This window comes from Enterobacter sp. FB, from assembly GCF_000805795.1.
Lineage (GTDB): Bacteria > Pseudomonadota > Gammaproteobacteria > Enterobacterales > Enterobacteriaceae > Enterobacter > Enterobacter roggenkampii.
This window is the reverse complement of record NZ_JSZC01000013.1, coordinates 1303894-1360213: the sequence shown is the minus strand read 5'-3', so window position 1 is coordinate 1360213 and position 56320 is coordinate 1303894. Positions and strand designations below refer to the sequence as shown.

Annotated in this window: 54 protein-coding genes (2 of these 54 running past the window's edge); 28 read left to right on the top strand and 26 right to left on the bottom strand. The window is 57.4% G+C overall.

What is annotated here, in order from left to right; genetic code table 11:
- Both PI91_RS13530 and PI91_RS13525 read right to left on the bottom strand, forming a co-directional pair.
- On the bottom strand, positions 1-5877 hold the beginning of the coding sequence (locus PI91_RS13530; protein ID WP_039266370.1) for an Ig-like domain-containing protein. The gene continues 12129 nt to the left of window position 1, outside the view; only the first 5877 of its 18006 coding nucleotides appear in the window; the start codon lies at positions 5875-5877; its stop codon lies beyond the left edge, outside the window.
- A 121-nt stretch (positions 5878-5998) separates the two neighbouring features.
- Entirely contained in the window at positions 5999-7336 is a 1338-nt protein-coding gene (locus PI91_RS13525; protein WP_039266369.1) for a TolC family outer membrane protein, read from the bottom strand.
- 738 nt (positions 7337-8074) lie between these two features.
- On the opposite strand from PI91_RS13525, the gene PI91_RS13520 reads away from it, so the two are divergent.
- Positions 8075-8818, top strand: a complete 744-nt coding sequence (locus PI91_RS13520; RefSeq protein ID WP_023327424.1) for a DeoR/GlpR family DNA-binding transcription regulator — start codon at positions 8075-8077, stop codon at positions 8816-8818.
- Between the two features lie 13 nt (positions 8819-8831).
- Positions 8832-9899: an oxidoreductase gene (locus tag PI91_RS13515; protein ID WP_039266368.1), complete on the top strand. Its 1068-nt coding sequence runs from the start codon at positions 8832-8834 to the stop codon at positions 9897-9899.
- A gap of 98 nt (positions 9900-9997) precedes the next feature.
- Here PI91_RS13515 and cybB read toward each other — a convergent pair whose 3' ends face one another.
- A complete protein-coding gene (gene cybB / locus PI91_RS13510; protein WP_023327423.1) occupies positions 9998-10528 on the bottom strand; it encodes a cytochrome b561 in 531 nt (176 codons plus the stop codon).
- 189 nt (positions 10529-10717) lie between these two features.
- Here cybB and gap point away from each other — a divergent pair, with 189 nt between their 5' ends.
- Complete coding sequence (gene gap / locus PI91_RS13505; RefSeq protein WP_025911237.1) at positions 10718-11719, top strand: type I glyceraldehyde-3-phosphate dehydrogenase; 1002 nt, start codon at positions 10718-10720, stop codon at positions 11717-11719.
- A gap of 49 nt (positions 11720-11768) precedes the next feature.
- Here the strand turns inward: gap and PI91_RS13500 are convergent, their stop codons facing one another.
- Positions 11769-12563 (bottom strand): YdcF family protein, encoded by a 795-nt coding sequence (locus tag PI91_RS13500; RefSeq protein ID WP_039266367.1) that lies wholly within the window; start codon positions 12561-12563, stop codon positions 11769-11771.
- A gap of 327 nt (positions 12564-12890) precedes the next feature.
- Between PI91_RS13500 and PI91_RS13495 the strand changes: the two genes are divergently transcribed.
- The 5 genes from PI91_RS13495 to PI91_RS13475 all read left to right on the top strand — a co-directional run bounded on the left by PI91_RS13495 (position 12891) and on the right by PI91_RS13475 (position 19310).
- Positions 12891-14210 carry an MFS transporter gene (locus tag PI91_RS13495; RefSeq protein ID WP_039266918.1) on the top strand — a complete coding sequence of 440 codons (1320 nt, stop codon included), beginning with the start codon at positions 12891-12893 and terminating at the stop codon, positions 14208-14210.
- 158 nt (positions 14211-14368) lie between these two features.
- Positions 14369-16021 carry an MFS transporter gene (locus tag PI91_RS13490; protein WP_008502308.1) on the top strand — a complete coding sequence of 551 codons (1653 nt, stop codon included), beginning with the start codon at positions 14369-14371 and terminating at the stop codon, positions 16019-16021.
- Positions 16022-16043: 22 nt separating this feature from the next.
- A complete protein-coding gene (locus PI91_RS13485) occupies positions 16044-17126 on the top strand; it encodes an HlyD family secretion protein (RefSeq protein WP_039266366.1) in 1083 nt (360 codons plus the stop codon).
- Complete coding sequence (locus PI91_RS13480) at positions 17123-18502, top strand: efflux transporter outer membrane subunit (RefSeq protein WP_039266365.1); 1380 nt, start codon at positions 17123-17125, stop codon at positions 18500-18502. The genes PI91_RS13485 and PI91_RS13480 overlap by 4 nt, the downstream gene beginning before the upstream one ends.
- 148 nt (positions 18503-18650) lie before the next feature.
- Positions 18651-19310: an O-methyltransferase gene (locus tag PI91_RS13475; protein ID WP_008502311.1), complete on the top strand. Its 660-nt coding sequence runs from the start codon at positions 18651-18653 to the stop codon at positions 19308-19310.
- 81 nt (positions 19311-19391) lie between these two features.
- Here the strand turns inward: PI91_RS13475 and hrpA are convergent, their stop codons facing one another.
- A complete protein-coding gene (gene hrpA / locus PI91_RS13470) occupies positions 19392-23294 on the bottom strand; it encodes an ATP-dependent RNA helicase HrpA (protein ID WP_039266364.1) in 3903 nt (1300 codons plus the stop codon).
- 205 nt (positions 23295-23499) lie between these two features.
- Here hrpA and azoR point away from each other — a divergent pair, with 205 nt between their 5' ends.
- Positions 23500-24105 (top strand): FMN-dependent NADH-azoreductase, encoded by a 606-nt coding sequence (azoR, locus tag PI91_RS13465; protein WP_008502313.1) that lies wholly within the window; start codon positions 23500-23502, stop codon positions 24103-24105.
- Positions 24106-24195: 90 nt separating this feature from the next.
- Positions 24196-24882, top strand: coding sequence for an RluA family pseudouridine synthase (locus PI91_RS13460; RefSeq protein ID WP_039266363.1), 687 nt, complete (start codon positions 24196-24198; stop codon positions 24880-24882).
- Between the two features lie 7 nt (positions 24883-24889).
- Here PI91_RS13460 and PI91_RS13455 read toward each other — a convergent pair whose 3' ends face one another.
- Positions 24890-25429 carry a DUF2058 domain-containing protein gene (locus PI91_RS13455; protein ID WP_039266362.1) on the bottom strand — a complete coding sequence of 180 codons (540 nt, stop codon included), beginning with the start codon at positions 25427-25429 and terminating at the stop codon, positions 24890-24892.
- 267 nt (positions 25430-25696) lie between these two features.
- Here PI91_RS13455 and PI91_RS13450 point away from each other — a divergent pair, with 267 nt between their 5' ends.
- The 4 genes from PI91_RS13450 (at position 25697) to PI91_RS13435 (ending at position 29169) form a co-directional block, all read left to right on the top strand.
- On the top strand, positions 25697-26218 hold the full coding sequence (locus PI91_RS13450; protein WP_032674738.1) for a DUF2778 domain-containing protein: 522 nt from the start codon (positions 25697-25699) through the stop codon (positions 26216-26218).
- Positions 26219-26471: 253 nt separating this feature from the next.
- Complete coding sequence (locus PI91_RS13445; RefSeq protein WP_039266361.1) at positions 26472-26963, top strand: type VI secretion system tube protein TssD; 492 nt, start codon at positions 26472-26474, stop codon at positions 26961-26963.
- A gap of 179 nt (positions 26964-27142) precedes the next feature.
- Entirely contained in the window at positions 27143-28117 is a 975-nt protein-coding gene (locus PI91_RS13440; protein WP_021241378.1) for a DUF1852 domain-containing protein, read from the top strand.
- Positions 28118-28140: 23 nt separating this feature from the next.
- Positions 28141-29169: a methionine synthase gene (locus PI91_RS13435; RefSeq protein WP_021241377.1), complete on the top strand. Its 1029-nt coding sequence runs from the start codon at positions 28141-28143 to the stop codon at positions 29167-29169.
- On the opposite strand, the gene PI91_RS13430 is transcribed toward PI91_RS13435, so the two are convergent.
- A complete protein-coding gene (locus PI91_RS13430) occupies positions 29144-30106 on the bottom strand; it encodes a LysR family transcriptional regulator (RefSeq protein WP_039266360.1) in 963 nt (320 codons plus the stop codon). The genes PI91_RS13435 and PI91_RS13430 overlap by 26 nt on opposite strands.
- A 95-nt stretch (positions 30107-30201) precedes the next feature.
- On the opposite strand from PI91_RS13430, the gene PI91_RS13425 reads away from it, so the two are divergent.
- Positions 30202-30636, top strand: a complete 435-nt coding sequence (locus PI91_RS13425; protein ID WP_039266358.1) for a DMT family transporter — start codon at positions 30202-30204, stop codon at positions 30634-30636.
- Positions 30637-30640: 4 nt separating this feature from the next.
- A complete protein-coding gene (locus tag PI91_RS13420) occupies positions 30641-31099 on the top strand; it encodes a DMT family transporter (RefSeq protein WP_008502322.1) in 459 nt (152 codons plus the stop codon).
- Here PI91_RS13420 and PI91_RS13415 read toward each other — a convergent pair.
- From PI91_RS13415 to PI91_RS13380, 8 genes are read right to left on the bottom strand one after another with little or no spacing between them, the layout of a single operon-like run.
- Positions 31096-31629, bottom strand: coding sequence for a DUF3833 domain-containing protein (locus PI91_RS13415; protein WP_039266357.1), 534 nt, complete (start codon positions 31627-31629; stop codon positions 31096-31098). The genes PI91_RS13420 and PI91_RS13415 overlap by 4 nt on opposite strands.
- The gene (locus PI91_RS13410) at positions 31626-32150 is read right to left on the bottom strand and encodes a hypothetical protein (protein WP_023292489.1); all 525 of its coding nucleotides are present in this window, start codon (positions 32148-32150) and stop codon (positions 31626-31628) included. Before PI91_RS13410 ends, PI91_RS13415 begins: the two co-directional genes overlap by 4 nt.
- On the bottom strand, positions 32147-32632 hold the full coding sequence (locus tag PI91_RS13405; RefSeq protein ID WP_039266356.1) for a DUF2878 domain-containing protein: 486 nt from the start codon (positions 32630-32632) through the stop codon (positions 32147-32149). The genes PI91_RS13410 and PI91_RS13405 overlap by 4 nt, the downstream gene beginning before the upstream one ends.
- Positions 32629-33849, bottom strand: coding sequence for a cyclopropane-fatty-acyl-phospholipid synthase family protein (locus PI91_RS13400; RefSeq protein ID WP_023292491.1), 1221 nt, complete (start codon positions 33847-33849; stop codon positions 32629-32631). The genes PI91_RS13405 and PI91_RS13400 overlap by 4 nt, the downstream gene beginning before the upstream one ends.
- A complete protein-coding gene (locus PI91_RS13395) occupies positions 33846-34568 on the bottom strand; it encodes a DUF1365 domain-containing protein (protein WP_039266355.1) in 723 nt (240 codons plus the stop codon). Before PI91_RS13395 ends, PI91_RS13400 begins: the two co-directional genes overlap by 4 nt.
- Position 34569: 1 nt before the next feature.
- A complete protein-coding gene (locus PI91_RS13390; protein WP_039266354.1) occupies positions 34570-35829 on the bottom strand; it encodes an NAD(P)/FAD-dependent oxidoreductase in 1260 nt (419 codons plus the stop codon).
- Positions 35826-36545: an SDR family NAD(P)-dependent oxidoreductase gene (locus tag PI91_RS13385; RefSeq protein WP_023292494.1), complete on the bottom strand. Its 720-nt coding sequence runs from the start codon at positions 36543-36545 to the stop codon at positions 35826-35828. The genes PI91_RS13390 and PI91_RS13385 overlap by 4 nt, the downstream gene beginning before the upstream one ends.
- Entirely contained in the window at positions 36542-36976 is a 435-nt protein-coding gene (locus PI91_RS13380; protein ID WP_008502330.1) for a nuclear transport factor 2 family protein, read from the bottom strand. Before PI91_RS13380 ends, PI91_RS13385 begins: the two co-directional genes overlap by 4 nt.
- A 256-nt stretch (positions 36977-37232) precedes the next feature.
- Here PI91_RS13380 and PI91_RS13375 point away from each other — a divergent pair, with 256 nt between their 5' ends.
- Positions 37233-37430: a hypothetical protein gene (locus tag PI91_RS13375; RefSeq protein WP_008502331.1), complete on the top strand. Its 198-nt coding sequence runs from the start codon at positions 37233-37235 to the stop codon at positions 37428-37430.
- Position 37431: 1 nt separating this feature from the next.
- The gene (locus PI91_RS13370; protein ID WP_039266353.1) at positions 37432-38220 is read left to right on the top strand and encodes a hypothetical protein; all 789 of its coding nucleotides are present in this window, start codon (positions 37432-37434) and stop codon (positions 38218-38220) included.
- On the opposite strand, the gene PI91_RS13365 is transcribed toward PI91_RS13370, so the two are convergent.
- The 3 genes from PI91_RS13365 to PI91_RS13355 form a co-directional block, all read right to left on the bottom strand.
- The gene (locus tag PI91_RS13365) at positions 38201-38713 is read right to left on the bottom strand and encodes a GNAT family N-acetyltransferase (protein WP_039266352.1); all 513 of its coding nucleotides are present in this window, start codon (positions 38711-38713) and stop codon (positions 38201-38203) included. The two genes, PI91_RS13370 and PI91_RS13365, sit on opposite strands and share 20 nt — an antisense overlap.
- An 18-nt stretch (positions 38714-38731) precedes the next feature.
- A complete protein-coding gene (locus PI91_RS13360) occupies positions 38732-39136 on the bottom strand; it encodes a VOC family protein (RefSeq protein WP_008502334.1) in 405 nt (134 codons plus the stop codon).
- A gap of 198 nt (positions 39137-39334) precedes the next feature.
- A complete protein-coding gene (locus tag PI91_RS13355; RefSeq protein ID WP_039266351.1) occupies positions 39335-39916 on the bottom strand; it encodes a TetR/AcrR family transcriptional regulator in 582 nt (193 codons plus the stop codon).
- 103 nt (positions 39917-40019) lie between these two features.
- On the opposite strand from PI91_RS13355, the gene PI91_RS13350 reads away from it, so the two are divergent.
- Positions 40020-40487 (top strand): nuclear transport factor 2 family protein, encoded by a 468-nt coding sequence (locus tag PI91_RS13350; RefSeq protein ID WP_039266350.1) that lies wholly within the window; start codon positions 40020-40022, stop codon positions 40485-40487.
- A gap of 39 nt (positions 40488-40526) precedes the next feature.
- On the opposite strand, the gene PI91_RS13345 is transcribed toward PI91_RS13350, so the two are convergent.
- The 3 genes from PI91_RS13345 to PI91_RS13335 all read right to left on the bottom strand — a co-directional run bounded on the left by PI91_RS13345 (position 40527) and on the right by PI91_RS13335 (position 42963).
- Positions 40527-41066 carry an ester cyclase gene (locus PI91_RS13345; protein WP_039266349.1) on the bottom strand — a complete coding sequence of 180 codons (540 nt, stop codon included), beginning with the start codon at positions 41064-41066 and terminating at the stop codon, positions 40527-40529.
- Positions 41067-41131: 65 nt separating this feature from the next.
- Positions 41132-41851 carry an SDR family oxidoreductase gene (locus tag PI91_RS13340; RefSeq protein WP_039266348.1) on the bottom strand — a complete coding sequence of 240 codons (720 nt, stop codon included), beginning with the start codon at positions 41849-41851 and terminating at the stop codon, positions 41132-41134.
- Positions 41848-42963, bottom strand: coding sequence for an alkene reductase (locus PI91_RS13335; RefSeq protein ID WP_039266347.1), 1116 nt, complete (start codon positions 42961-42963; stop codon positions 41848-41850). Before PI91_RS13335 ends, PI91_RS13340 begins: the two co-directional genes overlap by 4 nt.
- A 99-nt stretch (positions 42964-43062) precedes the next feature.
- Here PI91_RS13335 and PI91_RS13330 point away from each other — a divergent pair, with 99 nt between their 5' ends.
- From PI91_RS13330 to PI91_RS13305, 6 genes are all read left to right on the top strand, one after another.
- Positions 43063-43974 (top strand): LysR family transcriptional regulator, encoded by a 912-nt coding sequence (locus PI91_RS13330; protein ID WP_039266346.1) that lies wholly within the window; start codon positions 43063-43065, stop codon positions 43972-43974.
- A 133-nt stretch (positions 43975-44107) separates the two neighbouring features.
- Positions 44108-44722: a TetR/AcrR family transcriptional regulator gene (locus PI91_RS13325; RefSeq protein WP_032622997.1), complete on the top strand. Its 615-nt coding sequence runs from the start codon at positions 44108-44110 to the stop codon at positions 44720-44722.
- A gap of 74 nt (positions 44723-44796) precedes the next feature.
- On the top strand, positions 44797-45906 hold the full coding sequence (locus PI91_RS13320; protein ID WP_039266345.1) for an efflux RND transporter periplasmic adaptor subunit: 1110 nt from the start codon (positions 44797-44799) through the stop codon (positions 45904-45906).
- Positions 45903-48992: an efflux RND transporter permease subunit gene (locus tag PI91_RS13315; RefSeq protein WP_039266344.1), complete on the top strand. Its 3090-nt coding sequence runs from the start codon at positions 45903-45905 to the stop codon at positions 48990-48992. The genes PI91_RS13320 and PI91_RS13315 overlap by 4 nt, the downstream gene beginning before the upstream one ends.
- 34 nt (positions 48993-49026) lie before the next feature.
- Positions 49027-49620: a TetR/AcrR family transcriptional regulator gene (locus tag PI91_RS13310; RefSeq protein WP_008502347.1), complete on the top strand. Its 594-nt coding sequence runs from the start codon at positions 49027-49029 to the stop codon at positions 49618-49620.
- A gap of 74 nt (positions 49621-49694) precedes the next feature.
- Entirely contained in the window at positions 49695-50294 is a 600-nt protein-coding gene (locus PI91_RS13305; protein WP_039266343.1) for an NAD(P)H-dependent oxidoreductase, read from the top strand.
- Positions 50295-50412: 118 nt separating this feature from the next.
- Here PI91_RS13305 and PI91_RS13300 read toward each other — a convergent pair whose 3' ends face one another.
- Positions 50413-50712, bottom strand: coding sequence for a hypothetical protein (locus tag PI91_RS13300; RefSeq protein ID WP_039266342.1), 300 nt, complete (start codon positions 50710-50712; stop codon positions 50413-50415).
- 400 nt (positions 50713-51112) lie between these two features.
- Here PI91_RS13300 and PI91_RS13295 point away from each other — a divergent pair, with 400 nt between their 5' ends.
- A complete protein-coding gene (locus PI91_RS13295) occupies positions 51113-51655 on the top strand; it encodes a cysteine hydrolase family protein (RefSeq protein WP_039266341.1) in 543 nt (180 codons plus the stop codon).
- Positions 51656-51720: 65 nt separating this feature from the next.
- Here PI91_RS13295 and PI91_RS13290 read toward each other — a convergent pair whose 3' ends face one another.
- Together PI91_RS13290 and PI91_RS13285 are read right to left on the bottom strand one after the other, a co-directional pair.
- On the bottom strand, positions 51721-52197 hold the full coding sequence (locus tag PI91_RS13290; RefSeq protein ID WP_039266340.1) for a WbuC family cupin fold metalloprotein: 477 nt from the start codon (positions 52195-52197) through the stop codon (positions 51721-51723).
- 140 nt (positions 52198-52337) lie between these two features.
- Entirely contained in the window at positions 52338-53015 is a 678-nt protein-coding gene (locus PI91_RS13285) for a DUF1963 domain-containing protein (RefSeq protein ID WP_039266339.1), read from the bottom strand.
- A 250-nt stretch (positions 53016-53265) separates the two neighbouring features.
- Between PI91_RS13285 and PI91_RS13280 the strand changes: the two genes are divergently transcribed.
- A complete protein-coding gene (locus PI91_RS13280) occupies positions 53266-53736 on the top strand; it encodes a hypothetical protein (RefSeq protein ID WP_025911315.1) in 471 nt (156 codons plus the stop codon).
- Positions 53737-53783: 47 nt separating this feature from the next.
- On the opposite strand, the gene PI91_RS13275 is transcribed toward PI91_RS13280, so the two are convergent.
- Positions 53784-54707 (bottom strand): LysR substrate-binding domain-containing protein, encoded by a 924-nt coding sequence (locus PI91_RS13275; protein WP_008502355.1) that lies wholly within the window; start codon positions 54705-54707, stop codon positions 53784-53786.
- A gap of 24 nt (positions 54708-54731) precedes the next feature.
- Positions 54732-55268, bottom strand: a complete 537-nt coding sequence (locus tag PI91_RS13270; protein WP_039266338.1) for a MarR family winged helix-turn-helix transcriptional regulator — start codon at positions 55266-55268, stop codon at positions 54732-54734.
- Positions 55269-55398: 130 nt separating this feature from the next.
- On the opposite strand from PI91_RS13270, the gene PI91_RS13265 reads away from it, so the two are divergent.
- A protein-coding gene (locus PI91_RS13265; protein ID WP_039266337.1) for an MFS transporter crosses the window boundary here: on the top strand, positions 55399-56320 show its 5' portion. 239 nt of this gene lie beyond the right edge of the window; the window shows 922 of its 1161 coding nt (coding positions 1-922); it begins with the start codon at positions 55399-55401; its stop codon lies off the right edge, out of view.

Below are 56320 nucleotides of genomic sequence, written 5' to 3'. Positions count from 1 at the left end.
GCGCTCGCCGGAGCCGGTGTTGCCGTGGCCGTTGGTGACGCTGGCTGACACCGTCAGATCGCCGTTACCGATGGCGGTTAAGACCGAGGACGGCACGTTGACCGACCAGCTCAGATCGTCCTGAACCGTCGCGGTATAGGTATTGCCGCCGAGGGTAATGGTGACAGTGTCACCGCTCGCCGCACCGCTCACTTTCCCGCTCAGGGTCTGTCCGGCAGCCACTTCCGCCGCGTTAATCACATCGTCCGTCGCGACCGGATTGATGGTGACCTGCGGCAGCGCGCTGTCAACCAGCACGCTGTGGCCGGTGCTCGCGCTGTTGCCCGCGGCGTCAGTTACGCTCGCCGTCACGGCGTAGCTCGCTTCGCCCAGCGCCGAGACGTTTGCCGCCGGCACGGTCACGCTCCAGTTCCCGCTCGCGTCGGTGGTGGCCGTATAGTTAATCCCGTTCAGGGACACCGTAATGGCGGTTCCTTCCGGCTGGTTGCTGGTGCCGGACACCTGCAGATCCTGGCCTTTCTCGGCCGCGTTGATCACGTCGTCAGCCGCCAGGGTATTGATGGCGACCACCGGCGCGGTCAGGGAGACGTCAAATTCGTGCGTCGCAGTGGTGCTGTTACCGGCTTTGTCGGTGAGGGTCGCGGAGATCGTCTGGTCGCCGTTGACCAGCGCGCCCACGTCCGCCGCCGGAACGCCCACGCTCCAGCTGCCGGACGCGTCCAGCATGGCGGTGTAATCTTTACCGTTCAGGGTCACGGTAATCACGTCGCCCGCCTGCGCGCCCGTCACCTTACCGGAGACAATCAGCGCCTGGCCGTGCTCGGCAATATTCACGACGTCGTCGCCCGCGACGATGTTGAAGCTAATCTGCGGTACGGTGGTGTCCACCAGCACTGATGAGCCCGCGCTGGCCGGGTTACCTGCCTTATCGGACACGGTCGCCGTGACCGCCGCGCTGCCGTCGGTGATGCCTGCCATATCCGCCGCAGGCACGTCGAGCGTCCAGCTGCCGTCCGCCTGCACCTGCGCGGTGTACTGATTGCCGTTGAAGGTCACGGTGACCGTCTGGCCCGCTTCGGCAGTAGAGGTGCCGCTCAGGGTCAGATCCTGCGCTGCCTCTGCCGCATTCAGCATGTTATCGCCGCTGATGGTGTTGATGGTCACCGTCGGCGCGGTGGTGTCGACGCTGAATGCCTGCGCCGAAGACGCGGCGTTGCCGTTCACGTTGGTGACGCTGACCTGCACGCTGGCGTCGCCGTCTTTCAGGCCGCTCAGATCGGCAGCCGGAACGGTCCAGGTCCAGTCGCCGTTGCCATCCACCGTCGTGGTGTACGTTTTTCCTGCGAAGATAATGGTGACGGTCTGGCCCGCTTCAACGTTAGATGACGTGCCCGACAGCACCAGATCCTGGCCTTTTTCCGCTGCGTTAAGGACGTTATCGTCGGTCACGCTGCTGATGGTGATGGCGACCGGCGCGAGATCGACGTCCACGACGGTCCCGATAGCCACCGGGTTGCCGGAGGCATCCTGCGCGCTTGCCTTGATATCCAGCGAGCCATCTGCCCACTGGGACACGTCCGCCGCCGGTACCGCCGCCTGCCAGGTGCCGTCCGCCAGCACCGTTGCGGAATACGCTTTTCCGTTGATGGTCACGGTGACGGCGCTGCCCGCCGCCAGATCGGTGCTGGTGCCGGACACAATCAGGTTCTGAGCGTGCTCAATCACGTTGATCACGTCGTCGCCTGCGACCGTATCAATACGCAGCCCCGGAAGCTGGGCGTCGATGGTGAAGTCGAGCGAAGAAGAACCGGTATTGCCGTGGCCGTTGGTCACGCTGGCAGATACGGTGAGATCGCCATTGCCGAGCGCGGTGAACTGACTCTCCGTTAACGGCAGGCTCCAGGTGAGATCGTCCTGCACGGTGGCAGTAAAGGTCTGGCCGCCCAGGGTAATCGTGACAGTGTCACCTGGCGCCGCATTTGTCACCTTACCGGTCAGGGTTTGCCCTGCCGCCACTTCCGCCGCGTTAACGATATTGTCGCCCGCCAGCGTGTCGATCGTTACCACCGGCAGCGAGCTGTCCACCAGCACATCGTGCGAGGTTGAGGCGCTGTTGCCCACGCTATCGGTGACGTTCGCCGTCACGGTGTAATGGGCTTCTCCCAGCGCGCTAACGGCCGAGGCCGGTACGGTCACGCTCCAGTTACCGCTGGCGTCAGTAGTGGCGGTGTAATTGATGCCGTTCAGGTTAACAGTGATGCGTGTTCCTTCAGGCTGGTTACTGGTGCCGGAGAGCAGCAGATCTTCGCCCTTCTCGGTCGCGTTAATCACGTCGTCCGCCGCCAGCGTGCTGATGGCGATAACAGGCGTCACGGTATTCACCACCACATCCAGTGAACTGCTTCCGGTATTGCCGGATCGGTCGGTCACGGAGACGTCGATGGTCCAGGTGCCGTCCGTCAGCCCCTGCACGACAGACGCGGGCAGGCCAAGGCTCCAGTTCCCCGCCGCATCCACCACCGTGGTGTAATCGACGCTGTTAATGGTGACGGTCACCCTATCGCCCGCTGCCGCCCCGGTGACGGAGCCGCTCAGGATCTGCGCCTGTGCATGGGCGAGCTGGTTAACGGTATTGGTGTCGGTGACGAAGTGGTTGATGGTCACCTGCGGCACGGTCGCGTCCACCAGCCCCACGCGGTCGGCGCTGCTGCTGTTGCCCGCCACGTCGCTTACGGTGGCCGTCACGGTCACGATGCCATCGTTGAGGGCACCGACGTCAGCCGCCGGTACGATCAGCTGCCAGGTTCCGTCCGTCTGGACAGTGGTCTGATACGTTTTGCCGTTTAGCGTCACGGTGACCGTCTGGCCCGGTTCCGCAGTACTGGTGCCGCTTAAGGCTAAATCCTGCTGCGCCTCAGCCGCATTGATGATGTTATCGCTGGTGAGGTTATCGAGGGTAATCGCCGGCGGCAGCGTATCCACCGTGACCACGCGCGACGCGTCGGCACTGTTACCGTTGACGTTCGTGACGCTGACGCTCACCTGCGCGCGCCCGTCGATCAGGGTTTCCATGGCGCTGGCGGGCACGGTCAGGCTCCAGGAGCCATCCTGCTGCACCTGGGCGGTAAAGGTCTGGCCGGCGAATTTCACCACCACGGTCTGCCCCGCCTCCACGCCCTGCGTCTTTCCGGAGAGAGTTAAATCGGCACCTTTTTCTGCCGCATTCAGCAGGTCATCGCCGGAGACGGTATCAATGGTGACCGCCACGGCGTTAAGATCGAGTTCAATCGGGTGTTCAGCCGCAACGGTATTGCCCCAGGCATCTTTTGCGCTGACGCTAACCGTCACCTCTCCCGCGGTCCAGGCCTGCAGGTCCGCAGCAGGAACGCCAATGCTCCAGCCGCCGCTGGCGGTAACCACGGCGTTATATTCGACGTTGTTAATGGTGACGACGATCGGCGTGCCCGCGGCCAGGTGGGTGCTGGCGCCGGTGACGGTCAGATCCTGCTGCTGTTCGATGGCGTTGACCACGTCATCGCCGGAAATGGTGTTCACACGCAGGCCCGGCAGCTGTGCGTTGATGTTGATATCGCGCTCGCCGGTACCGGTATTGCCGTGCGAATTGGTCACCGACGCGGTGAAGGTTAAATCGCCGTCGCCGAACGCCTTAAGATCCGCTGACGGGATTTTCACGCTCCAGGTCAGATCGCTGCCCACCGTGGCGGTGTAGCTCTTGCCGCCCACGGTGACAGAAACGGTATCGCCCGCCGCCGCGCCGGTAACGCGACCGCTGAGGGTTTGATCGACACCCGCTTCGGCGTTATTGACCAGGTTGTCGCCCGCAAAGGTGTTGATGACCACCTGCGGCAGCACGGTATCCACCAGCAGCGTCGCCCCGGCAGAGCCGCTGTTACCCACGCTGTCAGTGCCGCTGACGCTGACGGTGTAGAGGGTGTTCGCCAGATTCAGCACGTCGGAAACCGGCACCTGGACCGCCCAGATGCCGTTTTCAACGGTGGCCTGATAGCTGACGTTGTTCAGCGTCACGGTAATGGCGCTGCCGTCAGGCAGGTTGCTGGTACCGGTCAGGCTCAGCGGCTGCATCGCCTCCTGGGCATTCAGCACGTTGTCCTGGCTAATGGCGTCAATCGTAAATTCTGGCGGGTTGCCGCTCAGCGTAATGCCGTGCGTGGCGCTGCCGGTGTTGCCTGCCGCGTCGGTCACGGATACTGAAATCGTGTGGTTGCCTTCACCCAGCGCGCCCAGCACGGATGCCGGAACGCCCACGCTCCAGCTGCCGTCCGCCAGCACTACGCCGGTGAAGGACTGGTCGCCAACGGTCACGGTGACCACATCGCCTGCCGACGCGCCGCTCGTCTGCCCGGAAATAATCTGCGCCTGGCCCTGTTCGCTGGTGTTCAGTATGTCGTCGCCCGCCACGGTATCGATGGTGACCACCGGCGCGGTGGTATCCACCGTGAAATCTGCGGTGACAGACGAACCGTTGCCCGCTTTGTCGCTGACGTTCACCGTCAGGGTGTGATTACCCTCGTTGAGCGCCTGCACGTCGTCCGCAGCAAGCGTGACGGACCAGGTACCGTCGCTGCCCACCGTGGCGTTGTAGCTTTTACCGTTCAGCGTGACCGTGACGATTTGACCGGCTTCCGCAGTCGTTTTGCCGGTCAGCGTCAGCGGCTGGCTGTGCTCGGCGGCATTAATGATGTTGTCCTGCGCGAGGGTATCGACAGAGAGGGTTGGCGCGACGCTATCCACGCCGATTGTCTGGGTGCCGCTCACGGTGTTACCCGCCGCGTCTTTGCCGCTGACGTTGACCGTCCAGGTGCCATCGCCCAGCGCCTGCGCGTCGGCCGCGGGCACGTTAACACTCCACGTCCCGTCAGCCCCCACTTCCGTCGTATAGGTTTTACCGTTCAGCGTCACGGTGAGTGCGGTACCCTGCGCCAGATTCTTGCTGGCACCGGAGAGCGTAAAGCCCGCGGATTGCTCGCTGGCGTTAAGCACGTTGTCGCCCGCCGTGGTAGCCAGCGTAATGGCAGCCTCGGCGGTCGAGACCGTTACGGTAATGTTGCCCGCATCGGTGGTTTTACTGCCGTCGATCTGCACCACCGACCAGGTGTGTTCCCCGTCCGTCTGGGTCGGTAATTTTACCGTCCAGGTGCCCTCTTTACCGACCATGGCGCTGGCGATGGTGCTGCCGCTGCTGTCTTTGATCTGGATGGTCGCGCCCGGCTGGCCGGTGCCGCTAAAGGTTGGCGTGTTGTCGTCCGTGATCGCGTTTGCTGTCAGCACGCCCTGCTTGTCGCCCGCTTTATCCGAGAGCAGGAAGGTTGGCGTGGCGCTTTCCACCTCTTTCGTATTATCAATAACTTTTGTTTTAGTCTCGTCGTCGCCGCCGTTTGCCAGCAGCGCCCCGATGGCACCGCCGCCTAATGCAGCTCCCGCAATCCAGCCCCACGGGGCGTCGCTTAAGACGCTTCCCTGCTCCAGGAAAGGTTGAATGCTGCTAATCGGTGTGGCCTGCGCGGTTAGCTCGGTCACCGCAACGCCTGACGCTTCCCCGGTATCGGCAAAAGAAATATGCGTCAGTTCCTGACGATCGTTGAACACCAGCTCTGACTGGTTGTGCGTCTCAGGATCTTCAACAAAATAGTTATTGCAGCGAATCACGCTGCCATCTTTCATATAAATGAGGAGATCTTTACCCTGGCGGACATATCGCACCACATCCTGAGCAGAACCCTGGATTTCAATCACGCTCGGGGAGGAAATAGAGACCGACAAATTTCCTTCGCCGGTTAATTTCGTTTTCTCCGCCGTTTTGCGAATGATGACATCAACAACCTTTATGTTACTCATATTTCTCTCCTTGCAGGTGTGCGGATTCCTGTGGATATGTCCACCAGACGGATGTAGCTATCCCTGGGAAAAAACACCCATTATTTTCAGACTTATTTTGCGCGACAATACGCGTCTTTTTTTAACTCAAATCGGGTAGTTTTGCGGCAGCGTTTTTCTCTATTCCAATAAGCGGCATTAAATTATCAACCGCGGAAGCATAATTAATTGCTGAACTCCAGCCATCATACTCAGCGATTATTTTCGCCGAGGTGGCCTGCCAGACATCCTGCTCAACGCTGAGCAGATCGTTAATGCTCCGCTTGCTCAGGGTGTACTCATTTTTATAAACATCACGGGCGCGCAGCGCATTTTCCAGCTGCTGTTTCCCGGCCTCCATTCTTCCCCGCGCGCCGGTCCAGTCCGCCTGCGCGACGGAGGCTTTTTGCAGGACGTCGAAACGCGCCTGATCGACCTGAGAGGAGGCCATCGCCCGCGCGCCTTCAGCCTGCCGCACGCGTGCAGAGACCGCGCCGCCCTGATAAAGCGGTGCGTCAATGTTGAGTTGGATCTGGTCGTCCCAGTACGAACGGTTGTCCGACTCGTAACGGGTACGTCCGCCCTTCAGGCTGAGGGTCGGCCAGTGCTGGGACTTCGCCGTCTCCACGCCATACTGGGCAGAGCGCTCCATGTTTTGCGCGGCCATGACCGCCGGTATCAGCGAATAATCAATGCGGTTGAGCGAATCAGGTTCAACCGCGAGGTTTGCGGGTACAGGCGAAAAGTTTTCTGCCTGCATGCCGGTTAATACCGCAAGCCTTGCGCGGGCGCTGTTTAAGGCGGCCTGATACTGCGCGACCGTTGCCTGCATACCGGCAATACGCGTGCGGGTCTGGAGCTCATCGGAGGTCGAGCTCACGCCCGCGTCGGCGCGCAGCTTTGCCAGCTGCTCAACATTTTTCAGGGCCTGAACGTTCTCCTTTGCTGCCTGCAGCAGATCGGCATAGCGTTTGACCTCGACATAGCTCAGCGCCGTTTTTTCCGCTACGTCAGAGAGCGTGCTCATCAGCTGGTAGCGATAGCTATCGCGCTGGGCGGAAGACTGGCTGATGCTGTTATTGGTCTTGCCAAAATCATAGATCAGCTGCGTCAGGCTCAGTCCCCAGGCGGCTGAATTCTTCAGCGACCCGCTGGAATCGGTAGTCTGGCTATGGCCCGTGCTCCCGTTCAGCGATATTTGCGGCATCCAGCCGCTGCGCGCTTCATCTATTTGTGCCTGACCAATACCGAGCTGCGCGGCCTGCTGACTAATAGACGGATCGCGATCGATAGCAAAAAGAATACTTTCTTTTAAGGTTGTCCTGGCAACCGGGGCAATACCCACCTGACTACTATTGGCGTACGCCGTATTTATGGCTAATGAAATGAATGCCAGCGCTGCTGTAAATCGGCGTAACATTGGCTTTCGTAATATCGTCATTTTATCTCCCTGACTCTGAGTGACACTGAAGCAATTACCCAAAAAGAGGTATAGATAATTAGACAAATATCTTTTTTAGCATCCTTGCCGAATTTTAGGTAAAACTCCCCATACCCATTTCCCCCTGGAGATGAGATCTGCCTGCGTCTTATTTAATTAAGAATTTACTTATTTCCTAAAGTGGTTAGCAGCATAACAAAATGTGTTATAGGCCACTACACCCACAATGTTAATGTGGTGTTACAATTAAGAAAAAAGATGGGGTTTCTGGACAAAACTCGTAAAATGACCTTTCAGATGAAACATATAAACCGTCTGTTATTTAAGGAAAATTCTTAATTTGCTCCCTGCACATTTTTGCGTTAATTTCCGCGCGGGTCAGACACAAAGATTTTCAAAGAAGTGTCAATTTAAGTAGCCAAACAGGATGAATTGGGATTTATCGCTATTAAAAAACTAATTAAAGTAATTAATATCTATAAATGTCTATTTTGTCGAAATTTAACTCCAGACAATGGTGTTGCACTGGTTACATAATCCAAACCGTTAAATAAAACATATCAATAACATTATGATTAACATTCAAAACGGCTTGCTTATACCTGTTTAATAAAATTTTAATAATCACGCATCTGAATCATCACCTCACTCCCCGACATCAAAACCACGTTGCCCTTCTCTCTGCGTTAAAATGCTGTATTATGCAAACTATTGCGATATTTTGCAGGAATGTAACCGATGCACAAAACTGCACGACAGCGCCACGTTCTGGATATCCTGAGCGAGCAAGGCCAGGCCAGCATCACCGAACTGGCAGAAAAGCTGCAGGTTTCAGCCGATACCATCCGTCGGGATCTGACCGACCTGGAGAACCAGGGCCTGGCGCAGAAGAACCACGGCGGAGCCATCGCGCTGAATCTTTCCGCCATGAACCGTCAGGGCCGCAATACGCTGCTGCCGGAAACCAAACAGCGCCTCGGAAAACAGGTGGCCCAGCAGGTCCCTGCGGGTTCTACCCTGTTTCTGGATGCGGGCAGCACGGTAATGGCTGTCGCCTCCTTTCTTCGCGGGCCGCTCACCGTCATAACCACGTCGCTGGATATCGCCCAGCATTTTAGCGACCGGGAAGACGTTGAACTGATCCTGCTCGGGGGGAAATGGGACCACCAGCAGCGCCTGTTTGCCGGAAGCGCCACGTTGTCGTTGCTGTCCCGTTATCGGGCAGATATCGCCATCCTCGGGGCGTGCGCCATTCATGCCGAACTCGGTTTGAGCGCCGGTAAAGAAGCGGATGCCGAGGTTAAGCGCGCGATGCTTGACGCAAGCCATGCGCACTGGATTGTTGCCGACCACCTGAAGGTCAACCGCTGCGAGCCGTATCTGGTTTCCGGGTTATCCAACATTCAACAACTCTTTTTAGATCGTCCCTGGCCTGAGCTTGGGGACCCTGGCGCATTGCAGGTCACGGTGTGCGCGAATTAACGTGGAGAAGTTCATGAGTACAGTTCGAACAATTAACATTGCGCTGATCGGGTATGGATTTGTGGGCAAAACCTTCCATGCCCCGTTAATCCAGTCTGTGGACGGGCTTAAGCTGGCCGTGGTCTCTTCTCGTGATGAAGAGAAGGTTAAACGCGATCTGCCGGACGTAGAGGTGGTCGCCACCCCTGAAGAGGCTATTCAGCATCCTGATGTTGACCTGGTGGTGATTGCCTCCCCCAACGCCACGCACGCCCCGCTGGCGACGCTGGCTCTGAACGCCGGCAAGCATGTCGTGGTGGATAAGCCTTTCACCCTCGACATGCAGGAAGCCCGCGACCTGATTGCGCTGGCGGAGGAAAAGCAGCGTCTGCTCTCCGTCTTCCACAACCGCCGCTGGGACAGCGATTTTCTCGGCATTAAGCAGATTATTGAGCAGGGCACGCTCGGCAAGGTCAAACACCTGGAGTCGCATATTGACCGCTTTCGCCCGGAAGTGCGCGTGCGCTGGCGCGAGCAGAACGTCCCCGGAAGTGGCTTATGGTTTGACTTGGGGCCTCATCTTATCGACCAGACGCTACAGCTCTTTGGCCTGCCGCAGTCGGTTCAGGGGAATATCGCGACGCTGCGCGACGGCGCAGAAATCAACGACTGGGCGCACGTGGTCTTAAACTACCCGGAACATAAGGTGATTTTGCACGCCAGCATGCTGGTGGCGGGCGGTACGGCGCGCTTTGCCGTCCACGGGGACAAGGGCAGCGTGGTGAAGGCCAGAATCGATCAGCAGGAAGCACAGCTGCTCTCCGGGGTGATCCCCGGCAGTGAGGCCTGGGGCGAAGACAGCGACAGCATGGTGTTCTTTGGCGCTGACGGCGCATCGCAGACGATCCCTACCCCGAAAGGCGATCAGCGTCAGTACTACATCAACGTGCGTAATGCGCTACGCGGGGAAATCGCCAATCCTGTCCACCCTGTTGAGGCATTGGCGGTGATGGCTGTGCTGGAAGCGGCGGTGACGTCGTCGGAATCGGGGCCAACGCAGACGCTGGCGTTAACGGCTGAAGAGCGTGCTCTGTTGGGTTAAAAAACAAGCCGGGTGACGCGTAGCGCTCCCGGCCTACGATTCTGGAATTGCATCGTAGGCCGGGTAAAGCATAGCCGCCACCCGGCAAGCGTTAAAGACTACGAACGCTTTTTCGGCATCATGCGCAGAAGGGTATTATCTTTCCAGAAATAGTGGTGCATCAGCGCCGCCGCGGCGTGCAGGCCAATCACAAAATAGCCCAGATTTGCCAGCGTCTCGTGCCACTCTTTCAGCATATCTACCAGGTCAAAATTGGACTCCGCCGCATGCGGCATCGCCAGGCCAAAAGCAAACCAGTCGCTGCCCCGGTTATACATCATCACAATGCCAATCAGCGGCAGCGCAATAAACAGCAGATACACCACCAGATGCCCCAGATGAGACATCCCCGTCACCATCGCTTTTGGCTTCGGTTGAATCGGTGGTGCACGGAATTTCAGGCGAACCAGCAGACGCGCCACCATCAGCACCAGGATACTGATCCCGCATGAGACGTGGATCATGTTGATCGTCGGGCGCGCGGTGCGCGGGAAGAAACCTCTGAACTCCATGGCGCAGTAGGCGACGATGATTAACAGAAACACCAGCCAGTGGATGCCGATTTGCAGGCTTGTATATTTAGTGCGCATGTGATTTCTCGATTAAAAACAGTTACCGCGCCAACATAATCTCCTTTCCTTAAAAATTCATTAACTTTTCTGTATGGTTTTTCAAATACATCCTCCCGCATGAAGCATCTTCAATTGCCGCCCTGCCCGTGATGGTCTAAGCCTGGATGAGTTCAAACTGTCACATCGACACGTTTACAGGAGAACACCATGAGTAAAATTGGCATTAACGGATTTGGACGCATCGGACGTCTTGTTCTGCGCCGCCTTCTTGAAACCCAGGACAGTAATACCGTCGTCGCCATCAACGACCTCACCTCTCCAAAAGTGCTGGCCTACCTGCTCAGGCACGATTCCAACTACGGTGGCTTCCCGTGGAGCGTGGATTTCACCGAGGATGCGCTGATCGTTGACGGTAAAACCATCGCGGTCTATGCCGAAAAAGAGGCAAAGCACATTCCGTGGAAAACCGCGGGCGTGGATATCGTCGTGGAGTGCACCGGCTTTTATACGTCTGAAGAGAAATCACGGGCGCACCTGGACGCGGGCGCGAAGAAGGTGCTGATCTCTGCGCCCGCGGGGGACATGAAAACCATCGTCTACAGCGTGAACGACGAGACCATTGACGCCAGTGATACCATTATTTCCGTCGCCTCCTGCACCACTAACTGCCTCGCCCCGCTGGCAAAAGCCCTGAACGACGCGTTTGAAATTAAGGTGGGCACCATGACCACCATTCATGCCTATACCGGTACCCAGGCGCTGGTGGATGGCCCGCGCGGGAAAGATCTTCGCGCCTCCCGGGCGGCGGCAGAGAATATCATTCCGCACACCACCGGCGCCGCAAAGGCCATCGGTCTGGTGATCCCTGCGCTCAGCGGCAAACTGAAAGGCCACGCCCAGCGCGTGCCGGTTAAAACGGGCTCCGTTACCGAACTGGTGGCCATTCTGGGCAAGAAAGTGACCGTTGAGGAGATTAACGCCGCGCTGAAAAAGGCCACTCAGGGCAATAAATCGTTCGGGTATACCGATGAAGAGATTGTGTCGTCAGATGTGATTGGCTCGCATTATGGTTCGGTGTTTGACGCCACGCAGACGGAGGTGTCAGAAGCGGGAGACCTTCAGCTGGTGAAAGCCGTTGCCTGGTATGACAACGAGTATGGGTTTGTGACGCAGCTGGTGCGGACGCTGGATAAGTTTGCGGCGCTGTGATTTTTCCCCCTCACCCTCTCCCCAATGGGGCGAGGGGATTGTTCCGTGCCTAAATTATTTTACGTGCGCCCTTCAGGACAGGATCCTGCTGCAGCTGTTTCCACGCTGCCATGACGGCCTCGGGGAATTCAACGTGAGCAATATAATCCCGCCCGGCCGGGCCATAGCCGTTGGCGTCATCATACAGGCGCGGCAGCTCCCCCATAACCAGTGAAAGGTAACGGTCAACGGGCCACAGTCCGGTGTGGCCCTCGCTGAATTCCACGCCCTCGTTACCGTTTTGCAGCGTCGGCGTAAACCCGGGATGGCTTATCCACTGCGGTGAATCGGGCTCATCCCGACACACGCGGGCAAACGTCGCCATCGTGCGGCGCTGCATCGTCGGATCCTGCACCACCAGCACCCGCCCGGTCGTTCGATGATGCTGTTTCAGCATGTTCCAGCTAAAGCGCGCGTTTTCGCCACAGTTGGTGGAGCGATCCTCAACCCACAGACGCGCCTCGGGGATCTGCCAGAACGCCTGCGCAATGTCGGCAAGAATGCTCGCTTCGGCCCGCCCGGTGACCGGTACGGTGTGGTAACGCGGATGATTGCCAATGGCGGTATATAAAAAGGGGGTCGAATGGCCGATGCCGCCGCTGATCAGAAGCGGTACATCTCTCTGGGCGGCAATACGGCAGGCCGCGTCAATGGTGGGGATCACCGCGTTTCCGGCCAGAATCACCGCATCGACTTCCGGGCTCGGACGGGTCGCGCTCAGGTCGTCCTGCGCCAGCCATTCACCGACAGTATTGAAGGCCGCCAGCGTGGCATCCGCCAGAACGGGAAAATGGGGCTGAACCATGGTGAACTCCTCACGTTGTTGAAGCGCCGAATTTATCATTTTTCTGAAATAACCAGAAACATCCAAAAATCATCGGGTTGCACCTGCCTATTATGCTTTTGATTTCCAGCCCTACAAAACATTGTATTGTGCAGGCGTCATGAAAAAGCACCCAACGCTGCTTATTTCGCCGTGATCTGACCAGTTTTATCCCCCCTGCGCTTGCCAAAGACAACATCCGACCCTAAGTTGCTTAACAATTTCACAACCTTTTTTATCATCACAGGTTGCACCTGAAGCGCGCCAGGTGACACCTCTCTCATCATCAACGTGGCGGGGTTTCAGGTCATGACAGAACATGAAAGTACGACGACGGTGTTACGTAAAAATAAAAAGGTGTTAATCGCCAGCCTTACCGGGAGCGCCATTGAATGGTTTGACTATTTTCTCTATGGTACGGCGGCCGCGCTGGTCTTCAATAAGATCTTTTTCCCGATGGTCGATCCGGTAATCGGACTCATCCTCTCTTATCTCTCTTTCTCATTAACCTTCTTTATTCGCCCCATTGGTGGGGTACTTTTCGCCCACATCGGCGACCGCATCGGACGGAAAAAAACCCTCGTGCTGACCCTCTCTTTGATGGGAGGTGCAACCGTTATGATTGGCCTGCTGCCCACGTATGAGATGATTGGCCTCTGGGCGCCTGCTCTGCTGATCCTGATGCGCATCATTCAGGGGATGGGCATTGGCGGTGAATGGGGCGGCGCGCTGCTGCTGGCCTATGAATACGCGCCAGAAAAACGTAAAGGCTTCTTCGGCAGTATTCCGCAGGCGGGCGTCACCATCGGCATGCTGATGGCAACCTTTATCGTGTCGCTGATGACCCTGTTCAGCGAGGAGGATTTTCTCTCCTGGGGCTGGCGCATCCCGTTCCTGCTGAGCTCGGTGCTGGTGTTGCTCGGCCTGTGGATCCGCAAAGATATTGACGAAACGCCCGATTTTCAGAAAGTGAAAGCGTCCGGTCAGGTAGCGAAGGCCCCGCTGCGCGATACGCTGAAACATCACTGGCGTGAAGTGTTGATTGCCGCCGGTCTGAAGGTGGTTGAAACCGCGCCGTTCTATATTTTCTCGACCTTCGTGGTGAGCTATGCCACCAGCACGCTGACGTATCAGAAATCGCAGGCGCTGGAAGCCGTGACGCTGGGAGCCCTGGTGGCGACCATTATGATCCCGCTAATGGGGCTACTCTCCGATAAGGTAGGCCGTCAGCGCATGTACGCAATCAGCGTCTTCGTGCTGGGCCTGTTTATCGTACCGTGGTTTATGCTGCTCAATACCGGCACCACATGGGGTATCGTGCTCGCGACGGTCATCGCCTTTGGCGTGTTGTGGGCCCCTGTCACGGCGGTACTCGGCACGCTGTGCTCTGAAATCTTTAGCGCAAACGTGCGCTACACCGGCATTACGCTCGGCTATCAGCTGGGTGCCGCGCTGGCAGGCGGTACCGCGCCGCTGATTGCCACCGGCCTGCTGGCAAAATACGACGGCGACTGGGTGCCGGTGGCCTGGTATCTTGCCGTCACGGTGACCATTTCTTTAATCGCGATTTTCTGCGCCAGCCGCGTTAAGCGCGCCACTCTCATCCAGGCGCAGCCCGAACGTCTCTGACCCTTCCCGGCCCGTCCTGCGGGCCGCTCTTTTTCCTTAAATTTCCCTTCATCATTTGATTAACATGCGTAAATCATATTCACTTGAATTATCATTTGCGGGAGTCGTAGAATCGCTAGCCCGCTAATTATTCAATCATTTCTAAGGTAAACGACGTTATGCGCCTGCCCGAACGCGACCCTTATGCTCCTCGCGAGTGGCAGCCACATGAGAAACCCGCCCTGCTGGGTTCGCCCTCCACGCCCGAACACAGTACGCCAAAACGCATTGCCTATGGCGTCGTGGGCCTGCTGGTCTGCCTGACGGGCGCGCTGGGGAATGCGGTGGTGACCGCCAACCTGCAAAATTTGCAGGGGACCTTCGGCGCCTGGTCAACCGAAATCGCCTGGCTGCCCGCGGTTTATGTGATGACCAACATCTCCATCAACCTGCTGCTGGTTAAATTCCGCCAGCAGTATGGCCTGCGCGCCTTTACGGAAGGTTTTCTGGTGCTGTACGTGCTGGTCACCTTTTTCCACCTGTTCGTTAACGATCTCAGCTCGGCGCTGATGGTGCGCGCCGCGCACGGCATGGTGGCCGCCGCGCTCAGCTCGCTGGGGATTTACTATCAGATCCAGGCCTGGCCTGCGAAGCACCGCCTGAAGGCGCTGACCATCGGCATCACCGGATCGTCACTCGCCATCCCGCTGGCGCGCCTGTTTTCAACCGAGCTGCTGCAGCTGGACGAGTGGCGCGGGCTCTATTTCTTCGAGCTGGGACTGGCGCTGATCTCCCTGGCCTGCGTCATCGCCTTAAAATTACCGCCGGGCGACCGGCGCAAGGTCTTTGAGAAAAAAGACTTTATCACCTTCTTTTTACTGGCTCCCGGGATGGCCCTGCTCTGTGCCGTCCTCTCTCTGGGCCGCCTTGACTGGTGGTTCGAAGCGCCGTGGATCGGCTGGTCGCTGGCGCTATCGCTGGTGCTGATTGTCGCAGCCATCGTCTTTGAACATAACCGCAGCAACCCGCTGCTGAACACCCGCTGGCTGTCGAGCGGCAGCATCGTCCGCCTGGGGCTGATTATGCTGCTGATCCGTATCGTGCTGGCAGAGCAAAACACCGGCGTCATCGGCTGGCTGCAGTACGTGGGCTTACAGAACGAGCAGATGACGCATCTGGCGTGGTCCATTTTCGCCGGGATCGTCTGCGGGATTGTCACCAGCTGTCTCACCATCAAGCCGACGAAACTGGCGTGGCCAATCATTACCTCTCTGGCGCTGATGATTGTTGCCTCGCTGCTGGACAGCCAGTCCAACAACCTGACCCGTCCGGATCAGCTGATGGTAAGCCAGTTCCTGCTGGGCTTCGGCAGCGCCTTCTTCCTGGCGCCCGCTATGCTGGCCGCCATTGGCGGGGTGATCGCCGACCCGCGTAACCTGGTCAGCTTCTCGGTGATGTTTGGCATGAGCCAGAACCTGGGCGGCCTGCTGGGCTCCGCGATCCTCGGCACCTTCCAGACCTGGCGCGAGAAATACCACTCCAGCCTGCTGGCGGACCAGCTCACCACGCTCAACCCACTGGTCAACGAGCGAATTCAGCTTTATACCCAGATGTACAAAAGCCTGATTGGCGACAGCGCGCTGCTGGGCACCCAGGCGATAACGCAGCTGCAAACGGTCACCGCGCTGGAGGCGAATATTCTGGCTTATAACGATACTTATCTGCTGACGGCGAGCATCGCTGCCGCCACGCTGGTCTGGATTTTATGGCGCTTGCTGCGCCTGCGCATCACTGCCCGTCTGGCGCTGAAGAACGCCACCGGCAACAAATAATTGAAAGAGTTCTGGAGAGTTTATGAGTCAGCAGGATGCCGCCAAAGAGCAGGCCAACACCCGCAAAAATGTGCGCATTGTTTCCGTTTTCACCGCCGCCGCCATCGGTATTGTCGGCGTGCTGGTGATCCTTTATGCGTGGCAACTGCCGCCGTTCACCCGTCACGCGCAGTTTACCGATAACGCCTACGTGCGCGGCCAGACGACGTTTATCAGCCCGCAGGTGAACGGCTATATCACCGAGGTAAAGGTTCAGGACTTTGTGCAGGTGAAAAAAGGCGACCTGCTGCTGCAGATCGATGACCGTATCTATCGTCAGCGGGTGCATCAGGCAGAGGCGCAGCTGGCGATGAAAATTGCCGCCCTGAATAACAACCTGCAGCAGCGTAAAAGCGCCGAAGCAACGATCGCCAAAAATGACGCCGCGCTGAAAAATGCCCGCGCCCAGAGCCTGAAAAGCCAGGCGGATTTAAAACGGGTGAAAGAGCTGACGGCGGACGGCTCGCTTTCCATTCGCGAGCGCGACGCCGCGCTGGCCAGTGCCGCTCAGGGTAGCGCCGACATCGACCAGGCGAAAGCCGCCCTTGAGATGTCGCGTCAGGATCTGCAGACGGTGATTGTCAATCGCGGTGCGCTGGAAGCGGATGTTGAAAACGCCAAAGCGGCGCTGGAGCTGGCGCAGATTGACCTGCAAAACACCCGCATTGTGGCGCCGCGTGACGGCCAGCTCGGCCAGATCGCCGTGCGTCTCGGGGCCTACGTGACCGCCGGAACCCATCTCACCACCCTGGTGCCGCCAAAGCACTGGGTCATCGCCAACATTAAAGAGACCCAGCTCGCGGAGCTGCGCGTCGGCCAGCCGGTGAAGTTCACCGTTGATGCCCTGAACAACAAGGCGTATCAGGGCCGCGTGGAGAGCATCTCCCCGGCGACCGGCGTGGAGTTCAGCGCCATCACGCCGGATAACGCCACCGGCAACTTTGTCAAAATAGCCCAGCGTATTCCGGTGCGCATTGAGGTGCTCGGTAAGCCAGAGGACGCCGCGCTGCTGCGTCCGGGTATGTCGGTGCAGGTAACCATTGATACGCGGGAGGCGAAGCAATGATCCTTCGCCCGATAGCCGCGCTGGTGGCGACGGTCATGCTGGCCGGATGCCAGTCCGTTGACGTCAAACCGGCGCAGCCGACGCTGCACATCCCCACCCAGTGGCGCACCGTCTCCGGCCCTGCCAGCCCGGCGGAGCAGCTCTGGTGGCGTAATTTCCATGACAACCACCTGAACCGCTATGTGGATCAGGCGCTACAGCACAACAGCGACGTGCTGATCGCCCGCGAACGGATAAACGAGTATCAGGCGCGGGTCTATGCGGCCGACGGCAGCCTGTTTCCCTCCCTCGACGCGGGCTTAACCGGGACGCGCGCCCGTTCACAATCCGCGGCGACCGGGCTGCCGGTTTACGGCACATTGTACAAAGGGAGCCTGACGGCAAGCTATGACGTGGATATCTGGGGCGTCAACCGCAGCACCTCGCGCGCTGCCGAAGCCTCGCTGGCGGCGCAAAAAGCCGCCGCCGCGGCCGCGGATTTGACCGTCGCCTCGTCTGTGGCATCCGGGTATGTCACCCTGCTCTCGCTTGACGAGCAGCTGCGGGTGACCGAGTCCACGCTGAAATCGCGCGAAGAGGCGTTTAACCTTGCGAAGCGTCAGTTTGAGACGGGCTACAGCTCGCGCCTGGAGCTGATGCAGTCGGATTCCGAACTTCGCTCAACGCGGGCGCAGGTGCCCGTGCTGCAGCACCAGATTGCACAGCAGGAGAATGCCCTCAGCCTGCTGCTGGGAAGCAACCCGGGCGACGTGGCGCGCAGTGAAAGCTTTGCAGCACTGACGCCGCTAACGCTGCCGTCGCAGCTGCCTTCTACGCTGCTGAACCGCAGGCCGGATATCGTCCAGGCCGAACGCCAGCTGGTGGCGGCGGATGCCTCGCTCGCGGCGTCGCGCGCCAGCCTGCTGCCGTCGATCAACCTGACCGCGACAGGATCGGTTCAGGATCGCACCCTTTCCGGCCTGCTGGACAACCCGCTTCAGCTCTGGAGCGTCGGAGGCAGTATTCTCGCCCCGCTGCTGAACCGCCAGGCGCTGAATGCGCAGGTGGATATTTCTCAGTCCCAGCGTAACCAGGCGCTGTACGCTTATGAAAAAACCGTGCGTAACGCGTTTGCCGAAGTGAACAACAGCCTTGATGCGATAAGTCGCTATCAGGAACAGCTGACGGAGCTGCTTGCCCAGCAGGATGTGGCCCAGGAGACGCTGCGCATTGCGCAGAATCGCTATCGCAACGGCTACTCCTCCTATCTGGACGTGCTGGACGCGCAGCGCACGCTGTTCTCGGTCCAGACCAGCGTCGTGCAGGTGAAAAATAACCTGCTGCTGGCGCAGATTGATTTGTACAGAGCGCTGGGCGGCGGCTGGGTCAGTGCCTGAAAACCTGCCCGGTGGCGCTTCGCTTACCGGGCCTACATTTCGCCCCGTAGGCCGGGTAAGCGAAGCGCCACCCGGCGTTTATTCCTCAGCCCTGTAAGCCGGGTAAGGCGCAGCCGCGACCCGGCGATTCCCCCTCAGGAGACAATCTATGCAACAACAGTGGTCTGCAGTTGATAATTTCATGATTTCGTCACTTATTCCTGACGATGACGTACTGAATCAGGTGCTGGAAAACAACAAACGCGCTGGGCTGCCTGAACATGATGTCGCGGCTAATCAGGGGCAGCTGCTGGCGCTGTTCGTGCGCATGACGCAGGCAAGACGCATTCTTGAGATCGGGACGCTGGGTGCCTACAGCTCAATCTGGATGGCGCGCGCGCTGCCGCCGGACGGTAAGCTGATTACGCTTGAGGCCGATCCCACGCATGCCCGCGTTGCGCGCGAGAATATTCAGCTTGCGGGGTTAAACGAACGCATTGAATTAATTGAAGGCCCGGCGCTGAGCTCGCTGGAGAATTTCGGCGAGGTTCCGCCGTTCGACCTGATCTTTATTGATGCCGATAAGCCGAACAATCCCGGCTATCTGGAATGGGCGCTGCACTACTCCCGCCCCGGTACGGTAATTATCGGCGATAACGTGGTCCGTGATGGCGAAGTCATTAACGGCCAAAGCGACGACGCGCGCGTGCTGGGCGTGCGGCGTTTTATTGAGATGATGGGCGATAACCCGCGCTTAACCGCCACCGCGCTGCAAACGGTGGGGATTAAGGGATGGGATGGGTTTACGCTGGCGATTGTAGAACGATAACCAGCCGGGTGGCGGCTACGCCTTACCCGGCCTACCCGTTCTCCCGTAGGCCCGGTAAGCGCAGCGCCACCGGGCAAGGGTTTAACCTGAAATCAGCTCCATCGCCTGCAAAATACGCTTATCCGAAATCGGATACGGCGTACCGAGCTGCTGGGCAAAGAAGCTGACGCGCAGCTCCTCGATCATCCAGCGGATCGCCTGCACGTCTTCATCGTCGCGGCGCGCTGGCGGCAGCTTGTTCAGCCACTGCTGCCACGCCTGCTGCACGCTCTCCACTTTCAGCATCTGCGCGCGATCGCGGTGCGGGTCGATAGCCATTTTCTCCAGCCGTTTTTCAATCGCCTGCAGATAGCGCAGCGTATCGCCGAGACGGTTGAAGCCGTTGCCGGTGACAAAGCCGCGGTAAACCAGCCCCGCCATCTGCGCCTTCACGTCCGACAGACCCAGCGCCATGGTCATATCCACGCGCCCTTTCAGACGCTTGTTGATGTTGAACACGGTGGTGAGGATCTGCTCGACCTGTTTGGCAATCTCCACCACGGTGTCGTTCAGCTCCGCGCGCACCTTTTCATGCAGCTGAGCAAAGCCCTCTTCCGTCCAGACCGGGCCGCCCGCCTCGTGGATCAGTTTGTCCACGCCGCAGGAGATGCAGTCGTCAATCAGATCCAGCACCTTGCCGTACGGGTTAAAGTAGAGCCCCAGCTTGGCCTTGTTCGGCAGCTTCTCGTGCAGATACTTGATCGGCGACGGGATGTTGAGCAGCAGCAGGCGACGCAGCCCGCGCCACATCATCTGCTGCTGTTCCTGCGGGTTATCAAACAGCTTGATCGCCACGCTGTCGCGCTCGTCCACCAGCGCAGGCCAGGCCTTGACCTTATAGTTACCGCGCTTCTGCTCGTAGCTCTCCGGAAGCTGGCCAAAGCTCCAGATGTGCAGCCCGCTCTGCTCGATGCCGTCGTCGGCCACCGCAGAGAGCGTCTCCTGGACTTTGCCTTTTAGCGCCTCTTTCAGCTCGCTCAGGGAACGCCCTTCCTGCAGCTTTTTGTTTTTATCGTCCACCACGCGGAAGGTGATTTTCAGGTGATCGGGCACCTGATCCCAGTTCCAGTCGTCGCGGTCGATGGTGGTGCCGGTCATGCGGCGGAACTCGCGCTCCAGCGCGTCCAGCAGCGGCAGCTCCAGCGGCGTGACGCGGCCCAAAAACGCTTCCGCGTAATTTGGCGCAGGCACAAAGTTGCGGCGCACCGGTTTCGGCAGAGATTTGATCAGCGCAATCACCAGCTCGCGGCGCAGGCCGGGGATTTGCCACTCGAACCCGCTCTCGTCAACCTGGTTTAACAGCGGCAGCGGAATGTGGACGGTCACGCCGTCCGCGTCGGCCCCCGGCTCAAACTGATAGGTCAGCCGCAGCTTGAGGTTGCCCTGATGCCAGAAGTTCGGGTAGTCGAGCTTGCTGACCGACTCCGCCCCCTCTTTAATCAGCATGCTCTTTTCGAAGTTGAGCAGGTCCGGCGTCTCTTTGCTGGCCTTCTTCCACCAGCTGTCGAAGTGGCGGGCGGAAATCACATCGTGGCTGATGCGCTGGTCGTAAAACTCGAACAGCGCTTCATCGTCCACCAGAATGTCGCGGCGGCGGGACTTGTGCTCAAGTTCCTCCACTTCCGCGCGCAGCTTCAGGTTTTCGCGGAAGAAGGCGTGGCGCGTCTGCCAGTCACCCTCCACCAGCGCGTGACGGATAAACAGCTCGCGGCTGAGCGACGGATCGATCTGGCTGTAGTTGACCTTGCGCGCGGCGACCACCGGCAGGCCGTAAACGGTCACTTTTTCGGTCGCCATCACCGCGCCCTGCGCACGCTCCCAGTGCGGTTCACTGTACGAGCGCTTAAGCAGATGCTGCGCCACCGGCTCCACCCATTCCGGATCGATACGGGCGGCAATGCGTCCCCACAGGCGGCTGGTTTCCACCAGCTCGGCAACCATGGTCCATTTCGGCGGCTTCTTGAACAGGCCAGAACCCGGGAAGATGGCGAAACGGGCGTTGCGCGCGCCGGTATACTCCTGCTTCTCGGCGTCCTTCATCCCAATGTGGGACAGCAGGCCGGTCAGCAGCGCGATATGGATTTCGCGGTACTCCGCCGGTTCGCTGTTCACCGGAATGCCCAGCTCTTTCACCACCTGGCGAAGCTGAGTATAGATATCCTGCCACTCGCGCACGCGCAGGTAGTTGAGGAAATCCACCCGGCACTGGCGGCGGAACTGGTTCGAGGAGAGCGCCTTCTGCTGCTCGCCGAGGTAGTTCCACAGGTTCACGAAGGCGAGGAAATCGGACTCTTTGTCGTGGAAGCGACGGTGTTTTTCGTCCGAGGCCTGCTGTTTGTCCATCGGACGCTCGCGCGGATCCTGAATGGACAGCGCCGAGGTAATGATCATCGCCTCGCGCACGCAGCCGTGCTTTTGCGCTTCCAGCACCATACGCGCCAGGCGCGGATCGACCGGGAGCTGGCTGAGCTGGCGGCCCAGCGGCGTCAGCTTATAAACCGTCGCCTGCTCGTCGGTGGTAATCGCCCCGAGCTCTTCCAGCAGACGCACGCCGTCCTGAATGTTGCGCTTATCCGGCGCTTCGACGAACGGGAACGCCGCGATGTCGCCCAGCCCCAGGGCGGTCATCTGCAGGATAACGGACGCCAGGTTGGTGCGCAGAATTTCCGGGTCGGTGAACTCCGGGCGCGACAGGAAATCGTCTTCGGAATAGAGACGAATGCAGATCCCTTCCGACACGCGGCCGCAGCGGCCCTTACGCTGGTTAGCAGAAGCCTGAGAGACCGGCTCAATCGGCAGCCGCTGAACCTTCGTGCGGTAGCTGTAGCGGCTGATGCGCGCCGTGCCCGGATCGATCACGTATTTAATACCCGGCACGGTGAGCGAGGTTTCCGCCACGTTGGTCGCCAGGACGATGCGGCGTCCGCTGTGCGGCTGGAAGACGCGGTTCTGTTCGCTGTTGGACAGGCGGGCATACAGCGGCAGGATCTCGGTGTGGCGCAGGTCGCGCTTGCTGAGCGCATCGGCGGTATCGCGGATTTCGCGTTCGCCGCTCATGAAGATCAGGATGTCGCCCGCGCTTTCGTTACCCAGCTCGTCAACGGCATCGAAGATGGCCTGCAGCTGGTCGCGCTCGGTATCATCCGCCTCTTCCACAATCGGGCGATAGCGCACTTCAACCGGATACGTCCGCCCAGACACCTCAATAATCGGCGCATTGTTGAAGTGTTTCGAGAAGCGTTCCGGGTCGATGGTCGCGGAGGTGATGATCACTTTCAGATCCGGGCGACGCGGCAGCAGCTCTTTCAGGTAGCCGAGCAGGAAGTCGATGTTCAGGCTGCGCTCGTGCGCTTCGTCAATGATGATGGTGTCGTACTGCATCAGCAGGCGATCCTGCTGAATTTCCGCCAGCAGAATACCGTCGGTCATCAGCTTGACCATGGTGTTATCGCTGACGTGGTCGCTGAAGCGCACCTTGTAGCCGATGCAGCCGCCCGGCTCCGTCTGCAGCTCTTCGGCAATACGGTTGGCGACGGTGCGCGCCGCCAGACGACGCGGCTGGGTATGGCCAATCAGGCCTTTGATCCCGCGGCCCAGCTCCATACAGATTTTCGGCAGCTGGGTGGTTTTCCCCGAACCGGTTTCACCCGCGACAATCACCACCTGGTGGTCGCGTACGGCCTCAAGAATGTCCTGTTTCTTCTGGCTGACGGGCAGGTTTTCCGGGTAGGTAATCGCCGGGCGCGCAGCTTCGCGCAGCACAACCTTCCCTGCCGCCTGTTCAATCTCTTTCGCCATCTCCTGGTAAATGGCCTGTTGAGCATCAGGATTTTTAACCTTCTTGACGCCGTGCAGACGGCGGGCGAAGCGCTGTTTATCACGCAGCGTCAGAGAATCGAGCTGTTGCAGGAGCATCGGGAAGGTGAATTTTTGTTGTTCTGTCATAGCGTTAAAGGGCAGTACACGCCCTGATAAACTCTCTTTTTAATGATTGCTATAGAGTACCACACTGACGCCTTTCGTGCCTTATTCAAAAAATTCGAACATAGGTTTCGATATATTGCGCTATCTCTGTGGCAGGATTGTGAATAGAGTGTCAACAAGCAACGGGGCAACCCCCTTCAATCAAATGCAACAACAGGAATCACCCATGAGCAAAGTATTAGTTTTGAAATCCAGCATTCTGGCAGGGTACTCTCAGTCTGGTCAGCTGTCTGATTACTTCGTTGAACAGTGGCGTGAACAGCATTCTGCTGACGAAATCACCGTGCGTGACCTGGCTGCAAACCCCATTCCTGTGCTCGATGGCGAGCTGGTTGGCGCGCTGCGCCCAAGCGATGCGCCGCTGAGCCCGCGTCAGCAGGAAGCGCTGGCCCTGTCCGACGAGCTGATTGCTGAGCTGCAGGCACATGACGTCATCGTCATCAACGCCCCAATGTACAACTTCAACATCCCAACCCAGCTGAAGAACTACTTCGACCTGGTGGCGCGTGCTGGCGTAACCTTCCGTTACACCGAGAACGGCCCTGAAGGTCTGGTAAAAGGCAAGCGTGCGATCGTGCTGACCAGCCGCGGCGGTATCCACAAAGATACCCCAACCGACCTGGTTGCGCCGTACCTGAGCCTGTTCCTGGGCTTCATCGGCATCACTGACGTGAACTTCGTGTTCGCGGAAGGTATCGCTTACGGTCCGGAAGTGGCGACCAAAGCGCAGACCGACGCGAAAGCCGCCATCGACAGCCTGGTTGCAGCGTAAGACTTCACCCTCTCACCGCCCGGTGGGAGGGTTTTTCTTTTCTCCCGCATTTCGTTATCATCCGCTCCCACTCTCCAGCCGGGCGGCCTGATGTCTGCGATCATTGATTCTTTTATTGCCCCACCGTGTCACGATGACATTCAGATCCTCTGGCAGGATGAACATCTGCTGCTGATCGACAAGCCTTCCGGCCTGCTCAGCCTCTCAGGCAAAAATCCGCAAAACCTGGATTCCGTCCACTATCGTCTGGTTCAGGCGTTCCCGGGCTGCACGCTGGTGCACCGTCTGGATTTTGGCACGTCCGGGCTGATGGTGGTTGCGCGCAATAAGGTCATCAACGCGGCGCTGTGCCAGCAGTTCAGCCAGCGCAGCGTGGAGAAAGTCTACAGCGCCCTGCTTTGCGGCCACGTGGAAAATGATGAAGGGGTCATTGACGCCCCGATTGCCAAAGACCCGGCGCAGTTTCCGCTGATGTCGATCTGCGCCATTACCGGTAAACCCGCCCGCTCCCGCTACCAGGTTGTGGAACGGTTTTATCAGGGGGCGGGATTACCGTTAACGCGGGTGAAACTGATCCCGGAGACCGGGCGAACCCATCAGCTGCGCATTCACTGCCAGCAGCTGGGGCACCCGATTCTGGGTTGCGATCTGTATGGCGGTCTTGACGCGCCGGGGGCTGAGGGAACGCCCCGGCTGATGCTGCATGCAAGCGTTCTGAATTTTATTCATCCCGTGAGCGGAGAGCCGGTTAACGCCCGTCACGCCGCCCCGTTCTGAATGCGGTTTACCACATTAAATCGTCAGGGATTTTGAAGTCCGCGTACGGATCGTCTTCGTCCTGCTCTTCCTGGCTGAGCGCGCTGTTTAACACGATGCTGTCGGCATCGCGCTGGGCAATTTTATCGGCCACTACCGCCGGGATAATCGCGTATTCGCACTCGCCGCTGGCGTTGATGACCAAGCGGGCAATCGCCAGACGGCCGTTGATCAGCTGAGCCTGGGTTTGCTTGTCCACCTCGATTTTTTTGATCAGATTACCGTCGGTGAAGTTAAAGGTAATGTTGCCCCTTGAGACGGTGATGCGGTTCATCTCGATCAGCTGCTTCACCTGCGCCTTAAACTCTTTCGCCAGCACGGCCTGCTTCTGCTGCTCGCTCAGCAGCTTGTCACGCTCGATCTGGGCCTTCTTGTTCTCTTCTACCGCTTCCCGAGCCTCACGCGCCTGAACGCGTGATTTCTTTGCCGTGCGCTGCACTTTCGCCGCTTTCTTGCTGCTGACGAGGCCCGCTTTCAGCATCTGCTCTTGTAAGGTGAGTTTTGTCATGATTATTTCTAAACCGGTTGGAAATTTTGGGGATTATAGCGGGAATTGCGGAGCGTGTGCCAGAGAAGCAGGCATGGCGTTTTGTTAGCTGAGTCTGGTTCATTATTCATTCAGCATTTACTAAGGTTAACGCGAAAGCGTGATTAAAAATTGTCAGGTCATTTTCTTAAAAAAAATGAGCCGTTCATAAATATGATGTTGGTTGAATATCTATGGTCACGTCAGGCGTAGGCTGACTTTCTCTTAATAAAAGGATGTGGAGAAAAGATGGCCTTAAAAGGAACGATGCTGCTAAATGGTGCTGACTATGCGCCTTTTAACCTGTACGGCGTTGGCGTGTTTATGGCGCATTCCGGGCAGGGAATTTACAGAAACAACGGATTTTGTGGTGCAGTTAAAGGGTCGGGTCCAATTCCTCCAGGTAAATACTGGATTGTTGACAGAGGGACTGGAGGTTTCTTTTCCGGTTTAAAAGCGAAGGTTCAGGATCGGTGGAATAAGGTCAGGTCCGGTGCAGAATTTGGCCGCGATGAGTGGTTTGCTTTATACAAGGATGACTGGGGAATCGATGATGGTACCTGGATTGATAACGTCTATCGGGGTTTGTTTCGGCTGCATCCGGGTACGGTATCTGAAGGATGTATCACGATTGCCCATAATTCTGATTACGCACTGATTCGGAATGCTCTCATGAGTACAGAGCTTATTCAGGTTCCCTGTATGCGTTCACTGATGGCACGCGGTTGGGTTGAGGTGAGTGAAAGTGGATATACCAACGCGTGCCCTTAAATGGGGCATCAGGCTGTTCAAAACGGTCTGGTTTCTATGCATCAGCATTTTAGTAGGCCGCACATTGGGACCCGCTGAACGCTATCTTGATCATGACGTGGTCTCATCTCTATGTGATTTTATTTATGGTGATGTGAATGCTGAAACACTATACGACACATATACCAATATCGATATTTTAATCGTACTGACCCTCGCTACGGTTATTTACCGCTTAACAACGCTACTACTCAATAAAATAAGGAAATAAAGAATGCCTATTCCTCCCTACATGTGGCTAAAAGACGACGGTGAAGCACATATTAAAGGTTCTGTAGATGTTCAGGATCGTGAAGGTAGCATTGAGATCATAGGACTGAGTCATGGCCTTAACCTCCCGGTAGACAGCGCTAACGGCAAGATCACCGGCACGCGTCAACACTCATCTATGCGGATTGAAAAGGAAGTTGATAGCGCCACGCCCTACCTTTACAAAGCAGCATCTACCGGTCAGGCACTCAAAAGCGCTGAAATTAAGTTCTATCATATTAATGATGCCGGACAGGAAGTCTGTTATTACACCGTACTAATGGAGAACGTAAAGGTTACGGGTGTTAACTGCAGCGTGCCGAACGTGAAAATCGCTGCCAACGATAAAATGAACCATGTTGAAAGCGTAAGTCTGCAGTACGAAAAAATTACCTGGCGCATCGTCGACGGGAACATAATGCACAGTGACGCCTGGAACGAACGCCCTACAGCATAACGCTAAGGGGCGCGATGCCCCTTACTCTCTCACTTTCCTCTCCAGGCTGTGCGCAATCCTGTTCATGAACTTCCCTCATGTTGCATTGAAATTAAGTCACTTCCCCTGCGCCACGGGCTCAGGCATAAATTATGCATTGGTAACTTCTTAGCAACATGAACTTAGGATGCATAACCACAATGAGCAAAGCTTTCACATATACCCTTAAGCGCAGTTGCTTCGATGAGAATTACAACCCGTCAGAAAATACGCGTACGACCACCAACTTCGCCAACCTGGCGCGCGGGGAAAAACGTCAGGAAAACCTGCGCAATACGCTGGTGATGATCAACAACCGCTTTAATGCCTTAGCGCGCTGGGATAACCCAAACGCCGATCGCTATGCGGTTGAACTGGAAATCATCTCTGTCGATTTGAATATTGGCGCGGAAAAGCCGTTCCCGGCCATTGAGATACTGCAAACCACCATTGTCGACAAGAAAAACAACCAGCGTATCCCTGGCATCGTCGGGAATAACTTCTCGTCTTACGTGCGGGATTATGATTTCAGCGTGCTGTTGCTGGAGCACAACAAGAACCAGCAGCACTTCAGCATTCCGGAAAAATTTGGCGAACTGCACGGCAATATCTTCCGCCATTTTGTGAGTTCACCGGAATACAAAGAGAACTTCACAAAAGGACCGGTGATTTGCCTGAGCGTCTCCAGCAAAGATATCTATCGCCGCACCGGTAACCAGCACCCCGTGCTGGGCGTTGAGTACCAGCCGGATGGCGAATCGCTTACGGAGCAGTACTTCGCGAAGATGGGCCTGAGCGTGCGCTACTTCATGCCGGAACACAGCGTGGCGCCGTTCGCGTTCTTCTTTACCGGGGATTTGCTGAGTGATTACACCGACCTCGAACTGATCGCCACCATCAGCACGATGGAGACGTTCCAGAAGATCTATCGCCCGGAAATTTATAACGCCAACTCGGCGGCGGGGCTGTGCTACCGACCGGATCTGAACCAGCAGGATCACTCCTTAACCAAAATTGTGTATGACCGGGAAGAGCGAAGCCGTCTTGCGATTGAACAGGGTCGGTTTACCGAAGAGTACTTTATTAAGCCTTACAAACACATTCTTGAGCAGTGGTCTGATAACTACACGCTTTAATACATTAAAAAAGGTCTTTTATTATGAAAACATTGCTCCCGACTTCAACGGCTGGCAGCCTGCCAAAGCCGACCTGGCTTGCGCAACCTGAGACGCTCTGGTCACCGTGGAAGTTACAGGATCAGGAACTGCTGGCAGGCAAGCAGGATGCGCTGCGCCTGTCTCTGGATGAGCAGATCCGCGCGGGAATCGATATCGTCAGCGACGGGGAACAGACCCGCCAGCACTTCGTCACCACCTTTATTGAACATCTGAGCGGCGTCGATTTTGAGAACCGCCAGACGGTGCGCATTCGTAACCGCTATGACGCGAGCGTGCCGACCGTGGTTTCTGCGGTTGCGCGCCAGAAACCGGTCTTCGTCGACGATGCAAAATACCTGCGCCAGCTTACAGACAAGCCGATCAAATGGGCCCTGCCGGGGCCGATGACCATGATCGACACCCTGTATGACGCGCACTATAAAAGCCGCGAAAAGCTGGCCTGGGAATTCGCCAAAATCCTCAACCAGGAAGCGCGAGAGCTAGAGGCCGCAGGCGTGGATATTATCCAGTTCGATGAACCGGCGTTTAACGTCTTTTTTGATGAGGTCAACGACTGGGGCATCGCCGCGCTGGAGCGCGCCATTGAAGGGCTGAAGTGCGAAACCGCGGTCCACATCTGCTACGGCTACGGCATCAAGGCCAATACCGACTGGAAAAAGACGCTCGGCTCGGAGTGGCGCCAGTACGAAGAGGCCTTCCCTAAGCTGCAGACCTCTAACATCGACATCATCTCCCTGGAGTGCCACAACTCCCGCGTGCCGATGGATCTGCTGGAGCTGATCCGCGGTAAAAAAGTGATGGTTGGGGCGATCGACGTGGCAACCAACACGGTTGAAACGCCGGAGGAAGTGGCCGATACGCTGCGAAAAGCGCTGCAGTTTGTCGACGCCGACAAGCTCTATCCGTCAACCAACTGCGGCATGGCGCCCCTCTCCCGTCAGGTTGCCAACGGCAAGCTTAAAGCACTCAGCGCTGGCGCAGAAATTATCCGCCAGGAGCTTGGCGCGTAATCCCCTTACGCTGCCAGTACGGCGGCGTACCAAAGCGCTCGACGTAATAATCAATCACCGCCCTGACGTTCAGGGGCGGATGTCGGGCATCAGGGTAGATCGCCGCGATAGCCTGTTGTTCCGTAGTGATGGCGCACTCCAGCGCGGGCAGGAGCGGAATCAGCTCACCGCGCTGGAGCGGTTCGCTCACCAGCCAGTCCGGAAACAGCACAATCCCCATCCCTCCCCGCGCCGCAGCCAGCAACGCTTCCGCATTATTCGAGGTCATCAATGGCGTCACGGGATAGTGTGTCCACGCCTCGCCCGCCCTGCGCAACAGCCAGCGGTTAGGCCCTGACGATCCGCGATACACCAGGCAATGATGGTGGTTCAGATCGTCCGGCACTTCTGGCGCACCGTGTTTATGCACGTAGTCTGGCGACGCGGCCAGATGGTACACCTGCTGCCCAAACACCCGCGCGCGAAACGACGAGTCCGTCAGCACGCCAATGCGGAAGATAAGATCTGCCGCATCACGGTGGGGGTCAATGAAATCATCGGTCAGCGTCAGCTCTACGCTCAGGCGAGGATAGCGTGCCGACAGGCCGGGAAGTCCTGGAGCTATGTGCTTCTGGCCGAAAAACACCGGTCCGTTAATGCGGATCGCACCGGACGGCTCCACCGCACGCGCGTCCAGCTCCCGGCGCGCCTCTTCAAGATTCTCCGCCATCGACCGGGCGTAGCGAATAAACAGATGACCGCTTTCCGTGGGAATGACGGCCCGCGTATTGCGATAGAAAAGCTGCTGCCCGAGCGCATCCTCGAGCTGGTGGATCACGCGCGATATCTGCGAGGCCGATATCCCCTGCCGCCGCGCCACGACGGAGAAGTTCTGCGCTTCATACACGTCGATAAAGATCAGCAGCGCGCGGATGTTGATGTTGCTGGCGTCAACCATTAATGCATATCCTGCAAAGGTGTTTCCACCATTATGGCATTTTTCTCATTGCACAACCCACGTAATCTTCTTCGCCTGAAAACGGAGGAAGAAGAATGCAGTTGGTTTTGATTTTACTGGTGATCGCTGGCGGGATGGGCCTCTCCGTCGAGGCGGGACTGCTGGGCCCCCTGGGGGGAAAAGTCGGGGATTTATGGGCGACGTTCAGCATTTTTGGCGTCGGCGCCGCGCTGACGTTTTTGCTGATGCTGTTTTTCAGCCCGCGCAACAGCCCGTCGTTTTTCGCACAGCCCGGCTGGCAGCTCCTCGGCGGGGTGCTGGGTCCGATCTACGTCGTCATACTGACGCACGCCACGCCGACTATCGGCATCGCGCTGACGATGATTGGCATTCTGGCAGGTCAGGTTTTTAAAAGCCTGATCATTGACCACTTTGGCCTGCTGGGTACGCCGCACAGGAAGATAAACGCAAGACGCATCGTGGCGCTGGTTTTTATTATTGCCGCACTGGTACTGGTCGCAAAGGGGTAAACACATGACACTGATGATGATAATTCTGGCCATCTGCGGCGGCGCGACGCTGAGCATACAGGCCGCAATTAATGGGCAGCTCGGCAGCAGCGTGGGCGTTTTCAAGAGCGCGTTTCTAACGTTTTCCGTCGGCGCGCTGGTGACCGCCCTGCTCATTTTCTTCTTTGAGCCTAAGCAGGCGGTCACGCTGCTGGACGTGCCGAAATGGCAGCTCCTCGGTGCGATGTTTGGCGTGCCCTATATCGTGATAATGGTGCTCGCCGTACAGCGGATCGGCACCGCTGTCGCCACGGTGGCGGTGATATTCGGCCAGCTCGCCATGAGTATGCTGATTGATAACTTTGGCTGGCTGGGCAATCCCGCCATTTCGTTTTCACCGAGCCGTCTGAGCGCGGTGGTATGCCTGGGGATTGCCCTGTACTTCATCTACTCCAGCAGCAAAACCGGCAGCGTCCGCGACTAAGCTGAGGTCTTACGGGTAAAGAACAGCGTCACCGTGGCGACGGTGACGCCCAGTTTCTTCATCTCGGTTTTATTAAACAGATGGTTCTCATCCTGCAGGTACATCCAGTCGTCAAAGTTCAGTAGCCAGGTGCTGCCGTTGGCCTTCACGTTCATGCTGTAATGCCAGTTGAACGCGTTGCCGGCGGCCTGCCCCGTTGCTACCCCTTCAATGTCCCCCGCCGTGCCTTCGTAGCGATCGCTCCCCACGCGGCGGATATGCCAGACCCGCTGCTGCTTCTCGCCGTCGTCGTAAACGAAGTGCTCGTTCAGCGTCAGCGTATCGCCGATAACGTCCCCGGCAATCTCAACGTGAAAGCGGCGGATCTGCTTGCCGCTGCGATCCTGTACCATCCCCCACGCTTCGGTTTTGCCCTGGAAGTAGTGGAAGATATCCAGCCGCGGCTGCTGCTGGCGATACTCGGTCACCTCCGTGCTACAGCCTGCCAGCAGCATCGTCAATGCCAGCGCCATCATCAGGATATGTTTCATTTTTGGCCTCCGATTAACTGCTGACGCAGCTCAGGGTATTGCGTACGAGGGTCGAGCCAGATGGCCAGGAAGCGGGTGCTGAACGCTTCTGACTGACGCGGTCCGAGTGGAATAAAGGCTTTTTGCGCCGCTGACGCGCGATACCAGAACTGCCCCTGCCCGTCGTCGAGCACAAACGCCAGCTGTGCGCCCGGCCGGACATCCGGCCACAGAGAGCGCAGCATCTGTAACCAGGCTTCGCTTCGGGGTTCCCGTTGCAGGATCCCCTGCGCCTGCCACTGGTCGCGGGTCGCCTCGACCAGCTCATCGCGATCGATATCGCGCGCATAGGTAATAATCAGCGCCTGATCCTGGTTCTCCCGACCGTAACGCCCGTCCGGCGTACGCAGCTGGGAGGTATAGACGGTGAACGGCCCCCAGGTGAGCGTGGCGTCACCCACCTTCCGCCACGCCAGCCAGTCGGCGGCCTGGGCAACAGGAACAACCAGCGTCAGACAAAGCAACAAAACCGCAGCTCTCATTTTTGTCTCCCCATCAGCAGGTGGAAAAACAGCATCAACACCAGCCAGCCCGGCGCCATCCAGCTGACGACGATAAAGGTCGGCTCCAGAAACGTGATGGCACCCAGCCGTTCGCCAATCAGGTACGCCACCGGCCCTCCCACGGCGGCCAGCAGGGTGAGCAGCCAGCCGGGCAACGTGGTGGTGCGCGCAAGCTGCGTCCAGACGGTGGCGAACATCAGCCATAATGCCACCATCCATAGCGGCATCAGGGCATCACCCGTGAAGGCGATCAGCCCCGTCAGCGCCCAGAGCGTATCCAGCAAACTGCCCGCCGCGGCCAGCCCAATGGCGTAAAAACGGTATACAGACGGCAAGAGCAGGCACGCCAGGATCGCCAGCCCGAGCCAGATAATCAGGCCCTGTTCGCGAAAGAGCACCACCAGCGCCCAGTAGAGATCGAACGCGACGGCCAGCAGGAAGACCTGAAGATATCGTCTCATACGCGCTCTGCGGTCAGCTGCACCACGCTAATGGTGCGGGCGTTAAACCCGGCTTCACAGTAGCCAAAGTAATAAAGCCACATGCGGCGGAACCGGTCATCAAAGCCGAGCTTTTCAATCTCCTGCCAGGCGTGGACAAAGCGCTGCCGCCAGTGCGCCAGCGTGCGGGCGTAGTCCGGCCCCATGTCGAAGAGATTGCGCACCACGAAATCGGTGTGGCGCGTCATCAGCTCGTTCATCGCGGTGATGCTCGGCAGGAAGCCGCCGGGGAAAATGTAGCGCTGAATAAAATCGACGCTTTTGCTGTAGTCGCGATAGCGCTGGTCCTGAATGGTGATGGCCTGAATCGCCATTCGTCCACCCGGGCGCAGCCGCGCCTGACAGGTCCGGAAGAATGTAGGCAGATAGCGTTGCCCGACGGCTTCAATCATCTCTATTGAGACCAGCTTGTCGTACTGCCCGGTGAGGTCGCGATAGTCGCAGAGCAGCACCTCAACACGATCCTGCAACCCGGCGCGGGCGATCCGCTCGGTTGCCCAGACGTATTGCTCCTGCGACAGCGTGGTGGTAGTCACCCGACAGCCATAATGACGGGCCGCGTATTCCGCCATCGCCCCCCAGCCGGTGCCGATTTCCAGCAGGTGGTCGGCCTCGCTAAGCGCCAGCTGGTCGCACAGGCGCGCCATTTTGGCCTGCTGAGCCGTCGTGAGATCCTGCTCGTCTGCGGTAAAGAGCGCGCTGGAGTAAAGCAGTTCCCTGTCCAGAAAATGGGCATAGAAGGTGTTGCCCAGGTCGTAGTGGGCGGCAATATTTTCACGCGCCTGCGCGCGGGAGTTACGCCGCGTCCAGTGGCGCAAACGCTCCAGCGGTCGGCCAAGCAGCCGGAACCCTTTCTCAAGACGGCCAAGCACCTCGCCGTTGAGGGCCAGGATTTGCAGAAGCGGCGTGAGCTGCGCGGTTTCCCATTCGCCGTCCATCCAGGCTTCAGCGGCGGCAAGGCTCCCGCCCGTTAAGACGCGCCAGTAGACGGCGGGCGTGAGGATCTGCACGTCGGCGTGCAGCGCGGAGGATGTCTCGCCAAAATGGAAGGTCTGCGCCCCTTCACGCAGGGTGAGCGAACCACCGCGGATGCCGCTTAACAGACGAAACAGCAGCCATCGCGCGAGGCGGACGTTGCGCGGGATATCGGGTTCTAACGCAAAGACGGGATCGGTCATGAGCGTTCACTCCTGCTGACGGGATGGTTATACAGCGGCACGCGCTTGAGCCACAGCCTCAGCGCCTGCCAGTAAATGGCGAAAACGGTTTTCAGGGTCATAAGCGGGATGCGCAGCAGCAGCGCGCGCAGTGCCGGACGGGTCAGCGGCTCCCGGCGCAGGGCGAGCGTGGCGTCGAACACCTTCGCTTCCTGATGATTTTCAATGTGCATTTGCAGCGTGTTATCCGGATCGTTGAAGCGCCAGTGGTAGATCATGTCCATCGGGTTGAAGGGGGAAACGTGAAACGCTTTTTCCGTGGGCTGGGCATGTTGCCCGTCGACCGCGTAATAATGACGCTCGTTCCACGGCGTGTTGCGAACCTCGGCCAGTACCCAGCGCAGAGTCCCCTTCCCGTCATAGCAGTAGTAAAAGTTGACCGGGTTAAAATGAAACCCGAAATACCGCAACTGCGTCAGAAGCATGACCCGCCCGTCCGGCCGTTCCCCGGTCAGGCTCTCCAGCCTGCTGAGCACGTTCTCTTTGAGCGGCGTGCCGAGCGGATAGTCCGCGTCATGGAACGCGGCGGCGGCAAAGCGATTGCGGCGCACGCCGACGGACGCCAGCAGCGGCAGCTCATCAAGATCCAGCCAGGCCATAAAGACGCTGTAGCGAAATTCATGGGTTTTCGGCTGAAGGCGGCGGTGGCGCAATACGCCGTGATAGAGGCAGCTGTTCATCTCAGTTCCCCTCTCCGGCCGCTATCGCGTTGACCACGTCCAGCGCGCTGCGCACGCCGTCCTCATGAAAACCGTTGTACCAATAGGCTCCGCAGAACCAGCTCCGCTGGTGACCGTTGATCTCGCCGCGCCGCGCCTGCGCCCGCCAGCTTTGCGGGTTAAACAGCGGATGCTCATAAACGAAGCGTTGCAGAACGAAGCGTACATCCACCGGTGCGTCCGGGTTCAGGGTGACGCAGAACAGCGGACTGCCCGCAGGCAGCCCCTGCAGAATGTTCATGTTGTAGGTCACACAGGCGCTGGCCTGCTCCTGCGCGCTCAGCCGGTAATTCCAGCTCGCCCAGGCGCGCGGCCGCGCCGGCAGCCAGCGCGGGTCGCTATGCAACACCACCTCGTTGCGCTGCCAGCCGATATCGCCCAGCACCTCGCGCTCTGCGGAGGTCGGGTCGTCAAGCATCGCCAGAGCACTGCCGGAGTGGCAGGCAAATATCACCTGGTCGAAGGTATGGCTGCCGTTTTCAAGCTGGAGCGTGACCCCGTCCTCGTGGCGGCTCACCCGCTGAACCGGTGAATTGAGATGCAGCGTCAGCCGATCGCCCAGTTTGTCGAGCATCGCGCGGATATACTCTCGCGAGCCGCCCGGCACCACGTACCACTGCGGGCGATGGGTGATATCCAGCAGACCGTGGTTTTGGAAGAAACGTAAAAAAAGCGGCAGCGGGAAACGCTTCATCTCCTGCAGCGAGGATGACCAGATGGCGGCCCCCATCGGCAGAATATAGTGGCGCGCAAAAAACGGCGTAAAGCCGTGCTGGTCCAGAAACGTCTGCAGCGTGGCGTTCGGGTCCACTTCCCCGTCCAGCGCCTGTTTTGCCAGACGATTGAAGCGGACGATTTCACCGAGCAGCCGCCAGAATGTCGGATTGACGAGATTTCGGCGCTGGGCAAACAGCGACGTCAGGGTGTGGCCGTTGTATTCCAGCCCCGTCTCGGGGTTGTGTACTGAAAAGCTCATCTGGGTTTTTTGCCCGCTGATACCCAGCTCGCTGAGCAGGCCCATAAAGCGCGGATAGGTGCGGTCGTTGTAGACGATAAACCCGGTATCGATCGCGTATGTGCCCTGTGGCGTCGTCACGTCAACCGTTGCGGTATGGCCGCCCGGTGTGGATCCCGCTTCAAACAGGGTCACCTGATGGTGCCCGGCCAGTCGCCAGGCGCACGTCAGTCCGGCAATGCCGCTGCCGATAATTGCAATATTCATGAACGCACCATCCTGCGCAGCAGCGTGCGCTGTAGAAAAGCAGGCAGCCCTGAGAGCAGCCGCAAAATGAAGCCAAATCCGGCAGGAAACGCGATGTGCATTTTCCCGGCCGCCAGCCCGATACGGATCGCCTTCACCGCCTCATCGACGGTCACCCGACCCGGCATGGCAAAATCGTTTTTTCGCGTCAGGGGCGTATCGACGAAGCCCGGAGAGACAACCGTGACGGTAATCCCTTTTGGCTCCCAGTCCAGGCGCAGGCTTTCGGCAAACCAGCTCAGCGCCGCTTTGGACGCACCGTAGGCCTCTGCGCGGGGGAAAGGCAGCCAGTGGGCCATCGAGCTCACCAGCACCACGCGGTTGCCTCGAACCAGCTGCGGCTGCAGCGCCTCAAGGCAGTTCACCGGCCCGAGGAAATTGGTGTTCATGACCCGCTCCACCAGCGCTGCATCCACCACGCCACCGTCGAGGTATTCGCAGGTACCGGCGCAGAGAATAATCAAATCGGCGTAGCTGCCGGTCAGCGCCTGTCGGCAGGCCTCCCGGTCCGTCATATCGAACAGGCGAACGGTGAGATTGGGGCAGGTCTGATGCAGCGCTTCCAGACGCGCCGGATCGCGCCCGCAGGCAATCACATGATAGCCGTCAGCGGAGAAGGATTTCGCCAGCCCGGCGCCAATGCCCGAACTTGCACCGGTAATCAGTACCGTCTTCATGATTTGACCCTCCGCTTCACGCCGCGTACCGCCCAGCCCAGCAGAGGAAGATGTTCGTAGATCATCTCTCCCGCATCGTAGTAGTCGCGCTGGTGGGTGATGAGATCGTTTTCCGTCTCCACCACCGAGCACCCCGGCAGATCGAGCGGTTCGCCTCCGGCAATGCGCGGATGCGACCAGTGCATCACCCAGGTGACAACAAACCGGTTCCCGCTGCAGAGCGGCGGGTCGATAGAAAAACGGCAGTTCTCGACGTTGGCCAGCAGATGGGTGAAATAGCGCTGAAGCGCAAAGATACCGTCGTGCTCGCCGAACGGATCGACAAGCGTGGCATTTGAATGGTAAAGCCCGACCAGCGCGGACGGCGGCTGGCTATCCAGTGCGGCGTAGTACTCAACAAACCGACTCACGACAGAGGGCAAAGTGCTCATGGGTCACATCCTGGCTGTAAACAACGTGGCGTAATCGCATACTTAAAACTTACACAATTAACGTTATTTGTCCAAGTTTGTGCAAATTTATTTTTTATTAACCATAAATATCAACAACTTGATAACTCAATCTTTTGTCGGTTTTTAGGCCGGGTAAGGCGTAGCCGCCACCCGGCTTTCACTTTCAGGTTATCCTTAAGGCAAATTCAGCAATCATCTTCCAGGCTTATCCTTTTTATTCATAAGGATGCCTGACATGAAACGTTTCTTTCTCTCCCTGTTCTCAAGCCCGGAATCCTTACTGCAGGTGATGAGTCAGCAGGAAATTATTGAAGCCGTGGAAGATGGCGACCGCATCATCATCGACCAGGACGGGAACGCCTCGGTGAACTACAAGAGCAATGAGGTGCGGCAGGACTTTCTGCGTCACGTTAACGCGCTGAAGAGGGCCTGATATGGGAACGGCGATATTTATGGTGCTGATGGTCTGCGGGTACTGGTACACCAGCCGCGACCTGTCGACCCGCTTTAAAATCAAGCGTTCCTTCGGCTGGGATGTCTATTTTCTCGTTGCGCTTTACGGCTGTATTTTCGTTCTGCAGGGGGTGATTGCCACGGGGTTGCTCTGGCTGCTGCTGCTTAACCTTTCCGCCGCCAACAACGCTTTCCACTTTGCCTCACCGAAATACACCGACTGGCAAATCGACTTTATGAACTGGAGTTTTTTAGGCATTCAGGCGCCGGTGGTGGTAATGCTGGCGTTTGCCATCCTGTTTTGTCTCTACCGGTCTAACTGGGCAGGCAGCGCCAGGCTGGACGGCGAGAGCCGGAAAAAGCTCTACAAACGGCTTGCGCAGGCGAGCGGGATTGAACAACTGCTCTATCAGTGTATGGAGCAAGGCGAGCTGGCGCAGGTCACGCTCCGCTCGAGGCGGATATACGTGGGTATGATCCACACCGCGACGCTGGAATATGAAAAAACGGCCAATATCGTGCTGATCCCAATGTTGAGCGGGTACCGGGATGCGAAGACGATGAACCTGCGCATCGAGAATAATTACAGCCGGTGGTATGCGGAGCATGACATTACGCTCGACTCGGAACCCCGCAGCGCCATGTCATTCCGCAAGGTGATTTTACTCAATCAGATTGAGAGCATCTCGCTGTTCGATCCCGCCAGCGCCAGCGCGCTGTCGCTGGCACAGCGGGACGAGAGCCCTGGCCCTAAAGAGACATCCCCATAATTCTGAGTATGCTCTGCTGTGAGGCTGTTTCAAAAAGGACGTTCTTAATGCAGAGCATGCCCTGCTTCTGGTAGAACCGGTACGCTCCTGCGTTCTGCTCAAGCACTTCCAGCCAGAGAGAGTCCTTTCCCCTGCTCCGGGCCATGTCGATAATTTTATGGAACATGTCCTGACCATAGTGCTTGCCGGTCTCGGCAGGATCGAGGTAGAGCTTGTTGAGGAGAACGCCCCTCTTGTCCGTTTCCGGAAGCATGGCGTCCCTGGTCACTTTCATGAATCCCACTGGCCGATCGGTTTCTGCCACAAACCAGGAAACATGGCTCTCGGTCAGGCTCTGCTCAATGACGGAGGGGGCATACTCGGCGTCCAGAAAAGCCGTCATCTCCGCTTCTGATACCCACAAATGCTGAAAATGCGCGGGATAGATTCGATATCCCAACTCGCTTAATAGCGTTGAATCGGCCCCGGTGGCCTGTCGAATTCGAAGCGTCATGGAAGGTATCCCTGGTCATCACCCGCGTTGGGCATGTTGATAGAGGTCCCAGCGGTTGCCGTACATATCTTCAAACACCACCACCGTACCGTACTCTTCCTCACGCGGTTCTTCGCAGAAATGAACGCCTTTTGCCTTCATGGCATGGTAATCGCGCCAAAAATCATCCGTCTGAAGGAACAGGAAAACTCGGCCACCGCATTGATTACCGATAAAACCTTCCTGCCTCTCGTTAGACGCACGAGCCAGCAAAATGTTGCAGTCGCTTTCCGGATTGGGCGAGACGACCACCCAGCGTTTACCCGGTTGCGGCGTATCCTCTACGAGGGTAAACCCCAGCTTGTCTGTGTAGTACTCAATGGCGCGATCGTAGTCATCAACCACAATAGCCACGCAGCCGAGGCATCGTTTCTGTGTTCTCATTTTTTCGGTTCCTTTGCCCTAATTAACTCATTATGAACGCTTTTCCACTGAATATGCACACATAAAAACAGCGATCGCATGCGCGACCCGACGAGCAATTTCTTCATCAGATAAGCTCTTTCTGGCGTCAGGCTGTATCTCAAGGCTTGTCATCTCTTCCGTCGTGACATCACGGCCTTTCTCAAGAAACAGGCTGCATCAATTGCCATCGGGTAACCCTGCCAGCGCCCTCTTCAACGACGCGATGACCTCATCCGTCTCCATGCCCATCTGCGCATGAATAATGGCGCCGTCAATGAGCAGCATGATTTCATTGACGACGCGCTCATCCGCAATCTTCGTCAGCGACGCAATAATCTTCTTTGTTTCGATTTTATGATCGCGGCATATCGCTTTTATTTCGCTTTCAATATCTTCGGATTTGGCTTCGGCGCTGGCATTAATAAACGCACAGCCGTGAAACTCAGGCGAAATAAACCATTCATAAAGGGTAGCCGATAGAGCGTCCGCAGGCGTCTGGCCTTCAACGAGATGTCGACGAAGCGTGGCCTCAAACCAGTTAATCCATATTTCATGTCGATAGTGTAAATAGGCGAGAATAAGCGAGCTCTTACTCGGAAAATGGCGATAAAACGTCACCTTCGTCACTTTCGCCTCTTTAATCAGCGTATCCACCCCCGTCGCTCTGAAGCCTGTGGAATAAAACAGATCGTGGGCCGTCAGTAATATTTTATCCCTGACGCTTATTTTTTTATCGTTGTTTTCGGATTCAGCTTTCATTTGTCGATGGCCTCAAAACGGATGTTGACAGCGTTATTTTTCAGGCATAGATTAGCGCAAGTAGACAGACCTGTCTACATAATCACATAACGAGGTAATTGCCATGAACACACGTCCTCCCTTGCCGCCCTTCACACGCGAAAGCGCCATCGAAAAAGTCAGGCTGGCAGAAGATGGCTGGAACAGTCGCGACCCGGCGAAAGTCGCGCTGGCCTATACGCTGGATACCCAATGGCGCAACCGTGCAGAGTTCGCCACCAACCGTGAAGAGGCCCGGGGGTTTCTCGAAAGGAAATGGAAAAAAGAGCTGGATTATCGTCTGATTAAAGAGCTGTGGGCCTTTACGGATAACCGCATCGCGGTCCGCTATGCCTATGAATGGCATGATGATTCAGGCAACTGGTTCCGTTCGTACGGCAACGAGAACTGGGAATTCGACCCAGACGGCTTGATGAAGCGTCGTTTTGCCTGCGTAAACGATATGCCGATAAAAGAATCCGAGCGACTGTTCCACTGGCCGCTGGGCAGACGCCCGGACGATCACCCGTCGCTGAGCGATCTGGGCTTATAAGATTTCTACATCACTCCGGGGCGCCCCGGAGTGATGCGTTTAGAGTGCGCCCAGCTGTTTCATCAGCGTCAGGTTGTCCTCAATATGCCAGTTTGCCGCAATTTTACCGTTGCGGACTTCATAAATATCCGTAGCGATGAAATCTATTTTCTGTCCCTTTCCTTTCAGCTTGCCAAATGTCCCGGTGAATGTGCCGTAAAAATGTAAATGTGAGACCACGCGGTCGCCTGAAATAATCATCTGCTCAACGTCGCAGCGCAAATCGGGCACGGCCATGCGAAACGCCCGCGAGGCTAAAATAGCGCCTTCCGGCCCCTGCTTACGGCCTTCCGGCGGTGTTTTATCAACAAAGTTTGCCGCCAGGGCATCACGCGCCAGAGTTTCATTACCGGTGTTCCAGAACGTGGCATATTCTCTGGCAACGGCTTCATTCGTCTTTAATTGCATCTGGGGCAGGCTCTTGTCCACAATCAGCTGTTTCGGCTGTACTCTTTCCCCCTGCGCGGAAATAGCATTGCCCGACAGACCAGCAAAAATAAGCGCCGCGATAGCGGGACGAAAGCACGTCGTATATTTCATGATGTCTCTCTACAGAATGTTACGTTACCCGCAGACGATACCCTGCGGATCACATTAATGAGGGGTCAGTTAATTAACGCCCCGCCCTCAATATCAATGACCGACCCGGTGACAAAGGGGTTGTCCATGGCGAAAAGATACCCTTGTGCGATGTCCTGCGCCCTTCCCCAGGCTTTGGCTGGCAGGGTTTCCGCCGCGCCTGCGAGCATTTTTTCCCGCGCGGCGGCGTCCATCCCCGCATACGCTTCCGTGTCGGTCAGCCCCGGACTCACGACGTTGACGCGCAGCGGGGAAAGCTCTTTCGCCAGCACCTTTGTCGCGGCCTCAATGGCGGCATTCATCGTTGTTTTTACGATGGCGCCCGCCACGGTGCGGCGTGCCACAAACCCGCTGGTGAAGGTCAGCGTACCGCGGGGAGCGATGTTCCCGCTGAGATAGCGGGCGACATTCAGGCTTCCCCAGAATTTTGTATCAAAGGCCTGTCTTGCCGCACGGAGATCCAGTCCGGAAAGCAGCCCGCCCGGCGCCTGTGAACCCGCCGTGACGACAATATTATTGACCTCGTCCAGCGTTTCACTTAGCGCAACAAGCTCTTCCTCACGGCTGATATCGAGCACGAGAGTGCTAACAGACGCGGCATGAGCGCTCAGTCGTTGCCGTGCAGCGTCCAGTTTCGCGCTATCGCGTCCCGCAAGCATAATCTCCTCGCCGCGCCCGGCAAGCAGGGTGCCCACGGCGAAACCGATGCCGGAAGCGCCGCCGATAATTAAGGTTTTACGGGTCATAAAGTTTCCTCCTGCTGGGTGTACGTTGAGTAATCGGTATAGCCCGTGGCGGTGCCGCCAAACAGCGTGGCGGGGTCGCGCACCTGGGCCAGCGGCAAGCGGTGCGCCAGCCGGTGAGGCAAATCCGGGTTGGCAATAAACGGTCGTCCGAAGGCAATCAAATCGGCATAGCCCGCCGCCAGAATGTCTTCGGCTTTGGCAAGGTCATAGTTGCCCGCGACGATCAGGGTGCCGCTGAAGGTCTCGCGAAGCGATTGACGGAAATGCGCAGGAATCTGCGGCGCGTCGTCCCAGTCGGCTTCCGCCAGGTGGATAAACGCAATCCCTTTTTGTTCGCACCAGGCCGCAAGCGCGAGTATGGCTTCAGAGACCTGCGGGTCGTTCATCCCGCGCTGGGTAATAAACGGCGAAAGACGGATGCCCGTACGTTCGTGACCAATGGCTTCGGCAATCGCGCTTAACACGTCCTGGGCGAAGCGGATCCGGTTAGCCACCATACCGCCGTACTCGTCCGTGCGTTTGTTGGAGGTTTGGCGCAGGAACTGGTCGATCAGATAGCCGTTTCCGCCGTGGACCTCCACGCCATCAAACCCGGCCTGAACGGCATTCAAAGCGGCCTGGCGATAGTCCGCGACGATGTTCTGAATGTCCTTGCGTGAGAGCGTTCTCGGCTGCGGGCAGTCAACCATCTGGCCTTCTCCACGCTCATTCACCACCCACACCTGCGCGTCCGGGGCCAGCGCTGACGGGGCGACGGGCTGACCGTCCTGGTGAAAACTGGCGTGCGACATTCGCCCAACGTGCCAGAGCTGAGAAAAAATGACCCCGCCCGCCTGATGTACGGCCCCCGTCGTGAGCTGCCATCCTGAAACCTGCTCCGGCGAATGGATGCCGGGCGTCCAGGAGTATCCCTGACCCTGAGGCGAGATTTGCGTGGCTTCGGTGATGATTAACCCCGCGCTGGCCCGCTGCCGGTAATACTCCGCCATCAGCGCGGAGGGAATGTTGCCCGGCTGAAGGGAGCGCGCGCGGGTCATCGGCGCCATGACGATACGATTTTTCAGGTCCAGCGACCCCAGCCTGTAGCGTTCAAAGAGTGAAGCAGGTTTCATGTTTTCATCCCTTATGGTTTGGATGAAATCACTTTACAGCCCGCATCTGATTTTGATAATTACGCTAAAAATAGATGCACTTTTCGGAAAAGATGAATAATGGGTAAACTCGAAGACATGGCTTTACTGGTGGAAGTCGCCAGGGCCGGAAGTCTTTCCGCCGCCGGACGACGCCTGTCGCTTTCTCCTGCCACGATGACCGCCAGGCTGAAGGCAATTGAGGAGCGTTACCAGACGCGCCTGTTTCATCGCTCAACGCGATCCCTCACCCTGACCCGCGCAGGCGAAGAGTTTTATCACGCCGCGCTGCGCGTGCTGGAAGAGGTGCATCACGCCGAGTCGCTGCTGACGCAAAAAGAGGGCGTGCTCAGCGGCAATATTCGCCTTTCCGCGCCCTCGGACTTTGGCAGACAGTATCTCAGCCCTGCCGTCATTGAATTTTCTCGTCACCATCCTGCCGTCAAATTTTACATCTCGCTAAAAGAAGACGTTGAGGATCTGGTCGCTAACCGGCTGGATATGAGCGTGCGCTTCGGCAATTTGCCGGACAGCAGCCTTGTCGTCAGAAACATCCGCCCGAACCGTCGGGTGCTGGTTGCCTCCGGGGCGTATCTTAACGACCACGGTATCCCCGCCACGTTTGCCGATCTAGCCCGGCACCGGTGCCTGGCGCTGGAGTCTCAGGGCGTGGTGATGAACGAATGGCGCTTTGAACATGAGGGAGAGGAAAGCGTTGTTCGCGTCGAGCCCGCCATGGTGTGCGACGACGGGGCATTGCTTCGTCAGTGGGCCCTGGGCGGAGCGGGCATCGCCGGGAAATCGTGGTGGGACGTCAAAGACGACGTTGACGCCGGAAGACTCACGGTGCTGTTTGCCGACAGCTTCACCGGCTTTAGCCGCTACGATCGCAAAGATGTCGGGCTGCAGCTTGTTTACCCGCAGCGCAAGCTGCAGCCGCTTCAGGTTACGGCGTTTAGCCAGTTTTTTCTCGACTGGCTTAAAAAACATTAACGTAAAAAACAGTGATACACTTACTCCACCTGGCCGATTGTCCCGTCTTCACGACGTAAGACAGCACAACAGTAACCAAAGTACAAAATGGTCACTCGTTGCCAACCCTGGCTCGTCACGCTAAGCTTACATAATGACTAAAACTATGAACGCCCCATCAATACGTGGTCCACTTGACCATTCTGTCAGAGAGCAAATCGTCGAAGCGGCCTTTGAGCACTTCGGCCATTACGGCTATGAAAAAACCACCGTCGCCGAGCTGGCGAAATCTATCGGTTTTTCAAAATCCTACATTTATAAGTTCTTCGATTCCAAGCAGGCTATCGGCGAAGTGATCTGCGCTAACCGCCTGGAGCTGATCATGGCGGCCGTGCTTTCCGCCATTGAGGATGCGCCGTCAGCCAGCGAAAAACTCCGCCGTCTTTTTAAGTCGCTCACCGAGGCCGGCAGCGAGCTATTTTTCCACGATCGCAAGCTCTACGACATCGCCGCCGTCGCGTCACGGGAGAAGTGGCCTTCGACGGAAAGGTATACCGAAAGCCTCCTGAAGCTGATTGAGACCATCATTATCGAAGGCAGACAGGCTGGAGAGTTCGAAAGGAAGACGCCGCTGGACGAGGTCACCTGTGCCGTTTACATGGTGATGTGCCCTTACATTAACCCCGTTCAGCTGCAGTACAACCTTGAAACTGCCCCAACGGCGGCGGTACTTCTCTCCTCACTGATTCTAAGAAGCCTGGCCCCCTGATTAGTGACCATTGACTTTATTGGTCACTAATCACAGAATGCGGAAACTGTCCTGTTACTTCAAAAGGGTTTCCCATGCTCAGGCTCACTTCAGCCCGCCTTGCCATATGTCTTCTGCCGTTTGCCCTCGCGGCATGCGGCGATATTTCCGCGAGTGACGATCCGCGCACCAGGCCACCGCTTGTCAGATCCGCCTCCGTCGAGAGGGCGAATCCAGCCGCTCGCACCTTTACGGGCGTGGTGGTGGCAAGAACGCAAAGCGACCTGGGCTTCAGGGTTCAGGGTAAAATCCTCGAACGCCTGGTGGATACCGGGCAGACCGTCAAACAGGGCCAGCCCTTGCTGCGTCTGGATCCGGTTGATCTGAAATTACAGGCTCAGGCGCAGCAGCGCGCGGTGGATGCTGCCCAGGCGCGGGCGAGAAAAGCCACCAGCGATGAGGCGCGTTATCGCGGTCTGGTGGCGTCCGGCGCGGTGTCCGCCGCGGAGTACGATCAGATTAAAGCGGCGGCCGATACGGCCAGGGCGGATCTCAGCGCCGCCCGGGCGCAGGCCAACGTGGCGCAAAACGCCACGGGCTATGCCGTCCTGCTGGCGGATTCAGAAGGCGTAGTGATGGAGACGCTTGCCGAACCCGGTCAGGTGGTCAGCGCCGGACAGGTGGCGATCCGCCTTGCCAGAGCGGGACAGCGCGAAGCGCTCGTGCAGCTTCCGGAGACGCTGCGCCCTGCCGTCGGCAGCGAAGCACGGGCCACGCTTTATGGCCGTGAACAACACCCGGTCACCGCCACGTTGCGCCTGCTGTCTGACTCCGCGGATGCCACAACCCGGACGTATGAAGCACGCTACGTGCTGGCAGGCCAGCTGGCGAACGCGCCGCTGGGGGCGACCGTCACGCTCAGCCTTGAAGACCCGAAAGCGGAAGGTCAGGCCATGCAGGTCCCGCTGGCCTCACTCTACGATGCGGGTAAAGGGCCCGGCGTCTGGCGCATTTCCGCCCAGCCGGCAAAGGTCATATGGACGCCGGTTAAGGTGCTGAGCGTGGGTGAAGATGCGGTCCAGATCGCGGGCGGCGTGAAGCCCGGGGAGAAGATCGTTGCGTTAGGCGCCCATCTTCTGCACGAAGGTGAAGTTGTCAGGCTGGCAGAACAGCGCCATGCCGCCCCGGCGGAGAACGCGCCATGAGCCAAAGCCGCTTCAACCTGTCAGCGCTGGCCGTCCGCGAGCGTTCCGTCACGCTGTTTCTGATCGTTCTGGTGACGATTGCCGGTATTTACGCCTTTTTTGGACTGGGACGCGCGGAAGATCCGCCCTTCACCGTGAAGCAGATGACGGCGATTGCCGTCTGGCCGGGTGCGACCGCGCAGGAGATCCAGGATCAGGTCGCGGAGCCGCTGGAAAAGCGCATGCAGGAACTCAAATGGTATGATCGTACCGAAACCTATACCCGTCCCGGCATGGCGTATATCACCCTGTCGTTGCAGGACAAGACCCCGCCTTCTGAGGTGCAGGAGGAGTTCTATCAGGCGCGTAAAAAGCTTGGGGATGAATCCCAGCGTCTCCCGGCGGGCGTCATCGGCCCGATGATCAATGACGAATTCTCGGATGTCACCTTTGCCCTCTTTGCTCTGAAAGCAAAAGGCGAACCGCAGCGGCAGCTGGTACGCGATGCCGAAGGCCTGCGCCAGCAGCTTCTGCACGTTCCCGGGGTCAAAAAAGTGAACATCATCGGTGAACAGGCCGAGCGGATTTATATCGCCTTCTCCCATGACCGTCTGGCGACGATGGGCCTCTCACCGCAGGATATTTTCAATACTCTCAACGGCCAGAATGCCCTGGCCGCGGCGGGCGCCATTGAGACCCGGGGCGCGCAGATTTTTATCCGCCTGGACGGCGCGTTCGATGAACTGCAGAAAATCCGCGATACGCCTTTAGTCGCCCAGGGCAAAACGCTCACGCTGTCGGATGTGGCAACGGTTGAACGAGGCTATGAAGATCCCCCGACGATGCTGATACGCAATCAGCATGAACCCGCCCTGCTGCTGGGCGTTGTCATGCGTGAGGGCTGGAACGGCCTGGCGCTGGGTAAAGCGCTGGATGCGGAGACGGCGAAAATCAATGATAGCCTGCCGCTTGGCATGACCCTGACCAAAGTCACCGACCAGTCCGTGAATATCCGCTCCTCGGTCGATGAGTTTATGATCAAATTCTTCGTCGCCCTGCTTGTGGTCATGGTGGTCTGTTTTGTCAGCATGGGCTGGCGCGTGGGGGTGGTGGTTGCGGCGGCGGTACCGCTGACGCTGGCGGTCGTTTTCGTGGTGATGGAGGCCGCGGGAATAAACTTTGACCGCGTCACGCTGGGCTCCCTGATCCTCGCCCTCGGCCTGCTGGTTGACGATGCGATTATCGCCATCGAAATGATGGTGGTGAAGATGGAGGAGGGTTACGACAGAATCAAAGCCTCGGCCTACGCCTGGAGCCACACCGCCGCGCCGATGCTGGCCGGTACCCTGGTGACGGCGATTGGCTTTATGCCGAATGGGTTTGCCCAGTCGACCGCCGGGGAATACACCAGCAATATGTTCTGGATTGTCGGCCTCGCCCTGATTGCCTCATGGTTTGTTGCGGTGGTGTTCACGCCGTATCTGGGGGTGAAGATCCTGCCGGCGATCCCCAAAGTGGAAGGGGGCCATGCCGCCATCTATAACACGCCTCGCTATAACCGCTTTCGCCAGCTGCTTGGCCGCGTTATCGCCAGAAAATGGCGCGTGGCCGGGTCCGTGGTCGCCATTTTCATTCTGGCCGTGCTCGGCATGGGGCTGGTAAAAAAACAGTTCTTCCCGACCTCCGATCGCCCGGAAGTGCTTGTTGAAGTGCAGATGCCCTATGGCACCTCGATTGCGCAAACCAGCGCCGCTACCGCAAAAATAGAAGCGTGGCTGGGCAAGCAGCCGGAAGCCAAAATCGTCACGGCCTATATTGGTCAGGGCTCGCCCCGTTTCTATCTGGCAATGGCCCCCGAGCTGCCCGATCCCTCTTTTGCGAAAATCGTGATCCTGACGGACAGCGAGACGTCACGCGAGGCGCTCAAGTTCAGGCTCAGGGAGGCCGTTGCCAGCGGCCTTGCGCCCGAAGCCCGCGTGCGGGTGACGCAGCTGGTGTTTGGCCCCTACTCGCCTTTCCCGGTTGCCTGGCGCGTGTCGGGGCCGGATGTCAAACAGGTGCAGGACATCGCCGAACGGGTGAAAACCGTGCTTCAGGCAAGCCCGATGATGCGAACCGTTAACACCGACTGGGGCTCGCGCGTTCCGGTGCTCCATTTCACTCTCGATCAGAACCGCCTGCAGGCAACCGGCTTAACCTCCAGCGCCGTTGCCGGGCAGCTTCAGTTCCTGCTCTCCGGCGTGCCTGTCACCTCTGTGCGGGAAGATATTCGATCGGTAGACGTCGTTGCCCGCGCGGCGGGAGATATCCGCCTTGACCCGGCAAAAATCGAAGGCTTTACCCTGGTCGGCAATGCGGGACAGCGCGTGCCGCTGTCTCAAATTGGCAAGATAGAGGTCGGCATGGAAGACCCGATCCTGCGCCGCCGCGATCGCACCCCCACGATTACCGTACGGGGCGATATCGCCGACAATCTTCAGCCGCCGGACGTGTCGGTCGCCATCATGAAAGAGCTCCAGCCGATCGTTGATTCGCTGCCGGCCGGCTACCGCATTGACATGGCGGGGTCGATTGAGGAGTCGGGCAAAGCCACGCAGGCCATGTTACCGCTGTTCCCGATCATGATTGCCCTGACGCTGCTGATCATCATTTTGCAGGTGCGCTCACTCTCCGCGATGGTCATGGTGTTCTTAACCGCGCCGCTGGGGCTGATTGGCGTCGTGCCGACCCTGCTGATATTTAATCAGCCGTTTGGCATCAACGCGCTGGTCGGCCTGATCGCCCTCTCCGGCATTCTGATGCGCAATACGCTGATCCTGATCGGTCAAATCGATCATAACCAGAAGGACGGCCTCGATCCGTTCCAGGCGGTGGTCGAGGCGACGGTCCAGCGCGCGCGGCCGGTCTTACTCACCGCCATGGCGGCCGTGCTGGCGTTCATTCCCCTGACGCATTCGGTGTTCTGGGGCACGCTGGCCTGGACGCTGATCGGCGGAACGCTGGGCGGGACGATCATTACGCTCGTCTTCCTGCCCGCGATGTATGCGATCTGGTTCCGGATCCGCCCGGTTGAACAACGCGTGCAGCCTGCCACGGAAAACGTGTAAACTACCATCAGTAGATAACTGACCTGAGGCAAGCATGGTTGTTAAGCGCTTAAGAAAAGAGGACCGCCGCGTGCAGCTGCTGGAGGTTGCGCGAGGGATCGTGCGTCAGCAAGGCACGGAGGCGTTGACCCTTGGCTATCTGGCAGAACGGGCTAACGTGACCAAGCCCATCCCCTACGACCACTTTGGCGATCGTGAAGGGCTGTTGATGGCGCTGTACCAGGATTATAGCGATCGGCAGCTGGCAAAATTCCGCGAGACGCTGGCGGTGGACAGCAAAACGCTGGAGAAGACGATCCGCTTTTTCAGCGCGGCCTATATCGACTGTGCGATTGCCGCCGGGCCTGAAACCGGGCCAATCGCCGCGGCGCTGTCCGGTTCTCGCGCGCTGCAGACGTTTCGGGAAGCGTGCGTGGCCGAATGTGCCGACTGCCTGCGCACCGCGCTTTCTCCTTTTATCGTCTTAAAAGGCGTTCAGGGAGAAGCGGTACTGACGGCCATCATTGGCGCGGCGGAGGCGCTCAGCACCGCGGCGGGCAACGGCGTGCTCGCCCGAAATGTGGCAGAAGATATGCTCTGCGGCGCCATGACCGGGGTGCTGGAGACCTACGCGAATAGCACAAAATGATCGCCGGGGGCGGATTGACAACTAAGTTACCAATAGTAATATAGGCATCGCTTCTCCCCCATCTGGAGGTCGCTATGTCTGCAACACATGCCATTAAAAACGCGCTGATCGTGACGGCACACCAGATCGACAATTCGTTATCCCATACGCTGGCAGCCCGCATTGCCGGGAAATTACGCGAGGAAGGTACGCAGGTTGAGATCGCCGATCTGCATGCTGAAGGGTTTAATCCGTCGATGACCCGCGCCGATCTCGATTTGTATCACGGCGATCCGAGCGCCCTCCCCGACGATATTCTGCGCGAGCAGCAGCGCGTCGAGCGCGCGGATATGCTGGTATTCGTCTTCCCGGTGTACTGGTGGTCGGTTCCCGCGCTGTTGAAAGGCTGGTTCGATCGCGTGTTAACCCTGAACTGGGCGTATAAGGTGGCCGACGACGGCCGGATTGTGGGCAACTTACGGGATGTTCCCGTCCGCCTGATTGCCACTGGCGGGAGCGATCTCACCGGATTTGATAAACACGGCTATTCGACGGCGATTCAGACACAGATAATCGAAGGGGTATTTGGCTTCTGCGGGTTGAAGAACGTTAAGCTCGATATCCTTTACCAGGCAGACACGGCGACGCCCGAGCAGGTTGACGAATTCCTGAGCGAGATCGGGAACCTAAAATAATATCGGCTATCCAGCCAGCAACGGCGTGCCTCCTTCGCCATAAGGAGGCACGAGTTCTCGATGTTACTAACCGTCAGGGATCCTGCTGGCAAACCGGAACGCTCTTTCTTGTGATTATTCAAAAAAAAAACGAGAAAAGGCCTATCGTCATCACTACACTCATAATCACCTGAATCAAAATAATAAAAAAAGCGATCCCACCCAATACCGTAATTTTTCGACGCAGAATGAAAGTTATGCCGGAAAGTACAGCACTGAACAGAATGGCTTTAAGTATATAGGAAAGCGGCACCATGGCCGGGTGACCGGTCTGTACTCCAGCAAGCCCAATGAGACCCAGTAGAAAATTACCGCAAATTCCCCATCCCCAGAAAGTCATCGGTAAGCTCATCTGCCCCGCGACTAATCTTTTCAACATACGCACATCCTTTTTGTGATTTTTTATCGAAACACAACGGTTTTTATCCAGTCTCTCGCACTGTTGGATTGTGCAATAAGTCGAGCCGACAAATACGCAACTACCAAATATGCTGATATGATTTTGTTCATCTTTACATGCATATTGATGGTATTGAAAAGAACTATCGGCAGCAAATTTTTAAAGTTTAACGGCTCGTCCGGATATGATTTAAAAGATATATCAGCGAAGGTCATAACATGTTTACGTCAGTTCAGCCAACAACCACCCTCACCACCACCGGACCCTTCGGCGGCGTGAGTGTATCTGTAGCAAACGACTGACAAACAGAACTTCAATCCCCGCCGGCATGGACGGGGAAATGTTTCTCCGTTCACCACCTTCTGAATGGAGAAAGGAAATGGTTTCATCTGACAATGCTCTCTTGATTATCGACATGCAGCAGGGCCTCTTTCGGGGCCCGGTTTCCCCCCGCTCCGCCGATGCCGTTCTGACCAATATCCGCTTGTTAATCGCCAACGCCCGAGACGCGCAGGTATCCGTCTTTTTTGCCCGCCATATTGGGCCGGACGACTCCCCCTTCTCAGAAACGGGGCCGTTAACACAGCTGATACCTGAACTGGACGTGAAGGAGCAGGACGTTGTTTTCACCAAGCGCTATCCCAGCTGTTTTCGGGATACGGTATTGCTGCGAGAACTTAATCAGAGAGGCATCAAGCAGCTGGTCATTGCCGGGATGAAAACAGAGTTTTGCGTCGATACGACCTGCCGGGCCGCACAGGAGCTGGGTTTCAGGACGGTATTAATTTCAGATGCGCATACCACAATGGATAATGACTATTTATCCGCCAGCGACATTATTGCCCATCACAACAGCACGCTGGCAGGCCCGTTTGTGACGCTGTCGACTGCTCGTGACTGGCTTTTTAGTACGGTGAGTTGACTCAGGTGATCGCTTATCTCTTTACCCGGCTCGCCTTTCCGCGCGCCGGGCACATAAGAGAATAATTACAGGGTAAAACCACCGTCACCCACCTGTGCCTGAGCGTACCATTGCATCAGCTTCTCGGTGCCAGGCTCGTTTTCTGCCGGTGACCATGGGGCGGTATCATGCTCGGGCACAGGCTGGTACCCCCCGTGTTTAACCTCAAAAATGACGCCGCCTTTATCCAGCGACAGCACGGCATGCCAGGTTCCGGCATCCATCTCCAGGACTTTACACTCTTCGCCTAACACCACGCGCCGGATCACGTTGCCGCTGTCGTCAAAATTCAGCACCAGAAAGCGGCCGCTCAGCGCCGTCAGCAGTTCAAACGTGTGCGGATGGCGGTGGGGGCGGACATAGGTACCGGGTTCCATTGCAATGGCCAGACGCTGCACCGGGTCGCTCAGGTCAGGGTGTAAATTACGATGAGCGCGTAAGCGAGGAGAATGTGCGGCCTGCTCGCTTTGCTGCTGCAGGTCACTGAAAGTAATCTGTTTCATATACACCTTTAGGAATTTGGGCTGTCTACGGCAACCCGGTTGCCGCAGGACGTTATACCATCCTGAACGGTCGAGGAGCGATGGGATTTGTGAAACAAATCGCTGCCGGGCGAGTGGTCAATCCCCCGACAGGAAGCTCATCAGTAGAACTGACATGAAAACCGCCATTCCCCTTCTGATGACCGGTGAAAGTAACCGATACCGTTATCCGCCCACATCCAGTTTACTTTTTCTTCTGACCCAACCTGAAAAACAAACTCTTCGATTCCCACACCGTGTTGTATCTCAGTCGGAAATCCCGCTACCTTGGTTCCCCTGTAGCGATTGAAATCTTCAAAAAAACTCTCACTGGCCTGCTCATCATCATTTACGCAAGAGAGATCAATAATATCCCAGGCATCTTCCCATCCAGGTGCATCGTCAATGACACTCAGCCATTGAACTGGAAACGGCCGATACGGTGTGTCCAATTCAGGCAATGGCTGAAGCCCTTCAAGGCTGGAATACTCGCGAATTAACCATCCTTCACCGTGCGGTTCGTCAAAGGGATGTTGTTCCATATTGTGAAACAACACCAGAAGGGCTATGCCCTTCAACTGGTCAGGAATAACAGGAAGCTCGTCGACGCTGATCTGAAGAAGTGGAAACATGGGTTTGCCCTTCCAGGTGGGTAATCCTTCATCTGCACGAGAAACGCCCTTCAGAAACCATGACGTAATGGGATCTTCAGGCGGCCGGAACCCACCGACCTGCGCGACCGATGCGGGTCTTAGCCTGGTCCGGAGTTCTTCTAAAACTGACGCACTCTCTAATCTCATGTTTGCTCGCCTCTGTAGACGCTTGTCGGATAGATATTCTGCAGTTCATTGTAAGTTAATCATCACATCTGGAGAATCTCATTGAATAATAAAACCTATGTTGAGTAAAACTCACATTGATTCCCACTATTTCTCGTTTTTCAAACGTAATCTCATTGAAATACCATCCCTTCATTCCCGGTCTCTTCCTGACCTGGAACTGAGAGCGAAACTCAAATAATAAATACACCTGCATGCATATGGAGTACGTATGACACTCGATGTTTTATTTCATCTAATGAAAATGATCTCACCTGAAAAAAACATCGCGGGTGAAAATATACATGCGTTAATAACGTTACTTTCGTCAGAAAACGATAGCGGTGAGGTGCTTTCGCCCTTTATTCATCGACTGCATCTTCTGTCTTTCGCCCAAAGCAATCCGGGTAACGCCGAAGAGTTGCTCTCTGCGCATTTACCCAAAGACGACGGGATCCTTCCGGTTCTGGACTTCGCGGACTGGCCCCGGGTGCGTTACGCCGCTTCAGGCGAAGTTCAGACGCCTGAATCTGAGGAGTACTTCCGTGAAATGACATCGGCTACCAATCTGTTACGTTCTGCGCTGATCGAAGCTGAACGCGCAAAGGGAACCCCTGCGCTATATATACTGGATAAATTACTCAACCTGAACAGCGCCCTGCCGGAAAGATATAAAAAGATGGCAAATATTCCCTACGCATAAATACGTTCACTGTGCGGAATATTTCCCTGTTAATATTCCGCTATTTATTAAATCCGCTTTTCATTGAAATCAAGACAGACAATATCCAAAGAGGGCACCACTGGCGCATTAAGGTTAAGCCAGGCCAGCAACCGTTCAATACTCTGTCCTCTGAGCGAATTTTTGGGCCAGACAAGGTAGTAACCGTCCCCTGTTGCTATCGCCTCCCTGAAGGGCAGCGCGAGAAGGCCGCTTTTCAGCGCGTCGAGCGTGAGCCGGAGATCCGCCATCGCTACGCCGTGTCCGTGCATGGCCGCAAGGCTTCCCTGCTCCAGGGTGTCGAACACGATCCCGCCGCCCATGTCGAGACCGGGGAATAAGCCCGTCCTTTTCAGCCAGCGCTTCCAGTCCCGTCTGTCCGGTGACGGATGAATAAGATCGCATTCTGGAAGCTGATGCCGGGCAGGCTCCAGCAAAGACGGCGTACAAACCGGAATAAGCCATTCGCTGAACAGCAGCCGGCTCTCCGTTGACTCGCCAAAATAGCCGTTCCCGAGGAGGATCGCACAATCGTAGGGCTCGCGGCTGAAGTCAACGGTGTCGAAGTCCATCCAGACGCTGGCGATTTCGATTTTCGGCTTCGCGTGGTTCTCGCGAAAGGATTTAAGCACATTGAGGAGCCATCGCATCGTCAGGGTGCTGGGGGCTTTGAGGCGCAGAAGGTGGTTTTCACTTTTGAATGCGCGACAGGCCCACTCAATATTCGAGAAACTTTCGCTAAGCTGCCCGGCCAGAATGCGCCCGGCGTCGCTGACCTCCACTCTCGGACCCTGCCGCTTAAACAGCTCGCAGTCAAACCACATTTCAAGCGTCCGGACATGCCTGCTGACCGCCCCCGGCGTGATATTCAGGACTTCAGCCGCTTTGCTAAAGGAGTTCAGACGTGCGGCAACTTCGAACGCACGCAGCGCATACAGTGGCGGTAAAGACATATGTTCCCTTTTTGTCAGGTGTAATCATGCAGTTTTTGTATTATCGGCACTCGGTGACGTTTCACCCCATTCCTCAGCCGGAAACGTCAGCAGCAGCACCCTGAGCAGGGACTCAAGCTGCGCGCGTTGCGCCTCAGAGAGGTTTCTCAGCAGCGCATTTTGCGTTTCCGTATGCACGAGCAGCGCCTGTTCGATACGCTCCTGCCCGTGCGGCGTCAGGCTGACGAGCGAGCTGCGCTTGTCGTCGGGATCGGCAATCCGCCTGATAAGGCCTTGCTGTTCAAGATGGTTGAGCCGGTTCGTCATCGCCCCTGAGGTGATCAACAGGGATGTATACAGCTGCGTGGGCGAAAGGCAGTACGGCTCCCCAGCGCGGCGCAGCGTGGCGAGGACGTCAAACTCGCCCTCGCGAAAGCCAAACGGCGCCATGGCCTGCGCGCGTTCTTTTCCCAGGTGCTTCATCAGCCTGAGCATTCGGCCAAAAATTTTCATCGACGAGGCGTCCAGCTCGGGCATGGCGCGGCTCCACTGGCCGACAACGAAGTCTACATGGTCTTTCATCTTCACCCCGTATGGCGTGGGAATTTATCGAGTTGTGCGGTACATCTTACACTAAAACAGATTTTATCTTAACGTTAAGATAAATGTTCGCGGCAATTTGCCCGGGCCATTCACACCCGAAAAGGATGCCATGTTGAAACGCACGTCACCGTTACTCTTCGCTATTATCGCTTTTATCGTCGGGCTGAACCTGCGCCCCATTCTGGCCTCGGTTGGCCCCCTGTTCTCCGTGCTGCAGCGCGAAGCAGGGCTGACCGCGACGCAATTCAGCCTGCTGACCACCCTGCCGGTGGCGATGATGGGACTGGCTGCCCTGTGTGGTCCCTGGCTTTTAGCCAGGGCAGGTGCCGTTAGGGGAATTATGCTCGGGCTGTTCATCCTGCTGGTAGCCTGTTCATTACGCGGTTTTAGCACCTCGCTGACGGGCTTGATGGGCACCGCGTTACTGGCCGGGGCCAGCATCGGCACGATCCAGGCGTTAATGCCTGCCCTGATAAAAAAGGCGTATACGCAAACGGCCAGCACGATCATGTCGCTATTCAGCACGGGCATTATGGCCGGTGCGGCAGTCGCCGCCGCCAGCGCCGAGCCGCTGTTTTCATGGCTCACGCTGAAGCCCGCGCTGGCTATGGCAGGCGTGCTTGCGCTGCTGGCGCTGATGCTGTGGTTACCCCTGGTTAAGCAGCCTCAAGGTGAACAAACAGCACATGAATCCGTTACGCTCTCTTCCTCCCGGACTGGACTCCTTCTGCTCTTTTTCGGCGTGGGGACGGGTGCCTACACGCTGGTCTTAGCCTGGCTGCCCCCGCTCTATATTCAGGCAGGATGGTCCGCACGCAGCAGCGGCTATATGCTGGCCTGGCTGACCTTAACCGAGGTGGCCGCCGGGTTTGCCGTCTCCGCGCTGATCGGTAAATTCCCCGACCGCCGTGTTCCGCTCATAACTGTACTGTTACTGCTGCTCGCGGGGTTACTGTGTCTGGTCTTCTCTCCAGGTACGACGCCGGTCTTATCAACCTTGCTGCTTGGCATCGGTATCGGCGCCCTCTTCC

Excerpts from the sequence above, each read along its gene's own strand:
- PI91_RS13370 (WP_039266353.1), top strand. The coding sequence starts at position 37,432 with ATGGGAACGGCGATATTTATGGTGCTGATGGTCTGCGGGTACTGGTAC.
- PI91_RS13455 (WP_039266362.1), bottom strand. The coding sequence starts at position 25,429 with ATGACAAAACTCACCTTACAAGAGCAGATGCTGAAAGCGGGCCTCGTC.
- PI91_RS13280 (WP_025911315.1), top strand. The coding sequence starts at position 53,266 with ATGACACTCGATGTTTTATTTCATCTAATGAAAATGATCTCACCTGAA.
- PI91_RS13515 (WP_039266368.1), top strand. The coding sequence starts at position 8,832 with ATGAGTACAGTTCGAACAATTAACATTGCGCTGATCGGGTATGGATTT.
- PI91_RS13525 (WP_039266369.1), bottom strand. The coding sequence starts at position 7,336 with ATGACGATATTACGAAAGCCAATGTTACGCCGATTTACAGCAGCGCTG.
- PI91_RS13365 (WP_039266352.1), bottom strand. The coding sequence starts at position 38,713 with ATGACGCTTCGAATTCGACAGGCCACCGGGGCCGATTCAACGCTATTA.
- PI91_RS13355 (WP_039266351.1), bottom strand. The coding sequence starts at position 39,916 with ATGAAAGCTGAATCCGAAAACAACGATAAAAAAATAAGCGTCAGGGAT.
- PI91_RS13425 (WP_039266358.1), top strand. The coding sequence starts at position 30,202 with ATGCAGTTGGTTTTGATTTTACTGGTGATCGCTGGCGGGATGGGCCTC.
- PI91_RS13460 (WP_039266363.1), top strand. The coding sequence starts at position 24,196 with ATGTCTGCGATCATTGATTCTTTTATTGCCCCACCGTGTCACGATGAC.
- PI91_RS13485 (WP_039266366.1), top strand. The coding sequence starts at position 16,044 with ATGAGTCAGCAGGATGCCGCCAAAGAGCAGGCCAACACCCGCAAAAAT.
- PI91_RS13345 (WP_039266349.1), bottom strand. The coding sequence starts at position 41,066 with ATGAAATATACGACGTGCTTTCGTCCCGCTATCGCGGCGCTTATTTTT.
- PI91_RS13335 (WP_039266347.1), bottom strand. The coding sequence starts at position 42,963 with ATGAAACCTGCTTCACTCTTTGAACGCTACAGGCTGGGGTCGCTGGAC.
- PI91_RS13270 (WP_039266338.1), bottom strand. The coding sequence starts at position 55,268 with ATGAAAGACCATGTAGACTTCGTTGTCGGCCAGTGGAGCCGCGCCATG.
- PI91_RS13380 (WP_008502330.1), bottom strand. The coding sequence starts at position 36,976 with ATGAGCACTTTGCCCTCTGTCGTGAGTCGGTTTGTTGAGTACTACGCC.
- PI91_RS13390 (WP_039266354.1), bottom strand. The coding sequence starts at position 35,829 with ATGAATATTGCAATTATCGGCAGCGGCATTGCCGGACTGACGTGCGCC.
- cybB (WP_023327423.1), bottom strand. The coding sequence starts at position 10,528 with ATGCGCACTAAATATACAAGCCTGCAAATCGGCATCCACTGGCTGGTG.
- PI91_RS13480 (WP_039266365.1), top strand. The coding sequence starts at position 17,123 with ATGATCCTTCGCCCGATAGCCGCGCTGGTGGCGACGGTCATGCTGGCC.
- hrpA (WP_039266364.1), bottom strand. The coding sequence starts at position 23,294 with ATGACAGAACAACAAAAATTCACCTTCCCGATGCTCCTGCAACAGCTC.
- PI91_RS13290 (WP_039266340.1), bottom strand. The coding sequence starts at position 52,197 with ATGAAACAGATTACTTTCAGTGACCTGCAGCAGCAAAGCGAGCAGGCC.
- PI91_RS13405 (WP_039266356.1), bottom strand. The coding sequence starts at position 32,632 with ATGAGACGATATCTTCAGGTCTTCCTGCTGGCCGTCGCGTTCGATCTC.
- PI91_RS13445 (WP_039266361.1), top strand. The coding sequence starts at position 26,472 with ATGCCTATTCCTCCCTACATGTGGCTAAAAGACGACGGTGAAGCACAT.
- PI91_RS13490 (WP_008502308.1), top strand. The coding sequence starts at position 14,369 with ATGCGCCTGCCCGAACGCGACCCTTATGCTCCTCGCGAGTGGCAGCCA.
- PI91_RS13520 (WP_023327424.1), top strand. The coding sequence starts at position 8,075 with ATGCACAAAACTGCACGACAGCGCCACGTTCTGGATATCCTGAGCGAG.
- PI91_RS13295 (WP_039266341.1), top strand. The coding sequence starts at position 51,113 with ATGGTTTCATCTGACAATGCTCTCTTGATTATCGACATGCAGCAGGGC.
- PI91_RS13305 (WP_039266343.1), top strand. The coding sequence starts at position 49,695 with ATGTCTGCAACACATGCCATTAAAAACGCGCTGATCGTGACGGCACAC.
- PI91_RS13285 (WP_039266339.1), bottom strand. The coding sequence starts at position 53,015 with ATGAGATTAGAGAGTGCGTCAGTTTTAGAAGAACTCCGGACCAGGCTA.
- PI91_RS13430 (WP_039266360.1), bottom strand. The coding sequence starts at position 30,106 with ATGGTTGACGCCAGCAACATCAACATCCGCGCGCTGCTGATCTTTATC.
- PI91_RS13415 (WP_039266357.1), bottom strand. The coding sequence starts at position 31,629 with ATGAAACATATCCTGATGATGGCGCTGGCATTGACGATGCTGCTGGCA.
- PI91_RS13360 (WP_008502334.1), bottom strand. The coding sequence starts at position 39,136 with ATGAGAACACAGAAACGATGCCTCGGCTGCGTGGCTATTGTGGTTGAT.
- PI91_RS13310 (WP_008502347.1), top strand. The coding sequence starts at position 49,027 with ATGGTTGTTAAGCGCTTAAGAAAAGAGGACCGCCGCGTGCAGCTGCTG.
- PI91_RS13400 (WP_023292491.1), bottom strand. The coding sequence starts at position 33,849 with ATGACCGATCCCGTCTTTGCGTTAGAACCCGATATCCCGCGCAACGTC.
- PI91_RS13395 (WP_039266355.1), bottom strand. The coding sequence starts at position 34,568 with ATGAACAGCTGCCTCTATCACGGCGTATTGCGCCACCGCCGCCTTCAG.
- PI91_RS13315 (WP_039266344.1), top strand. The coding sequence starts at position 45,903 with ATGAGCCAAAGCCGCTTCAACCTGTCAGCGCTGGCCGTCCGCGAGCGT.
- PI91_RS13320 (WP_039266345.1), top strand. The coding sequence starts at position 44,797 with ATGCTCAGGCTCACTTCAGCCCGCCTTGCCATATGTCTTCTGCCGTTT.
- PI91_RS13375 (WP_008502331.1), top strand. The coding sequence starts at position 37,233 with ATGAAACGTTTCTTTCTCTCCCTGTTCTCAAGCCCGGAATCCTTACTG.
- PI91_RS13385 (WP_023292494.1), bottom strand. The coding sequence starts at position 36,545 with ATGAAGACGGTACTGATTACCGGTGCAAGTTCGGGCATTGGCGCCGGG.
- PI91_RS13300 (WP_039266342.1), bottom strand. The coding sequence starts at position 50,712 with ATGTTGAAAAGATTAGTCGCGGGGCAGATGAGCTTACCGATGACTTTC.
- gap (WP_025911237.1), top strand. The coding sequence starts at position 10,718 with ATGAGTAAAATTGGCATTAACGGATTTGGACGCATCGGACGTCTTGTT.
- PI91_RS13475 (WP_008502311.1), top strand. The coding sequence starts at position 18,651 with ATGCAACAACAGTGGTCTGCAGTTGATAATTTCATGATTTCGTCACTT.
- PI91_RS13340 (WP_039266348.1), bottom strand. The coding sequence starts at position 41,851 with ATGACCCGTAAAACCTTAATTATCGGCGGCGCTTCCGGCATCGGTTTC.
- PI91_RS13440 (WP_021241378.1), top strand. The coding sequence starts at position 27,143 with ATGAGCAAAGCTTTCACATATACCCTTAAGCGCAGTTGCTTCGATGAG.
- PI91_RS13500 (WP_039266367.1), bottom strand. The coding sequence starts at position 12,563 with ATGGTTCAGCCCCATTTTCCCGTTCTGGCGGATGCCACGCTGGCGGCC.
- PI91_RS13435 (WP_021241377.1), top strand. The coding sequence starts at position 28,141 with ATGAAAACATTGCTCCCGACTTCAACGGCTGGCAGCCTGCCAAAGCCG.
- PI91_RS13450 (WP_032674738.1), top strand. The coding sequence starts at position 25,697 with ATGGCCTTAAAAGGAACGATGCTGCTAAATGGTGCTGACTATGCGCCT.
- PI91_RS13495 (WP_039266918.1), top strand. The coding sequence starts at position 12,891 with ATGACAGAACATGAAAGTACGACGACGGTGTTACGTAAAAATAAAAAG.
- PI91_RS13275 (WP_008502355.1), bottom strand. The coding sequence starts at position 54,707 with ATGTCTTTACCGCCACTGTATGCGCTGCGTGCGTTCGAAGTTGCCGCA.
- PI91_RS13420 (WP_008502322.1), top strand. The coding sequence starts at position 30,641 with ATGACACTGATGATGATAATTCTGGCCATCTGCGGCGGCGCGACGCTG.
- PI91_RS13325 (WP_032622997.1), top strand. The coding sequence starts at position 44,108 with ATGACTAAAACTATGAACGCCCCATCAATACGTGGTCCACTTGACCAT.
- azoR (WP_008502313.1), top strand. The coding sequence starts at position 23,500 with ATGAGCAAAGTATTAGTTTTGAAATCCAGCATTCTGGCAGGGTACTCT.
- PI91_RS13410 (WP_023292489.1), bottom strand. The coding sequence starts at position 32,150 with ATGAGAGCTGCGGTTTTGTTGCTTTGTCTGACGCTGGTTGTTCCTGTT.
- PI91_RS13330 (WP_039266346.1), top strand. The coding sequence starts at position 43,063 with ATGGGTAAACTCGAAGACATGGCTTTACTGGTGGAAGTCGCCAGGGCC.
- PI91_RS13350 (WP_039266350.1), top strand. The coding sequence starts at position 40,020 with ATGAACACACGTCCTCCCTTGCCGCCCTTCACACGCGAAAGCGCCATC.